This window comes from Bradyrhizobium sp. SZCCHNR1043, assembly GCF_032489675.1.
In the GTDB taxonomy this organism is placed as follows: Bacteria; Pseudomonadota; Alphaproteobacteria; order Rhizobiales; family Xanthobacteraceae; genus Bradyrhizobium.
This window is the reverse complement of record NZ_JAUEYN010000012.1, coordinates 1-56671: the sequence shown is the minus strand read 5'-3', so window position 1 is coordinate 56671 and position 56671 is coordinate 1. Positions and strand designations below refer to the sequence as shown.

General features: G+C 61.6%; 54 protein-coding genes and 1 tRNA gene (1 of these 55 cut by a window edge). 21 read left to right on the top strand and 34 right to left on the bottom strand.

Annotated features, from left to right (window positions below):
* Together QX039_RS21450 and QX039_RS21445 are read right to left on the bottom strand one after the other, a co-directional pair.
* Positions 1 to 1034, bottom strand: the 5' portion of a protein-coding gene (locus QX039_RS21450; RefSeq protein ID WP_315772313.1) for a hypothetical protein. Its footprint begins 223 nt before the window's first position; the window shows 1034 of its 1257 coding nt (coding positions 1–1034); it begins with the start codon at positions 1032 to 1034; the stop codon falls past the left edge of the window.
* Positions 1035 to 1061: 27 nt separating this feature from the next.
* Positions 1062 to 1478 carry a hypothetical protein gene (locus QX039_RS21445; protein ID WP_315772312.1) on the bottom strand — a complete coding sequence of 139 codons (417 nt, stop codon included), beginning with the start codon at positions 1476 to 1478 and terminating at the stop codon, positions 1062 to 1064.
* A gap of 407 nt (positions 1479 to 1885) precedes the next feature.
* Here QX039_RS21445 and QX039_RS21440 point away from each other — a divergent pair, with 407 nt between their 5' ends.
* Positions 1886 to 3985 carry an ATP-dependent helicase gene (locus tag QX039_RS21440; RefSeq protein WP_315772311.1) on the top strand — a complete coding sequence of 700 codons (2100 nt, stop codon included), beginning with the start codon at positions 1886 to 1888 and terminating at the stop codon, positions 3983 to 3985.
* A gap of 484 nt (positions 3986 to 4469) precedes the next feature.
* Positions 4470 to 4625, top strand: coding sequence for a hypothetical protein (locus QX039_RS21435; protein WP_315772309.1), 156 nt, complete (start codon positions 4470 to 4472; stop codon positions 4623 to 4625).
* A 374-nt stretch (positions 4626 to 4999) separates the two neighbouring features.
* On the opposite strand, the gene QX039_RS21430 is transcribed toward QX039_RS21435, so the two are convergent.
* The gene (locus QX039_RS21430) at positions 5000 to 5257 is read right to left on the bottom strand and encodes a helix-turn-helix transcriptional regulator (protein ID WP_315772307.1); all 258 of its coding nucleotides are present in this window, start codon (positions 5255 to 5257) and stop codon (positions 5000 to 5002) included.
* Between the two features lie 201 nt (positions 5258 to 5458).
* Here QX039_RS21430 and QX039_RS21425 point away from each other — a divergent pair, with 201 nt between their 5' ends.
* From QX039_RS21425 to mobF, 4 genes are all read left to right on the top strand, one after another.
* A complete protein-coding gene (locus QX039_RS21425; RefSeq protein ID WP_315772305.1) occupies positions 5459 to 5929 on the top strand; it encodes a hypothetical protein in 471 nt (156 codons plus the stop codon).
* A 665-nt stretch (positions 5930 to 6594) separates the two neighbouring features.
* The gene (locus QX039_RS21420) at positions 6595 to 6915 is read left to right on the top strand and encodes a hypothetical protein (protein WP_315772303.1); all 321 of its coding nucleotides are present in this window, start codon (positions 6595 to 6597) and stop codon (positions 6913 to 6915) included.
* Entirely contained in the window at positions 6912 to 8723 is a 1812-nt protein-coding gene (locus tag QX039_RS21415) for a type IV secretion system DNA-binding domain-containing protein (RefSeq protein ID WP_315772301.1), read from the top strand. Before QX039_RS21420 ends, QX039_RS21415 begins: the two co-directional genes overlap by 4 nt.
* Before the next feature lie 3 nt (positions 8724 to 8726).
* Positions 8727 to 9857, top strand: a complete 1131-nt coding sequence (gene mobF / locus QX039_RS21410) for a MobF family relaxase (RefSeq protein WP_315772299.1) — start codon at positions 8727 to 8729, stop codon at positions 9855 to 9857.
* 1166 nt (positions 9858 to 11023) lie between these two features.
* On the opposite strand, the gene QX039_RS21405 is transcribed toward mobF, so the two are convergent.
* Positions 11024 to 12211: a DUF932 domain-containing protein gene (locus QX039_RS21405; RefSeq protein WP_409998880.1), complete on the bottom strand. Its 1188-nt coding sequence runs from the start codon at positions 12209 to 12211 to the stop codon at positions 11024 to 11026.
* A 730-nt stretch (positions 12212 to 12941) separates the two neighbouring features.
* Here QX039_RS21405 and QX039_RS21400 point away from each other — a divergent pair.
* From QX039_RS21400 to QX039_RS21380, 5 genes are read left to right on the top strand one after another with little or no spacing between them, the layout of a single operon-like run.
* Positions 12942 to 13859 carry a restriction endonuclease gene (locus QX039_RS21400; RefSeq protein ID WP_315772297.1) on the top strand — a complete coding sequence of 306 codons (918 nt, stop codon included), beginning with the start codon at positions 12942 to 12944 and terminating at the stop codon, positions 13857 to 13859.
* 3 nt (positions 13860 to 13862) lie between these two features.
* Complete coding sequence (locus QX039_RS21395; RefSeq protein WP_315772295.1) at positions 13863 to 15527, top strand: class I SAM-dependent DNA methyltransferase; 1665 nt, start codon at positions 13863 to 13865, stop codon at positions 15525 to 15527.
* The gene (locus QX039_RS21390; protein WP_315772293.1) at positions 15517 to 16860 is read left to right on the top strand and encodes a restriction endonuclease subunit S; all 1344 of its coding nucleotides are present in this window, start codon (positions 15517 to 15519) and stop codon (positions 16858 to 16860) included. The genes QX039_RS21395 and QX039_RS21390 overlap by 11 nt, the downstream gene beginning before the upstream one ends.
* On the top strand, positions 16850 to 17560 hold the full coding sequence (locus QX039_RS21385; RefSeq protein ID WP_315772291.1) for an abortive infection family protein: 711 nt from the start codon (positions 16850 to 16852) through the stop codon (positions 17558 to 17560). The genes QX039_RS21390 and QX039_RS21385 overlap by 11 nt, the downstream gene beginning before the upstream one ends.
* Positions 17557 to 20640: a type I restriction endonuclease subunit R gene (locus tag QX039_RS21380; RefSeq protein ID WP_315772290.1), complete on the top strand. Its 3084-nt coding sequence runs from the start codon at positions 17557 to 17559 to the stop codon at positions 20638 to 20640. The genes QX039_RS21385 and QX039_RS21380 overlap by 4 nt, the downstream gene beginning before the upstream one ends.
* Positions 20641 to 21279: 639 nt before the next feature.
* On the opposite strand, the gene QX039_RS21375 is transcribed toward QX039_RS21380, so the two are convergent.
* Positions 21280 to 21354, bottom strand: a tRNA-Glu gene (locus QX039_RS21375).
* 406 nt (positions 21355 to 21760) lie between these two features.
* A complete protein-coding gene (locus QX039_RS21370; RefSeq protein ID WP_315736289.1) occupies positions 21761 to 22099 on the bottom strand; it encodes a hypothetical protein in 339 nt (112 codons plus the stop codon).
* Between the two features lie 31 nt (positions 22100 to 22130).
* On the opposite strand from QX039_RS21370, the gene QX039_RS21365 reads away from it, so the two are divergent.
* Together QX039_RS21365 and rpoH are read left to right on the top strand one after the other, a co-directional pair.
* Positions 22131 to 23111, top strand: coding sequence for an RluA family pseudouridine synthase (locus QX039_RS21365; protein ID WP_315737034.1), 981 nt, complete (start codon positions 22131 to 22133; stop codon positions 23109 to 23111).
* 219 nt (positions 23112 to 23330) lie between these two features.
* Positions 23331 to 24230, top strand: coding sequence for an RNA polymerase sigma factor RpoH (gene rpoH / locus QX039_RS21360; RefSeq protein WP_315737032.1), 900 nt, complete (start codon positions 23331 to 23333; stop codon positions 24228 to 24230).
* A 92-nt stretch (positions 24231 to 24322) separates the two neighbouring features.
* Here rpoH and QX039_RS21355 read toward each other — a convergent pair whose 3' ends face one another.
* Positions 24323 to 24946: a peptidoglycan recognition family protein gene (locus tag QX039_RS21355; protein ID WP_315772289.1), complete on the bottom strand. Its 624-nt coding sequence runs from the start codon at positions 24944 to 24946 to the stop codon at positions 24323 to 24325.
* A gap of 21 nt (positions 24947 to 24967) precedes the next feature.
* On the bottom strand, positions 24968 to 26203 hold the full coding sequence (locus QX039_RS21350) for a GGDEF domain-containing protein (protein ID WP_315772287.1): 1236 nt from the start codon (positions 26201 to 26203) through the stop codon (positions 24968 to 24970).
* Between the two features lie 227 nt (positions 26204 to 26430).
* Between QX039_RS21350 and QX039_RS21345 the strand changes: the two genes are divergently transcribed.
* Positions 26431 to 26658 carry a hypothetical protein gene (locus QX039_RS21345; RefSeq protein ID WP_315772285.1) on the top strand — a complete coding sequence of 76 codons (228 nt, stop codon included), beginning with the start codon at positions 26431 to 26433 and terminating at the stop codon, positions 26656 to 26658.
* Between the two features lie 136 nt (positions 26659 to 26794).
* Here the strand turns inward: QX039_RS21345 and QX039_RS21340 are convergent, their stop codons facing one another.
* The gene (locus QX039_RS21340) at positions 26795 to 27184 is read right to left on the bottom strand and encodes a response regulator (protein ID WP_315772284.1); all 390 of its coding nucleotides are present in this window, start codon (positions 27182 to 27184) and stop codon (positions 26795 to 26797) included.
* A gap of 151 nt (positions 27185 to 27335) precedes the next feature.
* On the opposite strand from QX039_RS21340, the gene QX039_RS21335 reads away from it, so the two are divergent.
* Entirely contained in the window at positions 27336 to 28175 is an 840-nt protein-coding gene (locus tag QX039_RS21335; RefSeq protein ID WP_315772282.1) for an SDR family oxidoreductase, read from the top strand.
* Positions 28176 to 28335: 160 nt separating this feature from the next.
* Here QX039_RS21335 and QX039_RS21330 read toward each other — a convergent pair whose 3' ends face one another.
* The 17 genes from QX039_RS21330 to QX039_RS21250 all read right to left on the bottom strand — a co-directional run bounded on the left by QX039_RS21330 (position 28336) and on the right by QX039_RS21250 (position 44151).
* Entirely contained in the window at positions 28336 to 30303 is a 1968-nt protein-coding gene (locus QX039_RS21330; protein ID WP_315772280.1) for a methyl-accepting chemotaxis protein, read from the bottom strand.
* Between the two features lie 257 nt (positions 30304 to 30560).
* The gene (locus tag QX039_RS21325) at positions 30561 to 30902 is read right to left on the bottom strand and encodes a rhodanese-like domain-containing protein (RefSeq protein ID WP_315772279.1); all 342 of its coding nucleotides are present in this window, start codon (positions 30900 to 30902) and stop codon (positions 30561 to 30563) included.
* A 49-nt stretch (positions 30903 to 30951) separates the two neighbouring features.
* Positions 30952 to 31509 carry a YeeE/YedE thiosulfate transporter family protein gene (locus tag QX039_RS21320; RefSeq protein WP_315772277.1) on the bottom strand — a complete coding sequence of 186 codons (558 nt, stop codon included), beginning with the start codon at positions 31507 to 31509 and terminating at the stop codon, positions 30952 to 30954.
* Positions 31510 to 31519: 10 nt separating this feature from the next.
* On the bottom strand, positions 31520 to 32062 hold the full coding sequence (locus tag QX039_RS21315) for a YeeE/YedE thiosulfate transporter family protein (protein ID WP_315756100.1): 543 nt from the start codon (positions 32060 to 32062) through the stop codon (positions 31520 to 31522).
* Positions 32063 to 32506: 444 nt separating this feature from the next.
* Positions 32507 to 34195, bottom strand: a complete 1689-nt coding sequence (locus QX039_RS21310; protein WP_315772275.1) for a methyl-accepting chemotaxis protein — start codon at positions 34193 to 34195, stop codon at positions 32507 to 32509.
* 419 nt (positions 34196 to 34614) lie between these two features.
* The gene (locus tag QX039_RS21305; protein WP_315772274.1) at positions 34615 to 35715 is read right to left on the bottom strand and encodes a YeeE/YedE family protein; all 1101 of its coding nucleotides are present in this window, start codon (positions 35713 to 35715) and stop codon (positions 34615 to 34617) included.
* Between the two features lie 70 nt (positions 35716 to 35785).
* Positions 35786 to 36226, bottom strand: coding sequence for a DsrE family protein (locus QX039_RS21300; RefSeq protein ID WP_409997641.1), 441 nt, complete (start codon positions 36224 to 36226; stop codon positions 35786 to 35788).
* An 8-nt stretch (positions 36227 to 36234) separates the two neighbouring features.
* Positions 36235 to 37137 carry an alpha/beta hydrolase gene (locus tag QX039_RS21295; protein ID WP_315772272.1) on the bottom strand — a complete coding sequence of 301 codons (903 nt, stop codon included), beginning with the start codon at positions 37135 to 37137 and terminating at the stop codon, positions 36235 to 36237.
* An 11-nt stretch (positions 37138 to 37148) separates the two neighbouring features.
* Positions 37149 to 37583 (bottom strand): hypothetical protein, encoded by a 435-nt coding sequence (locus tag QX039_RS21290; protein WP_315718331.1) that lies wholly within the window; start codon positions 37581 to 37583, stop codon positions 37149 to 37151.
* 26 nt (positions 37584 to 37609) lie between these two features.
* Entirely contained in the window at positions 37610 to 38368 is a 759-nt protein-coding gene (locus tag QX039_RS21285) for a cytochrome c (protein ID WP_315772271.1), read from the bottom strand.
* The gene (gene soxC, locus QX039_RS21280) at positions 38307 to 39590 is read right to left on the bottom strand and encodes a sulfite dehydrogenase (protein WP_315772270.1); all 1284 of its coding nucleotides are present in this window, start codon (positions 39588 to 39590) and stop codon (positions 38307 to 38309) included. The genes QX039_RS21285 and soxC overlap by 62 nt, the downstream gene beginning before the upstream one ends.
* A gap of 5 nt (positions 39591 to 39595) precedes the next feature.
* Positions 39596 to 41290, bottom strand: coding sequence for a thiosulfohydrolase SoxB (gene soxB / locus QX039_RS21275; protein WP_315772268.1), 1695 nt, complete (start codon positions 41288 to 41290; stop codon positions 39596 to 39598).
* Positions 41291 to 41314: 24 nt separating this feature from the next.
* Entirely contained in the window at positions 41315 to 42139 is an 825-nt protein-coding gene (soxA, locus tag QX039_RS21270) for a sulfur oxidation c-type cytochrome SoxA (RefSeq protein ID WP_315772267.1), read from the bottom strand.
* 33 nt (positions 42140 to 42172) lie between these two features.
* Positions 42173 to 42499 carry a thiosulfate oxidation carrier complex protein SoxZ gene (gene soxZ, locus QX039_RS21265; RefSeq protein ID WP_315718309.1) on the bottom strand — a complete coding sequence of 109 codons (327 nt, stop codon included), beginning with the start codon at positions 42497 to 42499 and terminating at the stop codon, positions 42173 to 42175.
* 18 nt (positions 42500 to 42517) lie between these two features.
* A complete protein-coding gene (soxY, locus tag QX039_RS21260) occupies positions 42518 to 42970 on the bottom strand; it encodes a thiosulfate oxidation carrier protein SoxY (RefSeq protein WP_315736272.1) in 453 nt (150 codons plus the stop codon).
* 20 nt (positions 42971 to 42990) lie between these two features.
* A complete protein-coding gene (gene soxX / locus QX039_RS21255) occupies positions 42991 to 43434 on the bottom strand; it encodes a sulfur oxidation c-type cytochrome SoxX (RefSeq protein ID WP_315772266.1) in 444 nt (147 codons plus the stop codon).
* A 129-nt stretch (positions 43435 to 43563) separates the two neighbouring features.
* Positions 43564 to 44151: a thioredoxin family protein gene (locus QX039_RS21250; protein WP_315736270.1), complete on the bottom strand. Its 588-nt coding sequence runs from the start codon at positions 44149 to 44151 to the stop codon at positions 43564 to 43566.
* A 94-nt stretch (positions 44152 to 44245) separates the two neighbouring features.
* On the opposite strand from QX039_RS21250, the gene QX039_RS21245 reads away from it, so the two are divergent.
* Positions 44246 to 44962 carry a hypothetical protein gene (locus QX039_RS21245; protein WP_315736269.1) on the top strand — a complete coding sequence of 239 codons (717 nt, stop codon included), beginning with the start codon at positions 44246 to 44248 and terminating at the stop codon, positions 44960 to 44962.
* Here the strand turns inward: QX039_RS21245 and QX039_RS21240 are convergent, their stop codons facing one another.
* Positions 44963 to 45697, bottom strand: a complete 735-nt coding sequence (locus QX039_RS21240; RefSeq protein ID WP_315736268.1) for a cytochrome c biogenesis CcdA family protein — start codon at positions 45695 to 45697, stop codon at positions 44963 to 44965.
* Positions 45698 to 45818: 121 nt separating this feature from the next.
* Here QX039_RS21240 and QX039_RS21235 point away from each other — a divergent pair, with 121 nt between their 5' ends.
* From QX039_RS21235 to QX039_RS21225, 3 genes are all read left to right on the top strand, one after another.
* Entirely contained in the window at positions 45819 to 46208 is a 390-nt protein-coding gene (locus QX039_RS21235) for a thioredoxin (protein ID WP_315737028.1), read from the top strand.
* A 24-nt stretch (positions 46209 to 46232) separates the two neighbouring features.
* A complete protein-coding gene (locus QX039_RS21230) occupies positions 46233 to 46583 on the top strand; it encodes a metalloregulator ArsR/SmtB family transcription factor (protein ID WP_315718315.1) in 351 nt (116 codons plus the stop codon).
* Between the two features lie 122 nt (positions 46584 to 46705).
* Complete coding sequence (locus QX039_RS21225) at positions 46706 to 47791, top strand: YeeE/YedE family protein (RefSeq protein ID WP_315736267.1); 1086 nt, start codon at positions 46706 to 46708, stop codon at positions 47789 to 47791.
* Positions 47792 to 48090: 299 nt separating this feature from the next.
* On the opposite strand, the gene QX039_RS21220 is transcribed toward QX039_RS21225, so the two are convergent.
* The 5 genes from QX039_RS21220 to QX039_RS21200 form a co-directional block, all read right to left on the bottom strand.
* A complete protein-coding gene (locus QX039_RS21220; RefSeq protein WP_315718317.1) occupies positions 48091 to 49737 on the bottom strand; it encodes a recombinase family protein in 1647 nt (548 codons plus the stop codon).
* Positions 49738 to 49754: 17 nt separating this feature from the next.
* Positions 49755 to 49997: a hypothetical protein gene (locus tag QX039_RS21215; RefSeq protein WP_315770016.1), complete on the bottom strand. Its 243-nt coding sequence runs from the start codon at positions 49995 to 49997 to the stop codon at positions 49755 to 49757.
* Between the two features lie 477 nt (positions 49998 to 50474).
* A complete protein-coding gene (locus QX039_RS21210) occupies positions 50475 to 51020 on the bottom strand; it encodes a hypothetical protein (RefSeq protein WP_315718319.1) in 546 nt (181 codons plus the stop codon).
* A gap of 417 nt (positions 51021 to 51437) precedes the next feature.
* Positions 51438 to 51938, bottom strand: coding sequence for a hypothetical protein (locus tag QX039_RS21205; RefSeq protein ID WP_315718320.1), 501 nt, complete (start codon positions 51936 to 51938; stop codon positions 51438 to 51440).
* Positions 51939 to 52124: 186 nt separating this feature from the next.
* On the bottom strand, positions 52125 to 52535 hold the full coding sequence (locus QX039_RS21200) for a hypothetical protein (protein WP_315718321.1): 411 nt from the start codon (positions 52533 to 52535) through the stop codon (positions 52125 to 52127).
* Positions 52536 to 52925: 390 nt separating this feature from the next.
* Here QX039_RS21200 and QX039_RS21195 point away from each other — a divergent pair, with 390 nt between their 5' ends.
* Together QX039_RS21195 and QX039_RS21190 are read left to right on the top strand one after the other, a co-directional pair.
* Positions 52926 to 53900, top strand: coding sequence for a hypothetical protein (locus tag QX039_RS21195; RefSeq protein WP_315772265.1), 975 nt, complete (start codon positions 52926 to 52928; stop codon positions 53898 to 53900).
* 408 nt (positions 53901 to 54308) lie between these two features.
* The gene (locus tag QX039_RS21190; protein WP_315718323.1) at positions 54309 to 54857 is read left to right on the top strand and encodes a DUF6714 family protein; all 549 of its coding nucleotides are present in this window, start codon (positions 54309 to 54311) and stop codon (positions 54855 to 54857) included.
* A 402-nt stretch (positions 54858 to 55259) separates the two neighbouring features.
* Here QX039_RS21190 and QX039_RS21185 read toward each other — a convergent pair whose 3' ends face one another.
* Both QX039_RS21185 and QX039_RS21180 read right to left on the bottom strand, forming a co-directional pair.
* Complete coding sequence (locus QX039_RS21185) at positions 55260 to 55961, bottom strand: hypothetical protein (protein ID WP_315718324.1); 702 nt, start codon at positions 55959 to 55961, stop codon at positions 55260 to 55262.
* Positions 55962 to 56184: 223 nt separating this feature from the next.
* The coding region (locus QX039_RS21180; protein WP_315718325.1) for a transposase at positions 56185 to 56671 on the bottom strand (487 nt) is incomplete at its 5' end.

Sequence of the window (56671 nt, the reverse complement as noted above, 5' to 3'; positions counted from 1 at the left end):
TTCAAGCATGTAGAAAAACGTACGGCTCGATGAGCCAACAAGTCGATTTTCTCGTTACAGCTCCAATTGTCTCGTAGCAGGCGAAACGCATCGCGCGCGCGCTTGAACTCTTTTGCCTCATCATCCGTCAGACAGCCCCGCGGAGTGTAGCGGAATTTATGAATAGCACTCGCCTGATCCTCTATTTCCAACACATCTGCAAGGAACCACTTCGGAAAGGTTCTGGGTGGGCGCTCTAGCCAGTGCTTGCACATCTCAAACGCGAGACGGTCCATCCAAGCTTCGCTCCACAGACACTTCCCGTCCGCGATTGCGCGCACGCGACTATGCAGACTCTGAAAGGCATGACACATGACCTCGTGTGCGAAAATATAGGGAACACCGCACATGGCAGTCCAGTCGAATGTTCCCTGCTTGATCGAAAGAACCACGTAGGAGGTGAGAGCTTCGTCTTGGATCACATCGCAAAAACCACTGATATTAAACTCGCGAAACAGATCGGCGTCCTGATCGCGATGAGTGCTTTCGATTGATAGTCTAATCACCGGGACTCGGACAGCTGCGTCGGCGTAGGCGCGGCACGCCTGCTGGACAATGCAAGCCAAGGAGTCGTGCAATAACGCTATGCAAAGGCCCGCGGAAAGATTTGCCTCATCAATGGCTGGATCACCGCAACAGATCCGCTCCAACTCTCCGGCACATTGCTTGCAATCGACCCTCGCGAACGAACGCGCGAGCTCGTTCAGACGGTTGCGCAGGTCCTCGAATGCCGCGCCGCTTCCCTCAACAACCTCTTCCTTTGCGATCTTAGACAGCTTCTTAAGCGCATCATCGAGTCGACCGCTGTGTTGCTCAAGCCGATCGGCCTCCGCGACCAACAACTTTACGATGTTGTATCTCGTCCTATTGGCCTGCTTGTTCGCCTCAAGCTCCTTCTCCCCTCCGTTGAGCGATCTCGCCTCAAGGGTAATTGAGATCGAGAGTCGAGCGACCAGCGACTTGATCTGTGCTAGCCTTAAATGCCGATTCCGCACTGCGGAGACCCTTGTTCCTCTTTAGATCTATTCGTTCTTTTTCTTTTCGTCGATCTGAGGACCTAATCCGTAGCGCCTGTCCTCAAGTAAGTCGCGAACGAGGGGCTCAAGTACAACAGACCAGAGCTGCTTCAATCGATTTTTTAGCTGCTCTTTGGCGAGATCCTTGAAGGCTCCAAGAACAATCTCGTTTCCCGCCCAGATTGCCATCACGATCAGCACCTCTCCGCCGGTCATACCGGCCCTCTCGGACTGAATCGCAAGCGGCGGAGAAATGAGGCTCTTGAGCTCATTGGGATCAACCCCGAGCACCTCGGCAGCCTTCTTCAGCTCCGTGGGCTTAGCAAGTATCTCATTTTTCCAAGCGTCGCTTAGTGCCGCCTTTAGTTCACTAACCTTCGCAATACCTGGCGCATGTCGGACAACTTCTTCATCCTGGTTCATTAGCCCACCTCAACCGCGTCAAAGCGCGCACGCCAAAACAACCCCCTAGATTGCAATAGTATGCAGCATTTATCTCGACGTGAAACAACCTCCGGTTACCGGCGAGTTTTTTTTGTCCGCGTCTGCTGGATCGTAAGTTTACCGCATGTCAGTGAGCTGTTCAGATTCCGTTCTCCTGTTCGGACACGGCACTAACGCATGACAAAGCGCAAAGGCGAAGAGCTCAGTCACGAAGCGTTCGTGAAGCGCAGGGGGCAACAGCGCATTCTGGCCAAGCTCGGCGGCCGGCGGTATTTAAATATTGGATCCGTCGCTTATCCGATTGCCTTGCCAAAACAACGCAGGGTTGCTCTAAATAGTTGTTTCTCCAAGCCTATCGATACTTTGGTTCTTGCAGGAGCCGACACATGGGGACGGTAACCCGCATCAGGCCCACGCTGTCGCTGGACGACGAGTTCGCCAACTTCGATGTCCGCGAAGAGCTCGAACGTCAGCTGGAGCAACGGCTGCGCGAGGTCGAACTTGATGCCAGGCCCGCACTGAAAGCTTTCCAGCCTGCTGCGGATGCCGACCAACTCTCGCTCATCCATGCACCCCATCAGACCATTCGGCTGATCGCACCGGCCGGCTCAGGAAAAACCCAGACCATCATCAACCGGGTGCTGCATCTGGCCAAAAAGGGTACCCGTCCCGAGCGCATCCTCTGTCTGACATTCGATAACTCTGCCGTCAGGGCTCTACGGGAAAAGGTCACGGAACAGCTTTCCGGCCTCTCTGCGCCGCACCAGAACTTCCAGATAAGTACGCTGAACGCGTTCGGCTATAAGATTTTGCGCGACCATTTTCACGCCGAGCACAAGCAGATCATCGAAGCGCCTCGTGTCTGGCGATTGATCAAAGAGCTGAAGGACACCCTCGCCTCGACAGAGGAGGGCCGCAAGCGGCACGATGCCCTGCCAGCCTCCCTTCGATTCCGCTTCTACAGCGAATTTTTTGGCCTCTTAAAAAATGCTCTCTTCGACCCGCGTGCGACTGATCCGCAGAAATTGGCGGATTTCATGCTCACCAGCAAAGCCGGTGAGGTCTTTTTCCAGCCCGGATCAACCTCCGACGAGAAGAAACTCGTCATTCAGGCTGTCTACTGGATGTTCAAGGAATACGAACGCCTGCTCCAGCGCGAGCGGCGCATGGACTTTGATGACCAGAAACTCCGCGCCGTCAAATGCCTAGACTCGTCCCCCAACGTCCTTTCGTTGGCCCAACACCAGTTTGACGAAATCATCGTCGACGAATTCCAGGATATCAACGAGCTGGATTTCGCCTTTGTGTCCCTGATCGCTCAACGGGCGCGGCTGGTCATCACCGGAGACGATGATCAGGCCATCTATGGCTTCCGGGGCTGCACGCCGCGCTACATAATCGAACTCGAAAAATACCTCGGACGTCAGGTCGAAAGCTTCGAGCTCAAACGCAACTACCGCTGCCCCCGCAATATCGTCGACCACGCTACGCGACTGATCCGCCATAACCAATGGCGCGTCGAGAAGAATCCCATCGCGCACCGTTCAGACGATGCCTCCATCAAGGTGATCGAGTCAACGACGGCCACTGCCGAAGCCAAGATGATCGCCACGACCATCGAACGGGTACGCCGGCGCAACAAGGAGCTCAAATTCTCTGACTTCGCCGTGCTCTACCGCACCAACGCCCAGAGTCTGCCGATCCAGTTGCAGTTCATCCTCCGCGGCATTCCCTACAACGTTCGCGAACAGGACAATATTCTGCACAACAATGAGTTGGAGAAACTACTTGGTGTATTGCGTGCAAAGCTGGCCCTTAGCAAGAACCAGCAGCCGGACCCGGCCGACGCGGTCCTGAGCCTAAGATCTTATTTTCAGTACGTTGATGAACGGATCCTGGCGAGACTCGAAAGGGCCTTCGAGGCCGCGCCTTCTTTCTTTGACGTACTGGCGAGTCGATCCGTGTTGACCCTCCTGCCGAAGCTCCGGGAAAGCCGTTTTGCCTCCGTCATGCAGGACGTCGCGAAGGCGCCCTCACTCTTCAAGACGCTGGATATTCTCGCCAAGGATTTCCGGGGGCTTCGCGGCATGGTCGGCAGCCTCGAGGACGTGATCGATAACGAAGTACCCCTCGGTGAAGTCTACGAATTGGCCGCGAGCTTCCGCGGCCGCGTCGATGCGTTCGTCGACACCGTGGACAACGCCCTCAAGCGCGCAAAAGAGGCCAAGACGGGTGAAGAGCAAGATGGCGTCGCCCTGGCGACCTACTTCAAGGCCAAGGGGCTGCAATGGCACACCGTAATCCTGACCAGCTGCAACGAAGGGCTCATTCCCCACAAACGCGCGCTCGTCGAGGACGAACGGCGACTTTTCTACGTGGCGTTGACGAGAGCCTCTTCGAACCTGATCGTTAGTTACTTGAAGACGTCCTGCAAAACCCGCGTGGCGGCCAGTACATTCCTCACGCAGGCCGGCCTCTATGGCTAGCTCCTACAGCCGCCGCTGCCGAAGCTGCAAACGCTGGATCTCCATGCGGCAGATGCCCCACGGTCAGTGGGTGCCGTTCGAGAACAATGAGCCGCATAAGTGCGAGGCCGTTCCCGCGCAACCGCCCCCTCGGCCTGCGCCGCGGCGACCCGCTCCAATCGATCCGCCTGATTTTCCTGACATCGAGGTTCCGGAAGATGTCGCTGAACCCGCGCGTCCTGCGCCGCCAAAGCCCGAGCCGATCGAGCGCCCATCGCCGCCGCCGCGTCCGAAGGAGCCGCCCCTTTCTCCCGCGCGGCGGCCACACCCATCGACATCCGTCAATCCACAACCTCGACCGCAGCCCCAACCGCAGCCCCCGGGCGGTGCCTCGCCTCAAAGGCCAATCGCTACGCCGCCCGCGCCGGAAGTTGTTGCACGTTCACGGTTACGGCTTGCAGATCTCGTTGGGATCAGCGCCTATGGCATCCTTATGATCTATCTCATGATCGGCGTGCTCCACTCGATCGCCTTTTCGCTTTTCATCAGCCGCGTAACCTGCGCCACCTCCACCAAAGCGATCATCTCAATCTTCTGCAACACGGGCATCGGGATTTCACACTTGGTCGTGGCCATCGGCTGGCCATGGTATTGGCTCTAGACCCATTCTAGCTGGCGAGAACCATGTGCGCAGCGCTCGCCGGCTTGCGGCGCTTCTGGCTGCCGGCGTTCTGATTTGAAGATTTGATTTACGCCGATCCGCGGAGCCCACGTCGCAACGGTGCGCAGAACGTGATCTATCGTCGGACGCGGCTAGGCACACGTTGAGCAGGATATGTTCGGGCCTAGTGTCCGGCCCGAGCTGCTGATTGCAGAAAAGGCAGGAAGGCATGAGCATTGGCCCGCGAATCATAGGGATTGAGGATATGTCGCACTTTTGAACGCAATCAAAGCCTGACCTTCCCGGCGCGGCCGGTGAACTTGATGCCGCACCGGCTACACTACGCTACGGGGGACGATCCAGACGGGCGCCTCTCAGTCAGATCGATTAGCTTGCTTTGCTGCGGCCGCAGTCAAGCGCACGCCCGGCTGATCTCCATTACTGAACTCTATTCCTGCCAGCTCCAGGGCCCGACGGAGCTTGTCTAGGGTCCCGGTGTAGGCCGATATCGGCCCCGGAGTTCGTTCAATCCTTTTGATGGTTTCCAAGGAGACGCCAGATTTCTCTGCAAGCTCGCGCTGTTCGATGCGCAGCATTGCGCGAGCTGCCCGGATCTGTTCGCTAGTCAACATTACGCCTCAGGGGTAAAATTTTGCACCTGAGGTGTTGACACTTCAGGAATTCTGGATTACTCTAGTAGCGTAACATCGAGCCCCTTGCGGGCAAACCTTGGCGCGCGCCTCTCCCACAGATATCGGCGTCGGCCGAAAGCGTGCAGTCATGCGGTTCACAAGCCTGATTGGTCGTGCGACCAAGTGCGTGCGGAGTGGCCAATGATCAACCATTCCTGGAAGACCAACGCTGACGAGTTGTCGGCTTGCCCTCCGGCACCTCAATCGGAGGACGCCCCGCTCCTCGTTCTTGAACAGCAATTCACCGAGTTATGCGCGGAGCTGGAGTCGTTGCGTCGCACTCCAGTTCAGGTTGGTAGAGAGGCACCTGAACAGCCCCAGGGGGAGCTCTCTTTCCGGCAACGCCCCACTTACGAAGTCGCGACAAGCCAAATAGAAGCGATACTTCTCCGTCTGTACCCGATCGAGCACGAGATCATACAAACTCCAGCGTCGACGATTGTAGGATTGGGCGTAAAGGCGCGGCACGCCGCCTATATTACGTCCCAGTATTGGGAAGAGGACCTTGGCCGACTTGATTGGGAGGCGAAGGCGGTTCGTCGCCTGATAGAAGCAGTCTGCGCGGTAGCAGGCGTGGCTCTGCCATTTCGTCATTCAGAAGTAGACGAGTGAGTGCGCATTCGTGTCGCGCTTCTACGGTCCACACATGCGATGGAGCGAAGCGAATGAGTGTAGTAACGATCATGGCCGCGATATTAGAGGATGAATTAGTAGCGTACGGCGTACTTGGATTATCCCAAGTGGATTGCAAAGCTGTCGTTCAACGCCTGATCGACCGTACTGTTGAAGTCGAGGTATTCATAAGGAGCCGGAGTCGGTCAGAGGCTTATCTGGGTGAGCAGAACTGACGGCTCGGGGCTGGACTTCTCCGAAAATGTTCGATCACGCGCTAAGCGTCGCGTCTCCACAAACTCTTTCGGCCGTTCGTCCCCTTCTTGGCGAGGTAGCCTAAAGATCGTGAAACACGTGTCATGTGTCACTTCCAAGCACAGTGGCCGCTACTGCCCGACGATCGTCGGACCGGAGAAAATCTGCAGGAGGCTCCCTTTTTTATCCTATTGCTCGATGTGCCTTTTCAATGGTTGAAGTGCGCCTGAACATTTGAGCGTGATGGCTAAGGGGCGACAATTGGGTGCATCGATGGGCTCCGCTCCCTTCTTCCGCTTTCCGACCTCGGGTGAGCGTTAGCCTTGAAGTCTTCTGGACGCTCCAAATAGGGCAGCGGACTCATACGCATTCATTAGCGATCGCCTCGGCAACTCTGTTGAGGCCATCTCATGACAAGCAAGACAAGACCAATCTCAATCCGTCTCGCCGCGAACGAGATCGAGCAAATCCGAGCGCGGGCTCACAAACTTTCGGCAAACATCACCGGGGTCGCCCGTGACCTGATCCGCACCGGGCTTGCCGGCGGGGACAACAAGACTCTCGCCGATCGGTTGATGCGGATAGAACGTCGGATTGCCGCGCTCGAACAGCAAAGCCAGCAAACGTACGCGCAGATTCAATCGACCGACAAGGCAGCGCTTGATCTGCTTGCGATGTTCGAGGCTCTGTTGAAAGCCCTGACCGGCGAGAGCTCTGGGAGGGCAGCATGACCCGGCGTTTGCGGATCATTTGCTTTCTCGCTGCGATGGGCTGCTTTGCGGTTGCGGCGAGCATCTCGTATCTCGGGTTTGAAATCTGGCCGCCGAGCGCCACGCTGGCAGACGGAAGGAGCGCCGAATTCCAGCCAGCAGACATTCAAGCCTGCATCAGAGGGCGTGGCCTGGCTTGGCTGGCAGACCGCTCCGGCGAGGCCTATTGGCAGGCCTGCCGAGACTGGCTCGCGCGATACCAAGCTCTGAGCGGCTTCGAGCTGCGTTTCTGGAGCGTCATCGGCGCCAGTCTTGCGGGCCTACTGGCGCTGTTCGGATTTGCGCTCAGCCTTCGACTGGATTCGGTCTCGCTCAAGGTCCTTCGCGGAGCACGGCTCCAAACCGGCCGCCGAGGCCTGAAGGCGTTCGCCCGGGCGGCTGCGGTTGAGTGCCAGGTCCATGGCAAGGGCGTTGAGTTGATGCCGTCTGTGCCGTTCGGGCGCGAGCGGGAGGCGCGGCATTTCCTGATCGTGGGCAGCGTCGGCGGAGGCAAGACGCAGACCATGCTTCACCTGATTGACGAAGCGCTTTCCCGCGGAGATGGCCTTCTGGTGCTCGACACCAAAGGCGACATGATGGGCGGGCTCCCAGCCGATGGAGATCCTCTCCTCGTCGCGCCTCATGACCGGAGGTCTCTGGTCTGGGACGTGGCGGCCGACTGCAGTATCAAGCAGGACGCCCGTGAGCTCGCCGCCCGCTTCATTCCGCCAAGTTCCGATCCGATGTGGTCGCAGGCGGCGCAGGAGATCTTCGTCGCCTGTATCGTCTATCTGCAGGAGAGCAAGGGCAAGGACTGGGGGTGGGGTGATCTGCAACGTGTCGTGACCGCAGATGTCGGCAAGCTCGCAGCGTACGCCAAGGATCACAATCCCAATGCGCTACGGCTGCTCGACCAGCCGGAAAGTAAAACCACGCTCAGCATCCTGACCACCTTCCAGACACACATGCAGATCGTCTCGGTCCTGGCGGAGGCTTGGTCCGACCCATCGGCACGGCGGTTCTCGATTCGCAACTGGCTCCATCACCCAACGCGGTATCGCCCCCTGATCCTCCAGCACGATCCTGGGTATCCCGAACTGTCTCGGATCTGGATCGGCAGTATGCTCGGCCTGCTAGCCTCGGCGGTAGGCAGCCCGACCCTTGCCGAAAGCCGCGAGCGGAGGGTCTGGCTGTTCTTGGACGAGTTTCCTCAGCTGCCGGCGATCAAGCAGTTCCCGACCTTCCTCGAGCTTGGCCGCTCGAAAGGCGTTGCGGTCGTGATCGGAGCTCAGGACACGGCCCAGATTCGCGCCGTCTATGGTCAGGACCAAGCCAAGTCTTGGTTCGGCATGACCGGCACCAAGATCATCACCCGCATCAACGCCAGCGAAGCGGCTGAGGACATCAGCCGCCTCATCGGCGAGCAGGAGGTCGAGCGGAGAACGAAGAGCTCAACCCATACCGGTGGCAAGACCAGCGTCACCGAGAGCACCCAACGCGAGATGCGCCGGGTGATCACGGCATCAGAACTCGGCTCCCGTCTCGGTCCGACCAAGGACGGCGTACGAGTCCTGCTCATCGGCCTTGGCGAGGACGTCTACGAACTAGAGCTGCCCTATCTCAAGCTGCGCCAACTGAGGGAGCCGATCATGCCGGCGGATTGGACCCGCCCCTTGGCGGGGGCAAGGCTCTCGGGTGGCGCCGGCGAACAAGCCGATCCAGCTCCGACGCCCTCACCTGCCCGCCTCACGAAGGACTTGGCGGCCCAGATCCTCAAGCGGCGGGAGTGAGCCATGGTGGCCTCCATCTCTGCCCGCGGTAACGCGGCTTCTGCCTCCCGCTACTACAGCCATCTGCAGCGCGACGATTACTACAGCCGCGATGGCGAGCCACCCGGCCGCTGGACCGGCAAAGCGGCCGAACGGCTCAGCCTCGACGGGCCGGTCACGCAGACAGAGTTCGACGCCGCGCTGCGCGGGCTCGATCCTAAGACGGGCGAGCGGCTTGCGCAGCTAGGCGGCCGCGGCCGCGAGCACGCGGCCGGCTGGGACATGACCTTCAGCGCCCCCAAATCGGTCTCGGTGCTCTGGGCGCTCTCGGAGGCTCCCGAGCGCCAGATGATCGCGCAGGCTCATCGGTCGGCCGTGATGGCGGCATCCGCTCAGCTGGAAGCAACCGCCGGCTGGGCAAGGCGTGGCCAGGCCGGAGCCACCCGAGAGCAGACCGCGGGCCTCCTGATGGCCCAGTTCGATCATCACACCAGTCGCGAGTCCGATCCGCAGTTGCACACTCATGCCTTCGTTTTCAACCTGGCCCCGCGTCGCGATGGCAGCTGGGGCGCGATCGTCAGCCGTGAGCTCTACAAGGCCCAGAAGCGGGCCGGGGCTACCTATCGCGAAGCGCTGGCCTCGGAACTCGAACGGCAAGGTGTTCGGCTGGAGCAGCAGAAGGACACGCTTCGCGTGGCAGCCATTCCGCGCCACATCGAGCGAGCATTTTCCAAGCGTCGCCAAGCGATCGAGGAGGCAGCACGCACTCACGGCTACAGTACTCCAAAAGGAATGGAGCTCGCCACCTTACGTACGCGCCGCCCGAAGCGTGATGCCCGCCTCGGTGAGCTCATCGGCTATTGGCAAGCCGAGGCCAAGGCGCTTGGGTTTGTCCTTGGTAGGAGTCATGATCACATGTACGCCCCCACCAGCGGCCGTTCTCGCACGCGGCTCCCAGGAGAGCGAGGTCTAGCCCGCTCGTCAGTCGCTCAGCCATCACCGCCGGCAGCTTTGGCAGCAGGTCAGCTGGACCAGCACCAAACCGCTGCTCAACTCGGCACTCGCCTTGGCCAAGTCCTCCGCACGCTCGATCAGCCGGCAGGCATGTCTGGCTTCAGGATCAAGCTCCGCTATCGCGAGCACGAGCGGGATTGATCGAGAACCGGGAGAAGACAAACTGGACGTTGCTTCCCCGGCCTACTGCGGCTCCTGATCGCGCGACGAGATTGCCGGCTGGCGAGAGACCTTGCTCGCTTCGTAATTGATCTGCAGTTCCCAGGAAGCGATCTGCAAACTTCAAATTTGGATCGCGAGAGCCGACAGCCTTGTCGGACCCTAGACCGAAGCACACTCACCATGGATCGAGAGTGAGACCGGGTTCTCGTTCGTATACACGCCCAAACGCCGGCAATTGATTGACGAGACTAAATTTTTCGATCGTACGGCAAGACCGCCGTATTCACTGAGGCCTCGTTGTGTAAACATCGACCGAAGCGCACTTTTTATTTCATCCCAATGAGATAGCCGCATGCGGCCCGCGAAGCGTCAGCACCAGAGGTGCATAGGGTGTGAAAACTCCCTTCCTTCCCTTCCCTGGACTTTCCTTCGATTTCTTGTTGCGTGTCACGGCTTACGAAGCCGCGCAATCCCAGCCGCCAAGACGCACAACTCTCGCGGTCGGCATGTCGATTCGGCGGCGGTCGCACCACCGACCAATTGCATTCCGATTGCAAAGGGCACGTGGACTTTTGCAGAAGAGCCGAGGCCGGAATATGCCGCCATCGTTCCACGAAACGGAGATGTCTCTGCAGTCCTTGCGCAGATCGACTGCAACTTGTGGCGATGAATCCATGCCGGGAATTGTCAGCCCGATGACGTCGTGCGCCGATCATGTTGCGCGGCCATAGCTCAAAGCTGAGTCAATTTGCGCGCCGCATGTGGCGTATTTGGCTGCCATTGTGCGGAGGGCGGCCAGCAAACGATCTCTCAATTTGCAATGCGCTCTCATGCAGCGAAGTGCCTGCAGTTCCGCCGCCACATGGGACACCGTGGGCGAGATTGCAGCATTCAAGCCGCTGGAATCTGACAATCTCGCTGGATTGAATGACCGGCTTAAACCAAAAAGGTCGGACAAGCTCGTCCGTCCGCTTGGCAGTCGGAGCGATGATTTGTCGTCGAACTGCGTGCTTTTGCGAGCCGGACCGAAGGCCTAGCGCGTGCACGCGTCAGCGTCGCCGATCTCGCTAGCGGCATCAGCGACGGCGTTCAACTGTGTTGAGAGCGACCGCGCAACCGGTGTCACCCGGTTGCGCGGTTCGGGTTTAGTTGGCGCGTTCCATCAGTCGCCTGGCCTTGTCTTCGAGCTCCAGCCTAACGTCCTGATGAGCCTTGCCGCGCGCAACGGCCGTGATGCCCTGCACAAAGTCAAAGATGGTCTCTGGCTTGCGGTTCTCTTCACCCAAGACCACCTCAATGACCTTCGATGTTTCGGCTTTGGACAAACCGCTCTTGCGCAGAAAACTCTCCCGGTCCTCATCTGTGCGGGCGATGATCCGCTGTCTTGCGGCCGCAATGCCGGCGACGAATGGCGCGGGCGAGGAGTTGGCAAAGTTCGTCAGCGCTGGTGCAGCTTCGTGGGCAAACCGTTGCGCGGCAAACTTCGAATGCCGGATCGTGATCTGCTCGAAATTCTCCACGCCCCACAGATTGCGGTTCATGCAGACGGCGCGGAGATAGAAGCTCGCAATGCCGAGCGTCTTGCTGCCGACCTCGGAGTTCCAGCAATAGAAGCCCCGGAAATAGACATCCGGCGAGCCGTCCGGCAGCCGCCCCGCCTCGATTGGATTGGTATCATCCACCAAAAACAGGAACACGTCGCGATCACTGGCATAGAGCGTGGTCGTGTCCTTGGTCACGTCCACGAACGGATTATGAGTCATGGTTGCCCAGTCCAACACGCCCGGAACTTTCCATCGTGTGTCACCGGCGCCGTTGCCTGCAATCTGCATGACGGCGGCCACCAGTTCGTGATCCCATATACGGCCGTAGTCCGGCCCGGTGACGGCGCGGAGCTCGACCCGGCCGCTGTCGGCTTCCAGGGTCTTGATCAGTTCGGCGCGGTGCGACAGCAACCCATGTTGCAGATTGATAGCTGACAAGGCTGCAGGCAGCTGCCGCAGATAGGCGCTTGGCGCGCCAACCAGCGTGCATAACTGCCCAAAACTCCAATGCGTCGGAGCCACAGGTTCGCCGCGGCCGGGAACGATCAAGGCCAGCCGCTCGGCATTCTCACGGGCAGCTTCGACGCGGATGGACGCGCTTTCCACGGTGCGCACCTCGGCGCACTCTGCCCGGCTGCGCATGGCTTCATAGAGGTCCGGCAGGTTGAGGTAGCGCTCGTCATCGGGACGCACAAACCACTCCGACGACACGCGGCCGATGCGCCGGCCGCGCGATACGTCCACGCAAAAGCCGCCGGAAACAGGCTGCTGGCCTTGCGACAAAGTCATCACTGTCACGATTGTCTTCTCCTTCGGGTTTGAGGTTGAAGCGCAGCGCTGCGCTGCAACCCTGCCCGTCGGCGAGACCTGGGGTAGCAAGGGCAAGGGCGACCGGGAGCGGAGGGGGATCACCCGCCTGACAAGGGCACGCGAGATTCGCGACCGTCTGCACAAGCCGTTCCAGAGCAAGAGTAGTGAGATCAATTGAGAGGCGCGGAAGACCGGGGAGACCGGCCCGGTCGGCACGTCTCGTGCTTAACCCTTGACCGCGCGAGGGCGGAGCCAATAGCAATCCCTTCAACAGAAATGCGCTTTCGACCCTGCATGATGGGCTTTCACGGCCCTGAACTCACGACCGGGTTTTCCGACACCGGCTTCGACCACCGGGCCCCTTCGTCACTTCCCTGGACAGATGAACCAAAGAGCCTAGGAGCGTCTTGAAAACCTGGCTCTCGTGAGGGGCCAAACTCGGAGCGGCTGGAGACCGAATCCGAACTTGTCAACACCGGGTATTCGGTGCTCAATCTATAGTCGCGCAATGTGTATCCAGCGGCTACACTTCCACCATGAAGGATTCGGGTCTTCGCATTCGCATTGAGCGCGAGCTTCGCGAAAAGTTCTTGTCGGCCTGCCGCCAACAGGATCGGCCTGCCGCGCAGGTGATCCGAGAGTTCATGCGCGAATACGTTGCTTCGAACCAAAACGCATCCGTCCCGGCTAGGGAGGGCCGCAAGAGCAAATGATTCCCGATTATCAAACTCTGATGCTTCCAGTCCTCAAGGCTTCCAAAGATGAGGCAGTTCAGACCCAGGCCGTGGTCGCGAGCCTTGCCGTTGAGTTTGGTCTGACCGCCGACGAGCGCGACCACCTTCTGCCAAGCGGGAAGCAGAGGACATTCGACAACCGCATAAATTGGGCGAAATCTTACTTGAAACAAGCGGGGCTTTTGACCTACCCGCGCCGAGGCTTCTTTCTCATTACCGAAGATGGGCGGAAGGTACTTTCCCGGAATCCTGAACGGATCGACGCCGAGTATCTCATGGAGTTCGAGGCTTTTCGGGCTTTTCGCAGCCGGAGGCACGCGGAAGAGGATGAGCCAGCCGCCTCTGATGACGCCACGACCCGCAGCGATACGACGCCGGACGAAACACTCCGGTTGGCGCACCGACAAATCGATGCAGCCCTAGGCGCGGACCTACTTGAACGTGTGCGCGCAGCTACGCCCAAATTTTTTGAGGATCTGATCGTGTCTCTCCTATTGGCGATGGGCTACGGCGGCGCAGCCCAAGACACGACTCGAGCGCTTGGTCGATCTGGAGACAACGGTGTTGACGGCGTTGTCGATCAAGATCCGCTGGGGGTCGATCAGATTTACGTACAGGCGAAGCGCTATGCGCTTGGAAACAACATCTCCGCGGGTGAAATCCGCGACTTCTTTGGCGCGCTGAATCTAAAGAAGGCGCAAAAGGGTATCTTCTTTACAACTTCCTCATTTAGCCCGAGCGCGGTTCAAACCGCCAAGAACCTTAGCACGCGTATCGTCCTAATTGATGGCGAGCAGCTTTCTAACCTAATGGTCAAATACGGGGTGGGATGCCGAACGGAGGAGGTTCTGCACTTGAAGAAGATCGACGACGATTTTTTTGAGGAAGCCTAGTGAATGTCGAGCACCGAAACGTATCCCGATGGAGCGGCGCAGCTCGCCTCCAAAGAGCTGGGTATCAACCCAGAGGAGTTGTGGCAGGCCGCCGACAAGCTGCGCGGTTCGATTGACGCAGCCGAATACAAGCACGTCGTGCTTGGACTGATCTTCCTAAAGTATATCTCTGACGCCTTCGAAACGAGGCGGGCTGAGCTAAAAGCCGAACTGGCCGGGGATGGCATCAAGGGAGGAGAGGCCGAGCGCCTATTGGAAAGCCGAGACGAATATGCAGCAGAAAGCGTCTTCTGGGTACCCCCGGAGGCGCGTTGGGCTGAGATTCAAGCAAAGGGCAAGACGCCCAATATCGGTAAGCTGATCGACGATGCGATGTACGCCATCGAAAAAGACAACGCGAAACTAAAGGGCAAGCTGCCGCGAGACTATGCGCGGCGCGGAATCGCGCCCGAGCGGCTTGGTGGACTGATTGATCAGATCGCCTCAATCGCGGTCGGCACCAAAGAAGCGCAGAAGAAAGATATACTTGGCCGAGTCTATGAATATTTCCTCGGCAAGTTTGCTGCCGCAGAAGGTAAGTTGGGCGGCGAGTTCTTCACGCCCAGCTCTGTTGTGCGGCTTATGGTCGAGATGATCGAGCCCTTCGAGGGGCGCGTTTATGACCCCGCCTGCGGATCGGGCGGCATGTTCGTTCAGTCCGAGCGCTTTGCCGAAGCGCATGGCGGCACCAAGCGCGATCTCTCGGTGTTCGGCCAAGAATCAAACCCGACGACCTGGCGACTAGCGCATATGAACCTCGCTATCCGGGGGATCGAGGCGAACCTTGGCGAACAGCCCGCCGACAGTTTCACGCGCGACCTGCACCCGGATCTCAAGGCCGACTACATTCTCGCAAATCCGCCGTTCAACATTTCGGACTGGTCGGGCGCGCTATTGCGTACCGACGCACGGTGGAAGTTCGGCCCGCCTCCGGTAGGCAACGCCAACTATGCCTGGATACAGCACTTCATCCACCATCTCGCCCCCCCTAACGGCAAGGGCGGAGGCATCGCCGCCTTTGTCATGGCGAACGGCTCGCTGTCCACCACAACGGGCGGTGAAGCAGATATCCGCAAAGCGATCATCGAGGCGGATTTAGTGGACTGCATCATCGCCATGCCTCCCCAGCTTTTCCTCACGACCGGCATTCCCGTCTGCCTCTGGTTCGTAACGCGCGACAAGTCCGGCAAGTATCTCGACAAGGGGCGCGGAGGGCGCGATCGGGCGGGCGAAACGCTCTTTATCGACGCACGCGACATGGGTCAGATGGAAACGCGCACCTTGCGCTTCCTTACGGGCCGCGATCACCCGACTTCACCGCCACCCGCTGACACCGAAATCGGGCGAATTGTATGCACCTACCACGCTTGGCGCGGCGAGAAGGATGCAGGCGGGTATGCCGACATCAAGGGCTTCTGCAAAGCGGCCACACTCGCCGATATTCGCAAATACAATCACGTGTTGACGCCCGGCACCTATGTAGGCAGCGCAGCGCGCACGACGGACAATGAGCCCTTCGACGAAAAGATGGAACGATTGACGGGAGCGCTTGGCGATCAACTTGCTGCGTCTGAGACGTTGACGGCGGAGATCAGGAAAAATCTCGGAGCTCTTGGTTATGAGTTCTGACCGTAACACTTTCACACTGGATGAGGTTTTCGATTTTCGTTCGGGGCTGTCAAAGCCACGAAGCGCCTTTGGTACGGGATATCCATTCCTGACCTTCAAGGATGTATTTTACAACTTCTTTGTGCCGAAGGAGTTGGGCGACCTCGTGCAGTCATCAGACGCCGAGCGCGTGAACGGAGACATTCGACGCGGCGACGTATTTCTCACCCGTACGAGTGAAACGCAGCACGAATTAGGCATGAGCTGTGTTGCCTTGAGTGATGTACCGAATGCTACCTTCAACGGCTTTACCAAGAGACTTCGGCCCAAGCCACATGCCCGCATTGTCCCGGAGTATGTGGGGTATTTCTTCCGCTCCTCAGCATTCAGAGATCGCGTCACGGCAATCTCCACGCTCTCAACAAGGGCAAGTTTGAATGAGGACATGCTTGGCCACTTGGAGATCGTGTTACCGGAACGCGATGTCCAAATTTCCGTAGGAGCTATTCTCAAGTCTCTGGACGACAAGATAGACCTGCTGCGGGAGATGAATCGCACGCTTGACGACATTGCGCGGGCAGTGTTCCGGGCATGGTTCGTCGATTTCGAGCCCGTCCATGCCAAAGCCGCCGGGGCCAAAAGTTTTAGAGGAATGCCACAATGGTTGTTTGATATTCTTCCAAAAACACTTGAGCGTTCCGAGAGCTTGGAAATCCCAAGCGGATGGCGAGTCGACCGCCTCGAAAATCTTGTTTCAACGCCTATCACTCGGGGGCTCGCTCCGAAGTATATTGCAAGTGGTGGCGTGTTGGTGCTCAATCAAAAGTGTGTCCGTGACTGGAATGTTAGCTTTAACCTCGCGCGACGCCACGACCATGTGGCGAAGCCAGCGAAAGGCAAAGTGATAGAGCGGCTCGACATACTTGTGAACTCTACGGGAGTCGGAACTCTTGGAAGAGTGGCTCAGGTTTGCTCAGTTGGCGAAGTCACTACGTTCGACAGCCATCTGTCACTGGTGAGGCCAGATTCGACAAAGATTGAACCTCTATACCTGGGATACGATCTGACCGAGCGACAGCATGAAATTGAACGTCTGGGCCACGGTAGCACCGGTCAAACAGAACTGAGTAGGCAAAAGCTGGGAGAACTAAGAGTCACTGTCCCGCAGGCGGATGCTCAAGTTACATTTGGCAATCTAATTTCGCCCCTTGTCGAGCGGAAAGAGCAGAATCGCCAAGAAAGTGAAACGCTTTTGGCAATCCGCGATGCACTCCTTCCCAAACTGATTTCGGGTGAGCTTGTAGCTCCCAGTTTAAAGGCGCTTGGCATCGAGGCGGTCGGCGATGGCGAATGAGATTTACCAATTTCGTCTAACCGCCTGTCGGGAGCTGATGGATAGCCACCCGGAGTCGCTAGTCATCCGGCAGCAAGTCGAGGCGCTGGAAGACGCGCTACCCGACAAGCCTGGTATTGCCGTTTCCTTCTGCCGGACGCTGATCGAGACCACGTGCAAGACGATTCTGATTGATCGCGGGCTAACGCCCGATCAAGCATGGGAAGCGCCGAAGCTGATCGCGGAGACCACCAAGTTTCTGCATCTTGGCATCCATGATAGCGGGCACACGGACGCCGACTTGCGCGAAGGCGCGGAGAAGTTGGTGCGCGGCGTCAACAGCATTATCGACGGCGTCGTGCAGATCAGAAACGCGCACGGCTCTGCCGCACATGGCTCAGACGCTTACGCTCCCATGTTGGATGCGCGCTATGCTGAGATTTTGGCACGCGCAACCGATGCGGTCGTTGGATTGCTGTTTAAAACACACCTTAACGGCTCCGGCAAAGCGCCATTGACGCGGCTTCGCTACGGCGACCATAAGGATTTTGATGACTGGATTGATAACGAATTCGGACCCTTCGAGGTGCTCGAAACTCCGCTAATTGCGAGCGAAGCGTTGTTCAGGACCGATAACAACGCCTATCGGGCGGCCCTCGTGGCGTTTAGGCAGGAACAGGAGACGGCAGCAGGCACAGGGTCGCAAGGGAGCGGAACATGAACGAAAATATTGTCGAGAAAGCCGCTCTCGGCTGGTTTGAAGCGATTGGGTATCACACGGCGCGCGGCTCCGAAATTTCTCCCGGAGGCTCAAACCCGCTGCGCGAGCGCTATGAAGATGTGGTGCTGATACCCCGTCTCAAAGCAGCGTTGCGCAGATTGAATCCTGCGATGCCGGAAGAAGCCATCGTTCAAGCCGTCACGGTCGTTTCCCGTCCGCCCGAGCCGACACGGGAGCAGAATAACCGCTGGTTCCACAAACTTCTAACTGATGGTGTTCCCGTCGAGTACCGGACGCCGGAAGGCGAAACGCGCGGTGACAATGCAACTCTGATCAACCGTCGCAACTTCTCAGAAAATGATTTCTTAGTTGTTCAGCAACTGACCATCAAGAACGGCGAGATGACTCGCCGGCCCGACGTTATTGCCTTCGTCAACGGATTGCCCATTGCCGTCCTCGAACTGAAAGATCCGACCAATGAGGATGCCACTCTTTGGTCAGCATATGACCAGATTCAAGACTACAAGGCGGCAATCCCGGCCTTGTTCGCCTACAATGAAGTCATTATCATCAGTGATGGCGACCAATCACGGGTTGGCTCGCTCACCTCCGATCAGGACCGCTTTACGCCGTGGCGTTCTATCAAAGACGACCGCTTCCCTGGCGAGCCGACTTTGGAGAATGTCATCGCGGGGCTCTTTCGCCCTGACGCTTTAACGTACTATCTTACGCATTGCATTGTGTTTGAAGAAGACTCCCGCACCGGGCGGATCGCTAAAAAGATCGGCGTATATCATCAGTTCCGCGCGGTTCGGCGCGCCGTGGAGCGAGTAAAATTTGCATTGAAACCTGGCGGCGATGGGCGCGGTGGTGTCGTCTGGCACACCCAAGGCTCAGGCAAGAGCCTAACCATGCTTATGCTTTCAGGCGCACTTGTTGGTGATGAGCAGCTTCAGAACCCGACAATCATTGTCGTGACGGACCGCAATGACCTTGACGGTCAACTCTTCGCCACTTTCGCCGAAGGACGCGCGCTTTTGCGGCAGGACCCTGAGCAAGCCGAAAGCCGAGATGACCTGGCGGCCAAACTCAATCGAGCGTCGGGTGGTGTGATCTTCACGACCATTCAGAAGTTCGAGGAACGCGCTGAAGCTGTGAGCCAACGGACGAACATCGTTGTTCTGGCGGATGAGGCACATCGCAGTCAGTACGGATTTTTAAAAGGCGGCGCCCGCTGGATGCGGGAGAACTTGCCAAACGCGACGTTTGTCGGATTCACCGGTACTCCTATTGAAGGAGATGACCGCTCCACTCGCGGAGTGTTTGGCGAAGATGTCGATATTTACGACATCAAGCAAGCGATCGACGATAACGCGACAGTCCCAATCTACTACGAGATGCAGCTCATTAAACTGCTTCCCGACGAGGCGGGAATATCTGAGGCAGAGCGCCTGATCGCCGAAGCGGCAGAAACCGATGAAGTTGGCACAAAGCAGGATGATATCGCCGTCCCACTTGAGGTGCTGGCGGGATTAACTGAGCGCCTTAAGACACTGGCAAGTCAGATCGTAACGCACTTTGAACGACGCTCCGAGGTCATTGACGGCAAGGCAATGATTGTTTGCATGAGCCGCGACATTTGCATGAACCTCTACGATGCGATTATCGCTTTGCGTCCTAGCTGGCACGCCGAGGAGGATGAGTTAGGCGTCATCAAAGTCATAATGGACGCGAACGTCAGTAAGAAGCGCTCCGGAGAAAGCGATGAGGCTTTTGCCGATCGCAGCGAGCGGACCAAGAGACATGGCCGAACGAAAGCACGCCGCGAGAAAATCGCCAATCGACTCAAGGACAATTCGGACGCGCTCAAGCTCGTTATCGTGTGCGATATGTGGCTCACGGGATTCGACTGCCCTTCACTGCACACAATGTACCTCGACAAGCCGCTTGCCGGGCACAATTTGATGCAAGCAATCGCGCGGGTGAACAGGGTCTTCGGCGACAAACCGGGTGGCGTAGTGGTCGATTTCTTGGGGATCGCCCACCAGCTCCGCGACGCTATTCAGACCTACACCCAAGCAGGTGGAGAAGGGAAACCCGTCGAGCGTATTCAAGAAGAGGCGGTTCCTGTAATGCAGCGCCACGCGGAAGAGCTGGCGGCGTTCTTCAACGGTTTTGATTATGCCACTCGCTTACGCGGTTCCGAGGCGGAGCAACTATCGGTCATAATCGAGGGCGCAAACTATGTTCTTGGTCGGGAAAACGGAAAGAAGCGATTCATGAACATGGTCGCACTTCTTTCTAAGGCGTTTGCATTGGCGGTTCCGCGTCCGGAAACACACGCTGTTCGCGATAGCCTGTCATTCTATCAGAATGTGCGGGCGTCGATCCGAAAGCGTCTAGATGACGAGCCAACCAAAACGCAGAATGCGGGGGCATCGGCTGTTAGACAGGTCATTTCCGGTGCAGTGCACGCTGACGGTGTGATCGACCTTTTTGAAGTGGCAGGCCTGCCAAACACCAATGTGGGCATTCTTTCTGATGATTTCTTGGATCGACTCGCCGCTCTGCCCCAGAAAAATCTCGCTCTCGAAACGCTTAAGAAGCTGTTGAGGGACCAGATTAGGAGCCGGGAGCGGGTCAATATCATACAGTCTCGGACATTTCGGGAATCGCTAGAAGCAGTACTCACGCGATACTCGAACCGTGCGATTTCGACGGCTCAGGTCATTGAGGAACTGATTGGACTTGCGAGGACTGTCACTTCCGCAATCGAGGAAGGGCGAGAAACCGGGCTCAGCGAGGAGGAAGTAGCTTTTTATCAGGCTCTTGCTGACAACTCATCGGCGCGTGAAGTGCTGAAGGACGATACTCTTCGTATTATCGCTCGGGAGCTCGCTGATAGCATCAAGCGGAAGGCGACGTTGGACTGGACGCAGCGGGACGCCGTTCGCGCGGACATGCGTAGAACCGTTAGACGCCTTCTCACCAAATACGGCTATCCTCCCGATGCTCAAGAGGCCGCTACTCATTTGGTCATCCAACAGGCCGAACTGATGGCAGAAAATCAGATCAGGTAAGTTTCAGCGATGGAATGGCTTTCCGCGAAGGCCTTGTCTACGCAAGCGCGAGGCACCAAAGCGTATTTCTGAATGGACCATTGTTCGAGGTCTGTGCGCGGTCATCGCTCGCCACTCTCGGCAAGCGCCAAGGCTTCGGCAACAACCGAACTCAAGGGCCAATACACGATACCGCGACCACAGTGCCCGCATGATAGGCCGATCGGCTCGTCCGGAGCCGGATATACCCGGTGACCCACCACCGCTGTTACGCCATTACGCCAGTTCACGGGAGGCCTCAGGAAGTGCCCTCATTGCCGTGTTGCGATTCGATCCTGGAGCGGCGCTGACTCGACTTCCGGCAGATGTACGGAGCGCCATGGGCATCACGACCCGCGCGGAAACCTGCCGCCCTTTGCAAAACAGATTGAGCCTGTCGAACTCTATCGTGAAGGGCACGGTCGGCCACTCGGAAGCGCCGCCGCGAAGGGGAAGCTGGATGCCAAGTCTAGCCCTGACCTTGATCCGAAGATTGGCGCCGGCGCACGGCCACCTGTCTTGAGGACAGATTTGCCTTCGCATGTCCGCTGCAGTCCGGGAACGCTTATTCGACAGATATTCGACGAGTTTCGCCGAAAATGGCTAAGCCATTGATTTTATTGGCGCTCCCTAGGGGAATCGAACCCCTGTTTCAGCCTTGAGAGGGCCGCGTCCTAACCGCTAGACGAAGGGAGCGTGAGGTGAACCGCATAGCCTCGAAATCGCCGCGCCGCAAGACGGGGGATGGGAAATTTCGTGGGGTGAGTGCCTCGAGGGTCTTTCCCTGTGGGGACCCCCACCCCCGACCCCTCCCCGCAAGGGGGAGGGGAGTGGACTGCCCGGGTGGCGAAGGGATCGGCCATCATAGGATGGAAACAGCCGGCCAAGGCGGCGGTGGGCTCCCTCTCCCGCTTGCGGGGGAGGGTTGGGGTGGGGGCGCTGCCGGCGCCGGTGCCAATGGAGAGAGTTCCCCCACCCGCATCGCATCTTCGATGCGATGCGACCTCCCCCGCAGGCGGGGGAGGCGCTGACCGCCCGAGTCGGCAGAGATGGGGCAGCAACGCAATAATGGCTGGCGTCCGGGCGAAACCGCCCCTGCCCCTTACGGCTCCACCGCGAAGCGGAGGCGGCCGGTGGGTTTCAGGGACTTGGCGTCGAAGGTGCGGATCTCGGTGGCGCCGCCGACATCCAGCGTCACGGCCAAGCGGTCGCCGGCGGTGCCGGTGGCGACGATGCGGGCGCCCTTGGGCAGCATGGCGGTGAGGTCGGGGCCCGAAGCTGTGCTTCCATCGCCGCGGAAAAGGCGGTAGCCGATGGCGACCAGAAGCACTGCGATCGCGATCGAGGTGGTCACGCCCGCGATCATCATCATGCGCCGCAGCCGCGCCATCAGCTGGGCCTGCTCGGGCGATGACGGCTCGGGCGCAACGGTGGAATTCATGGACATCTCGACTTCACAATCCCACGGTCTGATGACGGTCACGGTCGCCGGCGACGAAGGCTCGCCACGGCTCGATCGCGTGCTCGCGGTCCGGCTGCCGGAGCTGTCGCGGTCGCGGCTGAAGGCGCTGATCCTGGCCGGTCAGGTCAGCCTCCGCGCCGAGGCGGTGCGGGACCCCGCTTATCACGTCACAGCCGGCGACACGATCACAATCGACGTGCCGGAAGCGGTGCCGGCCGAGCCGGCGGCCGAGGCGATCCCACTGAAAATCATCTACGAGGACGACGACATCGTCGTCATCGACAAGCCGGCCGGCCTTGTAGTGCACCCCGCCGCAGGGCACGAGACCGGCACCCTGGTGAACGCGCTGATCGCGCATTGCGGCGCCAGTCTTTCCGGGATCGGCGGCGTCAAGCGCCCCGGCATCGTGCACCGGCTGGACAAGGACACCACCGGGCTGATGGTGATCGCGAAGAACGATCGGGCGCACGCCTCGCTCAGCGCGCAGTTCGCCGATCACGGCCGCACCGGCGCGATGGAGCGCGGCTATCTGGCGTTCGCCTGGGGCGTGCCGCACCGGCCGCATGGCACCATCAACGCAGCCATCGACCGGCATCCGCATGCCCGCGACAAGATGGCGGTGCGGCCCAAAGGCCGCGAGGCCATCACCCATTACGAGGTGCAGGAGAGCTTTCTTGGCCGCGACGGCAAGCCGGTGGCGTCGCTGATCGCGTGCCATCTCGAGACCGGGCGCACCCACCAGATCCGGGTGCATCTGGCTCACCTCGGCCATCCGCTGCTCGGCGATGCCGTCTATGGCCCGCATTTCAAGACCAAGGCGAACCAGCTCGCGTCGGCCGCGCGGGACGCGCTCGAGGCGCTCGGACGGCAGGCGCTGCACGCCTATCTGCTGGTCATCGAGCACCCGCGGACGGGAGAAATAATGCACTGGGAATCGGAGCTGCCGGAGGATCTCATGCTGTTGAGGAGCGCCCTGCGAGCGGCGCTATGACGCAGCGCCTTCAGAAAAACGCAAGCATGCCAGCAGGTTATGGCAGCCACACGGGGACGTGACCCCCGGAATCCTTCCACCGGGGGGCGAAAATGGTGTATGTTGCGCCTGCGTCGAATGGTCGACGCATGGAACGTCGCAAACCGGCCGGCTTTAACCAAGCGACCGCTTTGCCTGGCCCGCCGCTATCGGGGGCCTGAACCAACTGGAGGGCGCTCGATGGCCCGTACAGCTACACTCCCGGTTCTCAATGGAGAATCCGGACTTTCACGCTACCTCGCCGAGATCCGCAAGTTCCCGATGCTGGAACCGCAGGAGGAGTACATGCTCGCCAAGCGTTGGCGCGAGCATGACGACAGCGACGCAGCACATAAACTCGTGACCAGCCACCTCAGGCTCGTGGCCAAGATCGCCATGGGCTACCGCGGCTACGGCCTGCCGATATCCGAAGTCGTTTCGGAAGGCAATGTCGGCCTGATGCAGGCGGTGAAAAGGTTCGAGCCCGAGAAGGGCTTTCGCCTCGCCACCTACGCCATGTGGTGGATCAAGGCGTCGATACAAGAGTACATCCTGCGTTCCTGGTCGCTCGTGAAGATGGGCACCACCGCGAACCAGAAGAAGCTGTTCTTCAACCTGCGCAAGGCCAAGAGCAAGATCTCCGCGCTGGATGAAGGCGATCTGCATCCGGATCAGGTCAAGCTGATCGCGAAGCGCCTCGGCGTGACCGATCAGGACGTGGTCGACATGAACCGCCGCCTCGGCGGCGACGCCTCGCTGAACGCGCCGATCCGCGACGACGGCGAAGCGGGCGAATGGCAGGACTGGCTGGTCGATACCTCGCCCAACCAGGAAGCCATCATGGCCGAGCACGAGGAATATGACCACCGCAGGCAGGCGCTGAACGGCGCGATCGGCGTGCTCAACGCGCGCGAGCGCCGCATCTTCGAGGCGCGGCGCCTGGCCGACGAGCCGATGACGCTCGAGGACCTCGCCGCCGAGTTCGGCGTGTCGCGGGAGCGCGTGCGCCAGATCGAGGTGCGCGCGTTCGAGAAGGTGCAGTCCGCCGTCAAGGGCGCCATCGCCAAGCAGGAGGCGGCGGCCCTCGAGGCCGCGCATTAGCGGCGCGGCTTGCGGCTTGAAGGTGGTCTTTGGATGCGATCGGAGCCGGCGGAGACGCCGGCTTCTTGTTATGTGATCAGTTTGTTATGTGATCAGTCCGGCGCAGCGCGGGCGAGCCCGGCGAGCGCACAGCCCTCGCAATAGCGGGCATCCTTGTAGTCGATCCAGTTGTGCGCATAGATCCGCTCCCGCGGGATCTGATAGCGCAGCCGGAGCAGCTTCGAGAGAATGCGCCACGCGGCGACCTGGGCTTCGGTGGCGGGCCGGGTGACGTCGGGATAGTTGCCGGCGAACTCCACGCCGATGGAATTGTCGCGGACGACCTTGCGATAGGTCGGGCCGTTGTCGATATAGCGGTTGTCGTTGCGGTTGGCGCCGTCGCCATGCAGCGTCACCAGGGTTTCCGGCACCGCCCAATACACCGTGCCGTCGGTTTCCACCCACAGGGTGACGCCGCGCCGTTTCGGGTTCTTGGCTTGCGCCAGCGCCCCTGATCGCGCCGATCCCGCCGGCCCTTCGGTCTGGTGGACGATGATGTTGGTCCAGGGATGGGCCTGGGCGGGATCGCCCCACGGCGCCAGCCAGACGATCTTCAGACCGGGGATGTCCGGCGTGCCGGACGAGCGGGCGAGCGACGTGAGATCCTCGGCCGAGACCGGCGCAGGAAGAAGAAGCAGCGCGAGCGCTGCGCGGAGGAAGAACAGAACCGGCCTCATGGCCGGCAACGATAGCACCGGCTACCCGGCGGTGGCATCCTGCCGGCGCGGCGGTGCGATGATCGGCTCGATCTGGTCCGGCGCCAATGCCGGCGTCTCATGGTCACCGGCGAAGACGGCATAGCGGTTCTTGCCCTCCTTCTTGGCGGCATAGAGCGCCTGGTCCGCCCGCGCCATCAGCCGGTCGGGGAAGGCGCCGACATCCTCGGTCCATTCGGCGATGCCGATCGAGACCTCGATCGGCACCTCGGCGCCGGCACAGGCCTCCGCATCGTCGCGGCAGACCTGCAGGATGCGCCGCGCGATCATCGCGCCTTCGCGCAGGGCGGACGCCGGCAGCACGATGCAGAATTCGTCGCCGCCGGTGCGCGCCAGCATGTCGCCGGGGCGCAGCCGAGTCTGGGCCATCAGCGTGAAGTGCTGCAGGCAGGCATCGCCGGCGGCATGGCCATAGGTGTCGTTGATGATCTTGAAGCCGTCGAGGTCGATCACCAGCAGCGCGAACGGCCGCCGCGAGCGCTCGGCGCGCGCGCATTCCTCGCTCAGGCGCTGCATCAGGTGACGGCGGTTGGCGACGCCGGTGAGATCGTCGAGCAGCGCGAGATCGGCGACCTCGTTGCGCAGCCGGTCCACCGCCATCAGCAGGAAGCCGAAGTTGAGCGACATCGACAGGAAGATCAGCAGCAGCACCGCGGCGGCCTGGCCGCTGGTGGAGTGGCTGAAATTGAAATCGGCGCCGACGAACGCCCCGATCGACCGCGCGGCAAACACCGCGATGATCAGAACCGACAGCAGGCCGGCCAGCCGCGCTCCCGGATTGACGGGCCCGCGCCTCGCATCCAGCACCAGCCGCGCGATGATCGCCATGGGGACCGCCTGCCCGATCGAGTAGCACAGGATCCTCAGCGGGCCGTGGTCGTACACGTATTGAAAGAATGCGATCGACGCACAGGTCATCGCGACGACGATCAAGCTCAGCCGCCACGACGCCCTGTAGCCATAGAAGCGCTCGACGCCCATCGCCGCGAGGCAGATCGCGAAGGTCATCAGCGAGCCGCCGGCCAGCAGCGGAACGAACGAGCCGAAATAGAACCGCGTCAGCGCGAACGTCGCCGCCGGCGCGCACATGAACGCAGACGCCGTCCAGTACCGCGCCGAATCCAGATTGGGATAGCTGCGCATCACGTAGGCCCAGATCAGGCCCAGCGCGAGGAAATTGACCACGAAGGCGGTCCATAGCGTCGGAACGTTCAGCATCCCGACAGCAGGACGCCGCAGCTCCTGTCCTCGATGTTCAATAGCGCCGCGCTCATGAGCTACCCTGTTGTTCGCGGCAACATGGGCGCGGCGCAGTTAACGGTTCCTCAAGGTCGCAACCAAGATTGCGCCTTGGTTTTGAATCAATGAAGACACCTTTTACGATCCGCTAACCTTGTCACGACCTGCGTGCCAACGGCGCAACTGGCCGGTGAATGCATCGAGCTGTGGATAAGCGCAACCGTGCTGGTGACAGCGTGAGGCAGAGCTTCGCGAATCTGCTGGGATCGACACCCGAGGCTGATGCATGGCTGGCGTGCGCCAGCGAAGCCTCGAAGTCGCGTTGCAATCCATCAACTCCTGACGAGGATGCCATGGCGAAGAAGGCGAAGAAGGCCGCGAAGGCCACCAAGAAAGCTGCGAAGAAGACCAAGAAGGCTGCCAAGAAGAAGTAGTTGCACTTCCCGGGTGGGAGCGCGGCTTCCACCCGGCTCTCAGTCGACTCGGCCGCTAGCCGGTCCCACGTCTCCACCGGTCGACATTTGCCACGCATCACCCTTTGAGCGACGCTGGCGGAGCAAGACCTTGGCCTCACCCGATATCGGGCGCGCGCTCGAGCGTCACCTCGGCTTCGCGCAGCACGTCGAGCGGCGCCCACGGCTTGCTCCAGAACTTCGTGCCGCCCGGCAGCGGCTGCGACAACGGCCGGCCAGAAGTGACGACCACATTGATGTGGGGGTGACGCGCCTTGGCGAGATGGGCAAGCTCAACCCCGTTCATGCGGCCCGCCAGACTGACGTCGGTCATCAGCAGCACGATGCGATGACCCGGCTTGTTCAGGACCAGTTCGGCGGCCTCCGCGCTCTCACACGCGATCACGTCGTACTCGCTCTCTTCGAGCAGCAGCGTGATCATCTCGCGCTGCGCCAGATCGTCTTCCACGATCAGTGCGGTGGCGCGAAAGGGTTGCGACTGTCCCATGCAGGTCCTCCACGAATGTGTGCTCGTAAAGTAATGTGAGTTAAAAGCTGAACGGCCGGATGGTTCGGTTCCAATCAGAAAAAGTGGCAGAAAACCCAGCTGCAATTGGAACAGGCACGTAGATCCGGTCGATCAGGGGAGTGAAGCGACAATGACGATCATTCGAGGCGCATCTGCCGCCGTGACAGGCGCAGCCAGCGGCATCGGCCGTGGGCTGGCGCAGGAGCTGGCGGCGCGCGGTTGCGATCTCGCGCTCGCCGACCGCGACGAGGCGGGCCTCGCAAGCCTCGCCGCCGAGCTCGCCGCGAGCGGCCGCAAGGTGACCACGCACCGGCTGGACGTCAGCGATGTCGCTGCAGTCACCCAGTTCGCCGAGGACGCGACCCGCGCGCATCCCGACCTCAACATCATCGTCAACAATGCCGGCGTGGCACTGTTCGGCAGCTTCGCCGAGATCGATCAGGCGGAGATGGAGTGGCTGTTCAACATCAATTTCTGGGGCGTCGTGCACGGCACGCGCGCGTTCCTGCCGCATCTTTCGCGCCAGCGCGAAGCGCATGTCGTCAACCTGTCCTCGATCTTCGGCATCATCGCTCCGCCCGGCCAATCGGCCTACGCCGCGGCAAAGTTCGCGGTGCGGGGATTTTCCGAGAGCCTGCGTCACGAACTCACAGCCGCCGGCAGTCCCGTGCGGCTGTCGGTCGTGCATCCCGGCGGCATCGCCACGGCGATTGCGCGCAATGCCCGCGCCGGCCAGGGCATGACCGACAATGCGCGCCGCGTGCAGGCCATCGAACGGTTCGAGCGGCTCGCCAGGACCAGCCCGCGCGATGCCGCGTTGCGGATCATCGAGGGCGTCGAGCGCAATGAGCCCCGCATCCTGATCGGCGGCGATGCGCGCTTCATGGATCTCCTGCAGCGGTTCATGCCGGGCACCTATTGGCGCGTGATGGCGAAGCGGCTCGAGAAGGCGGCCGCGAAGCAGGCGTGAGCCACGGGACAGGAGGCGCCGCCCCGCCTCGCGCTCTCGAGACCACGGCACCAGGACACAGCTCATGCCGGTCGGACACGGGGAATCACCCCCGTGGCGGATACGGCCGGGGCGATGGGCGTGTCGGCGAGCTTGATACTTCAAGCCACCCAACGACCGGTCAGGCCGCTCTGATATGGGCCAGGAACTGGTTGACCTCGCTGCGCAGCCGGGTCGACTGCTGCGCGAGCTCGCCGGCCGCCGACAGCACCTCGTTGGCGGCGTGGCCGGTCTGCACGACCCCGGACGTGACGCCCGCGATGTTGCGCGTGACGTCCTGGGTCTTGCCGGCGACGACGATCACATTGCCGGCGATCTCGCGGGTCGCGGCGTCCTGCTGCGCGATCGATGAGGCGATGATGGTCGAGATCTCGTCGACCTCCTGGATCGTGGTGCAGATCATGCCGATGCTCTGGACCGCGGCGGCGGTTTCGGCCTGAACCGCGGCGATCTGAGCACCAATCTCTTCGGTCGCCTTGGCCGTCTGGGTCGCCAGTGTCTTGACCTCGCTGGCGACGACGGCGAATCCCCTGCCCGACTCGCCGGCGCGCGCGGCCTCGATCGTCGCATTCAGCGCCAGCAGATTGGTCTGGCTGGCGATCTGGTTGATGAGTGCGACGACCTCGCTGATCTTGCTGGCGGCAACGTTGAGCCGCTGCACCTTGTCGTTGGATTGCTGCCCTTCGTCCGCGGCCTTGCGAACCACGGACGATGCACGCTCGAGCGTCTTGCTGATCTCGTTCATCGAGGATGACAGCTCTTCGGCCGCCGAGGCAACGGTGTTGACATTGTCCGATGCGGAGCCGCACGCCTGCGACACCGTCAGGGCCTGCTGCTTCGATTGATCGATCGTCACCGACATCGAACGAGCGGTCGCCTCCATTTCAATGGCCGCAGCCGACACTGCGTCGACAACGCCGCGGACGCTGGCCTCAAAGCCATCGGCCACCTCCATCAGCATGCGGCGCCGGTCCTCCTCGGCACGAGCCTGGGCCTTCTCCTGCTCCGCCTGCAGATCCCTCATCCGGATGGCGTTGTCCCTGAAGACCGAAACGGCGCGCGCCATCTGTCCAACCTCGTCCTTGCGCCAGTCGGCCGGGACGCTGACGTCCAGGTTGCCATCGGCGAGCTCGCGCATGGCGCTCGTCATCTGGACGATCGGGCGGGAGATGCTGCGCGCGATCAACAGCCCGGCGAGCGCGATCAGCACGAGGCCGGCCAGCGTCATCCCGATCGCCAACGCCCCGGCGCGATTGCGAGCCTGGATGAACTCGCTGTTGTCCATGATGATCTCGACGGCGCCGATCGGCTTGCCGGAGAAATCCTTGATCGGGCCCAGCAGCGCGACCACCGGAACGCCTTTGAGCTGTCCTTGGCGCGACAGGAAGCTGCCGGCCGATGCCTCCCGATAGTCGCCGCTTGCGAAGAAGGAGGTCTCCCCGATCGTTGTCGCGAACAGCTTGAAGCCGTTGTCGCCAGCCAGGCGGAACGCGACGTCGACATTCCGGCTGCGCTTGAACTCGTCGAAGAAGTTTTGGCCAAAGGTCAGGCCGAACTCGACCGAGCCCAGATGTTTGCCGGCGGAAACGATCGGTACGACGCCGCGGAGGCCGAGGCCGGCAACGCCGCCCTCCAGCCCGACGATCGGCTTGCGGTCGGTGTTGGCGGCCACCACCGTCTTGCGGAAGCCCGACAGATCGTCGCCGAACTTGGCCGGCTGGTGCACGCGCAGGAAGGACATCGCCGGCGGCGTGTGAAACTGAAACTGGTCGACACCGTAATCGGACTTCATGCTGGCCATGCCCGCGCCGAACAGCCGCATCAAGGCGTCGCGGTCGTTCTGCGCCATGGCGTCCTGGACGGCGGGGATCTTGGCGACCACCGCGCTCATGGCTTCCGCGCGGGTCGACTCCAGCTGCAGGCGCGAATTGAAGGCGTCATATTGGGCGTGGAGCTCGCGCTCATTGGCGCGGTCGATGATGCCGCCGATGATCCACATGGCGACCAGCAGCACGAAGAGGGCCGTCGCGGCCGCGCCGATCACCAGAGAAAGGGTGATCCGGGTTCTCAAGCCAACAAGCTTCAACATGCAATCCTCGAACGTCGACCGGTGTTCGAGTATTGCAGCGTTGCAACTAATTATTCCTGAACGAGTCAACCAATGGAGTGGACCAACAACAAATTAGCTGCTGCGGGCGAGAACGGCTATCGAAGCTTTCCGCCGCACACTTTACTCTTAACCTGCCGCAACCCACGCTGGTTGCAGGTCATTTCATCTCAACCAGAACAGATCCGTTCGGAACGTCCTGACAGAGCAGAAGGTCGGATCTGTCGGACAGGGCGCGTTCAGGCGACAGGACCGCCGCGCGCCCGCCAGCGGCTCATGCCGCCGGCATAGTGGCGGATATCCTGCCGCCCCGCCGACAGCGCCCGCCGCAGCGCGGTGGCCGAGCGGCCGCCAGCCTGACAGATCAGAACCACCGGCTTGTCGTGCACGAGGTCGCCCGGGTCGAAACGCGACAGCGGGTGATTGACGGCGCCGGGAATGTGTCCGCCCTTGAACTCATGCGGCTCGCGCACGTCGACGATGACGCAGCTCCGCTGCTGATGCGCCCGCACCAGCTCGTCATGCTCGATCGCCGGCACACTCGTCGATCCGGTCAGCTTGCTGAACAGTCCTGATAGCATAGGAGGAACCTCTCGCTGATTGACATAGGGGGCACTCAGGCGACTCCGCCTACCCCTGTGTCCGCTTCGCCTTGGCCTCGGATGCTTCGACCCAGAAGAAGAACGCACCTGCGCCGATCGCGAGCGCGGCGAACCAGGCGCCATCCGGCACGCCGGTGATGTCGGGCAGCCGCACCTTGCCGAGCGCCCAAACATTCAGGACGTGAGCCTTCACCCAGTCGAAGCTCAGCGCATAGAGGATCGCGCCGACAATCATGCCGAAAGCGCCGACTGCGGCATGCACGCTGCCGCTGGCGATGGCGCCGAGCGCGGTGCCCGGGCAGTAGCCGTAGACCACCATGCCGACGCCGAACAGCGCCGCGCCGAGCGCGACCGCGAGCATGTTGGCGTCCTTGACGTAATATTTGGTGTTGCCGGTATCAACCAGCAGCAGCACGCCGATGCCGCCGACCAAGATCGCCGTGCCCATCACCTTCAGCACGGTGAAGTCGCGCAGCCGGAACTGGTTCTCGATCACGTTGCAGCTCGTGACCTTGCCCTGCTGCAGCAGATAGCCGAACACGGCGCCCATCAGCAGCGGGCCGGCGATGCTCATCAATGACGTCATGGCCATTCTCCTATGCTTTGCGGAACATGACGCGCGACGCCAGAAGGCCGGTCGCGAACATCACGGCGAGGAACAGCCAGCTCGACAGCGCCAATTGCAGACCGCCGGAGATGCCGTGTCCGCTGGTGCAACCGCCGGCCAGACGCGCGCCATACATGATGACGATGCCGCCGAGAAACGCGGCCACGAAGCGCTTGACCACAGACGGGCCAAAGCGCTCCTTCCAGACCTCCGGTACCAGTTCGAGGCGCCACGTGCCGGAGATGATCGCCGACAGGAATGCGCCGAACGGAATGCCGACCAGGAACCAGACGCCATAGTCCCATTTCAACGGCATCGACTTCCAATAGCTGTTGGCGGCGACGGCGTCGGATCCGATCACCGGAGCGGCAAACAGCGATGCGATGCGCGAAAACGCCGTCGTGACGCCGAGCGGGTCGCCGAACCCGGCAAAGGCCACCCAGCTGAGGACGCCGATGCCGGCGCCGACCAGATAGGGCGACCAGTCGATGCGCTTGGACTTGCCCAGATCCTTGACCATGACGTCGTTCATCATTGCCACGACGGGTCCTCCCTGCTGACGCGGCCCAGCGCCGCGACCGACTTACGTTACTATATGCATATATTCGAATTTCTGCAATTATAATTCAGCCGATGCCGACAGGTGAGGTGAAAAGGCGGGGCTCTGCGGCAGCCTGACTGCGAGGAAACAGCGGCACTGACGAACTCGGGGACGGCAGCCCCGAGCAAGCGCGGCGGAGCATGATCCGCCGCGACCCCACGCTCTGTTCATGTCCGCGCGGGCCTCGCAAGCCCATCGTCACCAGGCGACTCGGTAACGCAGCTTGCCGCGGCCGCGCGAAAGATCCTCGAGATGAGGCTCGCAGGCCACCGCAGAAGCGATGGCAGCGTGGCCGGCGCACCTGTCAGCACACCCCGCGGGCCGGCCGAAATGGCGGCGAGATCGGATCTGCGCGGCTCTCAGTCGCTACGAACCCTAGGCGGCTCTCACGCCGGCGATGAACTTCTTCACTTCCATGCTCAGTCTGGCACTGTCGTCGGCCAACGATTTCGCGGCGGACAGAACCTGGGAAGCCGCGGTTCCAGTATCGACGGCGCCGCGCTGCACATCCGCAACGTTGGCTGAGACCTGCTGCGTTCCCGCCGCCGCGTGCTGGACGTTGCGCGAGATCTCCTGCGTGGCAGCGCCCTGCTGCTCCACGGCCGATGCGATCGTCGACGAAATCTCCTGCAGTTTCTCGATGGTGATGCTGATGTCGCGGATGGCACCGACCGATTGTTGGGTGGCGGACTGGATGCCGGAGATCTGCTGGCCGATCTCGCCGGTGGCCTTCGCCGTCTGCTCGGCAAGCGCCTTGACCTCGGATGCGACCACGGCAAATCCGCGGCCGGCTTCGCCGGCGCGCGCGGCCTCGATCGTTGCATTCAGCGCGAGCAGGTTGGTCTGTCCGGCAATCGTATTGATCAGCTCGACGACGTCGCCGATGCGGGCAGCGGACTTCGAAAGCTCGCTGACCTGTTCATTGGTCTTGCGGGCCTGCGCCACCGCCTCATTGGCCATCTGGGCCGAATCCTGGACTTGCCTGCTGATCTCGTTGACGGACGCGGAGAGCTCCTCGGTCGCAGATGCCACCGACTGCACATTGGCGCAGGCTTCCTCGGAAGCCGCGGTGACGGACGTGGCCAGGTTCTGTGCGCGGCTCGCCGTGTTGCTGAGCCCGCCGGCGTGACCCTCCAATGTGCTCGATGCCGTGGACACCGTGTCGACGATCTCGCCGACCACCGCCTCGAAGCGGCCAGTGATCTCGTCAAGCCGCCGGCTGCGTTCCAGTTTCACCTCTGCGTCTTTCGAAGCGATATCGTCGGCCTGCTTCTTCGCGATCAAGGCGGTCTTGAAGACCTCCAGGGCGTCGGCCATCATGCCTACTTCGGTCTTCTGGCCGCGATAGGGGATCTCCGTCGCCAGGTTGCCCTCACCGAGCGCCTGCATCGGCCTGATGATGGAAGCGATGCACCGGGAAATGTCGCGAACGAACCAGCTTCCGACGCCGATGCCGGCGAGAACGGCAAGGACGATAACCGTCGACATCAATGCAAATGCCTCGGCATAGCCATCCGCAGCGATCTTCGTCTCGGCGTCGGCGCCACGATTGTTGAGGTCAATCAGCGTTCGAAGATATTCGTCCGACTGATTGGCGACGCCCCGGACCGTCTTGTTGAACAGATCGCTTGCCTGCTTGGTCGCATTGCCGTTCCCTGCGCGCAGCACCTCGAGCACACCATCGGCAGCCTTGACATATTGCTCCCAGCCCCGCGACCAGCTCTCGAACAGGCTGCGCTCCTCGGAAGACGAGATCATCGCCTCATAGGAGCGGCGCGCCGTCGCAATGACGGCGAGCGTTGCCTTCATGTTGCGGTCGAGATTGTCCTTCTCCTCAGTCGTATCAGCCGTCATGTAGGCTCGGAGCTGCGCCCGATTGAGATTGATCGCCGAACGCAACTCGCCGAGCACGCGCACGCTCGGCAGCCAGTTCTTGGCGATCTGTTCGGTATGCGTGTTGATTGTCTGCATGCCGCGGACGGCCAGCAATCCGACGATGGTCATCGCCAGCAGCAGCAGCGCAATGACGGCCGCCATTTTTGCTCGAATGGAGAGTTGCGACATCTCGCGTGCCTTTCGTAGTCCCGGCGATTCGTATCGGTCCGCCGCATGATTGCGCCGCACCCCTCGCGACGGTAACACTCGACCTTCGCAAATTGGTTAACGAGCGGGATCTCGAGACTGGGATCTACCAACGTCATGTTCGGGCGCGATGGTCCGAATGCCCTGTTCGGCGCGCATCTCCTGTGATCGACCCGCGGACTATGCGATCCGCGCTCCTGCGTGAACGACGCAAAGACACGTGTCTTCGGGTTCGATCCGATCTGATCAGACAATGTTTTTGTCAGAGGCTTGGAGTGCGCCGACACGCCAGGCGTCGACGAGCCTGTGACAGACAGGTCCCGGAGATTCATGGATGCTGCTCTTTGGCGCTGCATGTTCAATGCCGCTCAGCAGAAGCAGGCTCGCTTCCGCAGGATGCCTCATGAAGGCATGACGGAGAGCGACTGAACCGGGCTCTGCGCCGGCTTGGTGGCGAACAGCCAGCGGTCGACGACAAAATCGGTGACGGCCGCACCCAACCACATGCCGCCGAGCACGATCCACGCTGTGAGTGCAAACACCGATGCCCCCGTCACGCCGGCGCCGACGGCGCAGCCGCCCGCCAGCATCGCGCCGAATCCCATCAGGACAGCGCCGATCATGTAACGGCGCATGCCGCGCCCATCCGAGAAGCCTTCGAGATTGAGTTCGCGCGCCAGCGCGGCCGCAACGAACGAGCCGATGAACACGCCCGGAATGATGCCGAGATCGAAGCCCGGCTTCAGCTGCGGGCTGGCGAGCACCTGCATCAGCAGCTCCGCCGAAGGACCGCTGAATGTCAGGCTCTTCAGCGGCACCGGCGAGAACGAGGTCTGGCCGAGCTGATAGGTGAGGAGCCAGCCCCCCGCGACCGCCGCGCCCGCGGCCACCGCCGCGCGCAGGATCTTCGGGCCAACCTGAAACTTCGACACGGCGGCGAGCCCGGCCAGGAACCACAGCATGCCGAAGCCGAGCTTCTCGGGCGTGCCGCCGCCGAACAGGCTCATGATGTCGCGCGACGGTCCGCCGTCGACCAGCCAAAGATTGGTGAGCCACTCGCGCGCCGGCGCGAGCAGTCCGCGATAGGCCGACTGCGCCGTCACCGCGAAGACGAGGCCGGACAGCAGCGCCCGCAGATTGCCGTTGGCCGAGAGCACCAGCAGACGGCTGGCACAGCCGCGCGCCAGGATCATGCCGCAGCCGAACAGCGTGCCGCCGATCATCGCGCCGGAAATGCTACCCTGCTGCGCCAGCTGGCGCGCTTCGGAGACGTCGAGCAGGCCCATCGCCACCAGTGCCTGGGTGCCCAGCAGCGCCGAGGCGAAGGTGAGGAGCCACACCGCCAGCCGCGGACCGCCCTGCCCGCGCGCGAACTCGACCGTGGCCGCCCGCAGGCAGAAGCGGCTGCGCTGGGCGAAGAAGCCGAACGCGCCGCCGGCCGCGAGTCCGCACAGCAGCGACACCAGCTCCTCACCCAGAAGGTCGATCAATGCGGTGAGCACGGGCGCTCCCGTCGTTCAGGCCTGCCGCTCAACATGCCGGGCGGCATCGGCAAGGACGCATGCGCCCGTGTCACGGGCGCAGGTAGGCGTATCCACTCTGCTGCAGCTCGGTAAGGCGCACGACGCCGCCCTTCTCCGCCACCGCGAAGCCTGGCAAGAGATCGTCGAGCTTCACACCCTGCGCCTTCATGGTGTTGGCACAGGCCTCGAAGCCGACGCCGGCCTTCATGAGGCGCTCGGCCAGAGCCGAGATGGTCTGGTCGGCCGAAATCGCATGAAAGGCCCGCAAGCCCGGGCCGTGGATCACCAGGCGAATGTCCGCGCGTCCAGGTCCTCCGGTGCCATCGACGTGATTCTGGAGGTTGCCGAGAACGAACAGGGCGCGGTCCTGATCGGCGAGATGATAGGCGACGCGCTGGCGCGGAGACTCCGTCGCCGCGCGTGCGCGGCTGACACCGAAGATTCCAAACACACTGGCAAGACCGGCTTGCATCAAAGATCGACGTTCCATGGTGACTCCTAACGCGTGGCTGCAATGAATCCTGCGATGCGATCAGCGGCATCCTCGGCGGCGAGATCGAGAAAGAAGTGATCTGCGTCGTCAATCGTCTCCAATCGGACACGGCTGCCGGCGCGTGACGCCAGCGGCGCGAACGACGCTGCCACGTCCGGTACCGTCTTGTCTTGCGCTGCCGCAAGCACCAGAACCGGCAGGCTCACATCGGCGATCAGCGCCGCCGTATCCTGGCGCCGGTCGGCGCGATAGAATGCTGCGAATGCGCGCGCCGTCACCTTGGCATCGCGGCAATAGATGAAGCCCGGCACCGACATCCAGTCACCGCCGCGCCCGGCGGCGATCGCAGCCTCAGCCTTGTCGAGCAGCGGCGCGAATCGCTGGCCGTAGCTCTCCGCATAGGCGTCTCTCAAGCCGGTCTCGATGCTCGCCGTCGCCGGCGCCAGCAGGATCACACCGTCGATCGCGGCCTTGGGATTGGCGACCAGATAGCGCGCGAGCTGATTGGCGCCGCGCGAATGTCCGAGCACGAAGACGTGCGACGAGGTCTTGCGCGCTTCGCTCAGCCAGGCGGCGATCTCGGCGATCGCATCGTCAGGCGCATAGTCATGGGGCTTGGCGCAATCGTACATGCCGGTGCGGCGATCGAGACCGAGCACGAGATTATGCGCGAGCGAGGCGATCCCCCGCTCGGCCAACGCCTTGGACAGGCCCTGGATGGTCTCCATGTCCTTGTGCGCGAGCGTGCCGTGCGTCATCAGCACCAGCGGCACATCCGGTCCCGACTGCGCCGGCAGCCGGAGCGTGCCGAGCGCCGTACGCCCGCCGATCGCGAGCTCGCGCGGCTCCTCGGCCGCGAAGGCGATCGACGCAATGAACGAGAGGACGAGAGCCAGCCACCACCGCATCGCAAATTCCTTCAGGGACGCACGATCGTCCAGTTTTTCTCGGACAGCTCCAGCAGGGTCGCGACCCCGGTCTTGACGACCGTAACACCGTCGAGCAGAGGCGGCTGCCGTCCCTCCTTGCTCGCGAGCGTCTCCAAGGTGTTGCCGCAGGCGATGAAGCTCACATTGGGCATCGACTTGGCGAAGCCGAGCACCCGCTCCTTCACCGGCGAGCGGTCGGCCAGCAGCATGTCGAGGCCGCCATTGAACGCGACGATCACGATCTCGACCTCCGCGCCCTCGCCCGAATAGTGGCGGGAGACATTCGCGGCGACGTCGAGCACCGCGCGCATCTTGGCCGGATCCTCGTCGCTGATCTGCAACGCGAGCCTATGTGGCTCGGCTGCAGTGGCGATGGACGCAACCCCGCTTCCGGCCAGGGCGACGGATGCGGCCGCCAACAGCATCTGGCGGCGGCTGCATCCGGCAATCCTCACTCGACGCCTCGCGGCTTGCCGTCCTTATCTTCCGGCGTGACGTCGACCGCTGTCGCGCGTCCGGTGATCTTGACCGGCGCGATGCAGTTCTTCATGCACGGATCCTTCTGCCAGAACGCCTTCTCGCTCGTGCTCCGGTCATCCATGATGAACCCGCCCTCGTTCGGCATCTTGATCGTGGCGAGATTGCTGTTACTCAGCTCGAAGTTCTGATCGGTGATCACGTCGTTCAGATACAGCACATAGGCGACCAGCGCGTAGTACTCGTCGACCTTCAGCGACTGCGGGCTGCCGAATGGCATCGCGTGGCGGACGTAGTCGAACAGCGTCGAGGCGTAGGGCCAGTAGGAACCGACCGTCTTGACCGGATTGTCTGATGTCAGCGATCCCTTGCCGCCGGCGAGCACCGGCCAGCGGCCGGCACCCTCGCCGAATTCGCCATGGCAACTGGCGCAATTGTCCATGAACAGCTTCTCGCCCTGGGCGACAGTGCCCTTGCCGACTGGCAGCCCCTGCCCGTCCGGACGAACGTCGATGTCCCAGCCGCGGATCTCCTCGGCGCTCGGCGCGCGGCCGATGTTGAAGCGCTGCGCCGGCTTGGCATCAGACTTGGCCTCGGTCTTCTCGCTCGGACCTCCGGCGAACGCCACGGAGCCCGCAAGCGCTGCCAGCGCTGCGGCGGCAATGATGAGCTTAGGCGACCTCGACATTCTCGACCTCACCGTTTGCCTGCACATGCCAGGTCTGGATGCCATTGTTGTGATAGATGGAGTTGTAGCCGCGGACCTTGCGCAGCTCGGCCTTGGACGGCTGGACGTAGCCGGTCTCGTCCTGGACGCGCGACTGCAGCAGCAGCGGCTCGCCGTTCCAATCGAACTCGTAGTAGAAGCGGGTCAGCGCCTTGTCGAGCACCGGGCCGTCGATCCGCGCCGGCCACCAGTTGCGGCCGCCATCGAGCGACACGTCGACGCGCCTGACCTTGCCGTTGCCCGACCACGCCAGTCCCGAGACGATCGTGAAGCCCTTGCCATGCTTGATCGGCGCCTGCGGGCTCGGGCTGGTGATCACCGACTTGGCATCCATCGCCCAGGTGAAGCGCCGCGCCTTTCCGTTCGGCAAAAGATCGGTGTATTTCGAGGTTTCCTCGCGGGTGTGCCAGGGCTGGTCGCCGACCTTGATGCGGCGCAGCCATTTGACCCAGAGATTGCCCTGCCATCCCGGCACGACCAGGCGCATCGGATAGCCCTGCTCGGGATACAGCGCCTCGCCGTTCATCTTGTAGGCGATGATGCAGTCGTCGAGCGCCTTCTCGATCGGCAGGCTGCGATCCATCGACGCGGCGTCGGCGCCCTCCACCAGCAGCCATTTGCCGTTGGTCTTGACGCCGGCCTCTTCGAGCAGGGTGCGCAGCGAGACGCCGGTATATTGCACGCAGTGGATCATGCCATGCGTGAACTGGCAGCCATTGAGCTGGGCGCCGCGCCACTCCATGCCGGAATTGGCGGCGCATTCCATGAAGTGGATGCGGTTGACGCGCGGGTAGCGCTTGAGCTCGTCGAGCGTCAGCAGCAGCGGTCGCTCGACCAGGCCATGGATCATCAACCGGTGATCGGCCGGATCGACGTCGGCCACACCGCCGTGATGGCGTTCGAAGCACAGCCCGTTCGGCGTGATGATGCCTTCGAGCTCATGCAGCGGCGTGAAGCTGACCGAGGATTCGCGCGAAGCCGTCAGCCATTCGACGTCGCGGCGGACGACGTCCTTCTCGAACTTCGACGGCTTGCCGTAGGGGCGCACAGCGACGCCCTCGCCGAGGGTGCGCGTCCATTCCGGCACGTTCGGCGGCTGGTTGGCGGGATTGCCGGCGCCGGCACGCGCCTGCGAGGCCAGCGCCGTGGCGGCAAGACCGCCTGCCGCAGTCAGGAAACCACGGCGCGACGCGCGTGGGGCTGAGGAAAGTAGTTTGTCCTTGGACATCGTCGTCACACTCCGGAGACTTTGACGGCCCGGTTGGGCTCGAGACGAACGGTTTTCTGACGCTGCAGATAGCTCGACACGACCTCCCAGATCGGCGGTCCCTGGGTGCCCTCGTTGACGCTGGCCCATCCAGCGACCTGATACTCGCGCGACGGATCGATCGCCGCGCCGGTCTTGATCAGGCGCATGTCGGAGATCCGCTGCCCCTGCGGCTTGTTGACGTCGATGGCGTAGGACATGCCGCCGATGCGGACCATGTCGCCGCCCTGCTGGTAGTAGGGGTCGACGTTGAACAGGTTGTCGGCGACGTCCTCGATGATCTCCTTCAGCCGCGTGCCGGTCATGCCCATGCGATAGACGGCCGGATAGGTGATCGCGGTGGCGTTGGTGACGTCCTCGAAGGTGATGTCCTGGCCCGGCATCACGCTGGTGCCCCAACGGAAGCCCGGCGACAGCGCGATCTCCGCATCGCGCTCCTGCAGCAGCGCCTGGCAGATGAGGTCATCGAACGTGCCGTTGAAATTGCCGCGGCGATACAGCAGCGTCTCGGTCCGGCCCAGCGGGCGGGCGAGATCGGCGGCAAACGGCTTGCGCACCTCGGCGATCTTGGCCGCCATCGCCGGATCGGGCGTGATCACGTCGGAGAACAGCGGGATCAGCTTGTAACGATAGCCCTTCACCTCGCCGTCCTTGACGTCGAGATCGAGCCGCGAGACGAACTTGCCGGAGGAGCCCGACGCGATCAGCAGCGTCTTGCCGACCTTCACGGCCTCGGGCAGCGCATCATGGGTGTGACCCGTGAGAATGACGTCGAGACCCTTGACGCGGCTGGCCAGCTTGCGGTCGACGTCGAAGCCGTTGTGTGACAGCAGCACCACGAGGCCGGCGCCGTCCTTGCGCGCCTTGTCGACCTGGGTCTGAACATCCTCCTCGCGCACGCCGAACGACCAGTTCGGAATCATCCAGCGGGGATTGGCGACCGGCGTATACGGGAAGGCCTGGCCGAGCACCGCGATCTTGACGCCGCCGCGCTCGATCATCGTCGAGGCTTCGAACGCCGGCTCGTTCCATTCGGTGTCGCGGATGTTGAGGCCGAGGAACGGAAAGCCGAGACCATCGACCGCCTGCTTGACGCGCTCGGTGCCGTAGGTGAACTCCCAATGCCCCGTCATCGCATCCGGCTTCAGCAGCGCCATGCAGTCGATCATGTCCTGGCCGCGGGTCTTCAGCGACGACCATGATCCCTGCCAAGTATCACCGCCATCGAGCAGCACGACCTTGTCGCCGCGCTCGGCGCGGATGGCCTTGATGACGGTGGCGGCGCGGTCGAGCCCGCCGATCCGCCCGTAGGTCTTGGCGAGCGCCTCGAAATCCTCCGAGGTCAGCGCATAGGCCGACGACGAGCCCGGCGCGATGCCGAAGCGGGTGAGGAAATCCTTGCCGGTGACATGCGGCGGCTGGCCCTTGGCGTCGCCGACGCCGAGATTGGTCGACGGCTCCCGGAAATACAGCGGCATCAGCTGGCCGTGGATGTCGGTGACGTGCACCAAGGTGACGTTGCCGACCGGATCGAACGCCAGCAGCTCCTTCTCGGTCAGCTTCTGCTGAGCAAAGGCGCGGGTCGCACCCGCAAGACCGGAGCCACCCGTCAAGGCAGCCGCCGCCAATGCGACCTGAACGAATTCGCGACGCGATATCATGATGTATCTTCCTTGTGTCCGCGGCTAGTTGCGGACCGACGGTGTCTCGACGGGCAGCCCGATGCCGCGCCAGGCGACGTAGACTTCGAGCGCGAGGAACTCGTCCGACAGCGGCTTGTAGGGCACGCCGCGAACGTCGAACATGCAGCCCTCGAACCGTTCGTGCAGGGGGATCAGGCGCTGATCGCGCAGCCGGTAGGTCGGAAAGCCGTTGGTCTGGCCTTGGCTCAGAAAATCGGCGCGCATGAACTTGCCGTTGTTCTTCTCGTGGCAGGACGCGCAGGCAAGATCGAGCTGCCCGACCCGCGTATAGTAGATCTCCTTGCCCTTCTCGAACCATGGCGACATCGGACCGTCGGTCTTCACCGCCACCGGCATGCCGCGCGACTGGTAGCGGACGAACGCCGTCATGTCCGTCAGTTCCTTCGACTTGAAGGCCCAGGGCTGCGCCTTCATGTGCTCGGTGCGGCAGATGTTGATCTGCTGCTCGAGATTGACCGGCTTGTTGAGCTTATCGCTCCATTTGGGCATGGCGGCGCCGACGCCCTTCATGGTCTTTTCCGCCTCGCCGTGGCAGCTCATGCACGACTTGCCTTCGCTGCCGTCGACCGTCTTCCAGACGTCGGCGGCCCGCTCCACCGCGAGGAAGCCGGGATTCTCCAGGTCGTCATCCTGGAGCGCGCGCGTTTCCTTGGTGCGGAACTGATAGCCCGAGATGATGGTCTTGAAGACGTGACCGGGAGGCGCCGGAATGCCCTTCCGTTCGGCCTCCTGGCCGAACGTCGCGACTGCCGACAGGGCCAGCGCGGCCGAAGCCAGGACGGCGAGAGAACCGTAGCGAATGGACATCCGTCACTCCTCCTAGCGATCACACGCGGCCGATCAGGCCTTCAACGCGATCTTCTCTTCGGCCGTCACGACTGAGCCATCATCATCCGTCCAGGCGAACTTGAACGTGCCTTCCTCGTCGATCCTTGCGTCGAACTGGATGTACGGGTTGGCGGAGATCGCCGGCTCCAGCGCGCAGGAGAACACCGGTTTGCCGTTGAACTCGCAGGTGAACTTGTTGATGATCTTGCGCGGGATCGGCTTGCCCTGCGCATCCTTGCGCTGACCCGATTCCATCAGATGCGAGACCAGCGTCTTGATCTGGATGATCTCGCCCTTCTTGGCTTCCTTCGGAAGCTTGATCCGCGGCTTGTCTGCCATGTTCGTCTCTCCCCTGTCTCAGCCGCCGCAGCCGCCGATGGTGACCTTGACGGTCTTGCGCTCCGTGAAGAGCGAGCCGTCGCTCATCTTCGCGACCGCGATCACGTTCTGGGTCTGCGCCAGACGGATGCGGATCGACGCCTCGGCCTTACCGGACATCGGCGTGAACATCAGCGTGGCGACGCCGGCGTTCGGATTGCCGTCGGCCACGAACAGCACTTCCTTGACGTAGTTGTCTGGTGTCATCGGGCTTTCGACCGAGAGCGCGAGCGGCACGGTGTTGCCGTTCTCGGCGATCTCAGGCAGATCGAGCGTGATCTTGCCCTTGGCCGCTTCCTTGCCGCCGGTGAACTTCTTGATCATCTCGGCCGCGTCGTTGCTCGGCTCGGCGTTGGCGGCCATCGGCAGCACCGTCAGGGCGACGAAACCGCCGCCGAGAAGGAACGCCTGTCGTCTGTTGATTGCGCCCATGCATCATCCTCCAGAGGCGGTTATTTCAATGTTTCGAGAAAGGCCACGACGTCCTCGACCTGCGCGGCGGTGAGGACGGGTTTGCCGACGAACTCCGGCCTGACGCGATTGAGTCCGTCGTTCTTGTAGAAGGCGGGCATCACCGTATCGGTGAAGATGCGCTTGGGATCGGCGACGATCAGGCGCAATTGCGCCGTGTTGTAGCGGGTCGGGACGCCGTCGAGCGACGGACCGAACTCACCGTGAAACTCTTCGGACTTCAGCGACGACACCTGATGGCAGGCGAGACAATTGCCCAGCGTCCGCGTCAAGAACACCTTCTTGCCGGCATCGGCATTGCCGGGCGCGCCGGTCAGCGATTTCGGAATGGCATAGTCGACGACATCGAGCCTGATCGGCTCGTCACCTCGCGCGGCTGCCGACAGCAACACGCAGAGCAAGGCGGCCGGAATCAAACGGCGCATGTTTCCACCCTGACCGACGAGGCGTCCCCTCGCCTTACGAAGACGCGACGGACTTACGATCCATCATATTCAAGAATTATGATTTGATAATGTGATTGGTGTCAAGCGTATTTCGATGCCGCAGTGCACTCAACCCTTGGTCGAAGCGAGATAGTCGCGGAATGTGCCGCGCTCATAGGCCTTGTCGCGCACGAAGCGGAACATTGCGAGGAAATGCGGCGGCTTGAGATAGCCCGGCGCGCGAGCCACCTCGCGCGCGAGCGGCTCCTTCGCAGAGACGCCCTCGGCCGATGGCGGAAAGAACTGGAACGTCGGCGTGAAGCGGATCGCGTAACGCTCGGCGAGCTCCTTCTCGGTGAACTCCTTGCCGTCGAAGTCGATCACCTTGCGCGCGCCGAGCAGGTTGAGCTGCAGCACTTCGAAATTGGCACGGATGTAGTCCGTGATCCCTTGGTCGGCAAAGTTCACCAGATGAGTCTCGCGGCAATACGGGCAGCCGCGCAGCTCCCACATGATCGCAAGCCGCTTGCCTTCCGACGCCGCGCTTTCGAGATCCTCGCGCAGATCCAGGAAGCTGTTGAGAAACCAGGACTGGTGATAGAGCCCGTCGTCGCCGAGCGCCGCGTCGGCCTGCGCCGGCGCTGACGCCAGGCCGACGGCCGCCGCAGGCAGCAGCGCAACCAGATCGCGCCGCGTCATCGTCCGGTTCGTCGTCATCAGCCTGCTCGCGCGCTTTGCCAAGTCCACTTTGCCAAGTCCACGGAATTTCGATACATGATATTCGAATAACAGAATGTGAAAAGGACATTCGATGCTGCGCCGCGTCATCATGCTGTCGCTCGTGCTGTCATGCCTCACGCATGGCGTCCGTGGGCACGCCGAAGAGAACGCGGACGTTGCTGCCTTCATGCGCTCGGCGATGGCCAGCCTGCGCACAGCCGCGAGCTATGGCCGCACCGGCAATGTGGGTCTGGCGCAGATCGAGCTCGACGACGCCCGGATCGCCTGGGCCAGGCTCAGCCGGCTCGCCGAGCGCTCCAATGCGCCCTATTCGGCCAAATCCTTTGCAGAGCTGATCGCCACCGGAAACGATCGCCTGAAGCAGGCGGACGAAGCGCTGACCGCAGGTGACGGCGCGCGCGCTGCGGCGGCCATTGCCGCGTTGCGCCGGTCGCTTCACGCCCTGAGGCAGGACGCCGGCGTGGTCGAGCTCAGCGATTGCGTGTTCGAGCTGTCGCCCGTCATGGACGCGTTGCGCAACGCCGCTGCGCGGTTCGCAGCAGGCAAGGCCGAGCCTGGCGAGGTCGTCCAGGCCGGCACAGCGCTGCGCGACCGACTGCAACGCTGCAACGGCCTCGCCGCGCCCGATGTGGCGCGCCAGGCCGAATTCCGCCGCCTGATCGACGGCGCCACGACGAGCGCCGGCGAAATCGGCCGCGCTGCGCGCGAGAGCGACGCCGGCCTGGTGCATCGCTATGAGATCGAGCTGCAGTCCTTCGTCAATCTATTGGACTTCCGCTTCGGCTGATCAGCCGATGGTGGCGAGCGACGGAAAGCGCTCGAAGATCCATTCCGACATCCGCGGGATCACGCCGGCGAGAAAGGCCGCGCCGGTCAGGACGAGAAAGCCGCCCATCGTCTTCTCGACCAGGGGGAGATGCGGCTTGATGCTCTTGAGCATGGTCATGAACTGCCCTGTGAAGGCGGCAGCGATCAGGAACGGGATGCCGGTCCCGACCGAGTAGGCGGCGAGCAGCAGCGCGCCCTTGCCGACCGTCGCCTCCGCGCCGGCCATCATCAGCACGGCGGCAAGGACCGGCCCCGCGCACGGCGTCCAGCCGAAGGCGAAGGCAAGTCCCATCACGAACGCACCGAGCAGACCGGCCGGCTTGCTTCCGACGTCGATCGTCGCGCTCCGGTACAGCAGCGGAATCCGGAGCACCCCGAGGAAATGCAGCCCCATCGTGATGATGACGAGGCCGGCGAGGATGCCGAGCTGGCTGAGATGGCCGGCGATGAATCGCCCGAACACCGAGGCGGTGGCGCCAAGACCGACGAACACCAGCGAAAAACCGCCGACGAAGCACAGCGCCGTCAGCACCGTCCGCCGCCGCTGGGCCATGCTGGTTTCGCCGATCGCGTCGGCCGCCGAGACGCCAGCCATGTAGCACAGGAACGGCGGGACCAGCGGCAGAATGCACGGTGACAGAAACGACAACAGACCCGCGGCCAGCGCGGCCCCCAGCGTGACGTCGAGATCCATCTTTCCTCCCGGTCGGCCAGCGCTACGTGCCCGGCCTGCCGGGCAGGATTCGGAAATCGCGCACTAGTACATATTCGAATTTAATGATAGATTGACCGACAAGTCCAGAGAGGATCTCGGCATGTCCAGCAGAAGTGCATCGCGCGGATTCGCAACGCTCGCAGGGGCGGTGGTGACCGGCATTTGCCTCTCGGCCCCGGCGTTCGCCTCCGAGCTCGTGATGTTCGAACGTCCGGGCTGCGGCTGGTGCGCCCGCTTCAACGCAGAAATCGGTCCCATCTACGACAAGACCGACGAAGGGCGCGCGCTGCCGCTGCGACGGGTCGACCTTGCCAAGCCGCTGCCGACGGATCTTTCCGGCATCGATCCGGGAGCGTTCACCCCGACCTTCGTGGTGGTCGAGCAGGGCCGCGAGATCGGACGCATCCGCGGTTATCCCGGCGATGCGTTCTTCTTTGGGCTGCTCGGCCGCATAATGAATGCTACAAGCGGGGCTCCGGCCCGCTCCTGACGCCAACCGAGGGATCCAGAATTCATGCCGCTGCCGAAGTTGAAGGACATCGAAACCTCTGCCGAGCTCGAGCAGATGATCGAGAAGGCGCGGGAAGCCAGCGAGATGCTGAAGGCGCTGTCCCACGAGTCCCGACTTTTGCTGCTCTGCATCCTCGCCGAAGGCGAAAAATCCGTCACCGAGCTCGAGCAGTTCCTGGGCGAGCGGCAGTCGACCGTCTCGCAGCAGCTCGCCCGTCTCAGGCTCGACCGGCTGGTCACGACGCGGCGCGAGGGCAAGACGATCTACTACAGCCTTGCGAGCGAAGATGTCCGCAAGATCCTGACGGCGATCTACGACGTCTATTGCGAGCCGGTCCGCAAGCGCCGCCGCTGAGAGGTTGGCCCTCGCGGTCTCGGGCTTCGCATCGGCGCGCCCTGTAGCGGGCGCGAGAGGTCTGGCGTCCCCGCCGTTCCTGGCGCACAATGCCAGGAAGCCAACGAGGATGTCGGAGAGGAATGCTCAGCCCATCAGCACTGACGTTCATGTGTGGGCTGCTCGCGGGCGCCGTTCTCGGCGTCGCCGGTCGCGCCGGCCGCTTCTGTACGCTCGCGATGCTGGAGGACGCGTTCTTCGGCGCCGATACCCGACGACTCAAATCCTTCGCGCTGGCGGCCGCGGTCGCGCTGGTCGCAACCCAGTTGCTCGCCAGCTTCGGCCTGATCGACCTGTCGCGCTCGATCTACTTGACGTCGTCCATTCCGCTCGGCGGCGCCATTCTCGGCGGCCTGTCGTTCGGCATCGGGATGGCCCTGGTCGGCACCTGCGGCTTCGGAACGCTGGTCCGTATCGGCGGCGGTGATCTGCGCGCCATCGTCGTGTTTCTGGTGCTGGGCGTGTCAGCCCTGGCCGCGATGCGCGGGCTCACGGGATTCCTGCGCATCTCGCTGATCGAGCCGCTCTCCATACGCCTGCCCGAAACGATGACCCAGGGCATGGATATGCTGCTGTCGCCCGCGCTTGGCTCATATGCGCGGCCGGCAACCGTTTCCGTCGCAGCGGTCGCGCTCGCGGCCTGGGCATTGGCCGACGGGCGCCTCGTGAGATCGCCGCGCCTGCTGCTCTCCGGCCTCGCCGTAGGCTGTGCGGTGGCGTTCGGCTGGTTCGCCACCAGCTGGCTCGGCAATGACGATTTCGATCCGGCGCGCGTGGCATCCCTGACCTTCGTTGCCCCGCTCGGCAATACCGTGCTCTACATCGCCACGCTGTCGGGCAGCCGGGCCGATTTCGCGATCGGCTCCGTCGCCGGCGTGATCCTGGGCTCGTTCGTCGCGGCAATGTTTTCGCGCGTCTTCCGCTGGGAAGCCTGCGATGACGCGCGCGAGCTGAAGCGTCACATGACCGGCGCGCTGCTGATGGGCACCGGCGGCATCATGTCGATGGGCTGCACGATCGGACAGGGCCTGTCGGCATTCTCGACGCTGGCGGTCTCGGCGCCGTTGACGATGCTGGCGATCACCTGCGGCGCACGGCTCGGCCTCGAATACACCATGACCGGAGAATGGCGCCCCGCCGTGCGCAATCTGTTGCGTCTGACATCGTGACGGTGGCTGCGCTCTCGCAATGCGCAAGCTTGCCCCCACGCCAGGGCAATGGCGTTGTACCGCAGGCAGACGGATTGTGGATTTCGCCGTTGCCTCAATACTTCAGTTCAACGCGAGCTTCGCAGATTGTCTGCCGGCTCACACGGTCGTGTGCGCGCCGTCCTGGTGATAATCCCCGGATCTTCCGATGCCACGCTTCATGGGGAGACGGCACTGTCCTCAGCTGCACAGGAGCTCACAGGGAGGACGCGGCACAAACCAAAACTCCCGCAGCCTCGTCGGCTACGGGAGTTTCGGTCTCAATGGTTGCGGGGAGGTGCAGCCACTGCTGGCATAACAAGACTACTTCTTTGATTTTCCTGGGTATTAGAGAATTCAAGGATACCCATCAACTCGCCGCGTAGCTCGGCATGGACCTCGCCACGTTTCTTGCCGGGAGTGAGTACGATCTCGCCGATGAGCGAGCGGAGCGCCTCGGCGGCCTCGCGTCCGCCATCCGGATCGGCGAGCGCCTCGGTGAACCGACCGACGTTCTTGCGATAGACGTTGGCGATGTTGGGATGCATGTCGGGAATGTCGGCGGGAGCCTCTGACAGGCGCTGTGTGATCTCCGCCTTCTGCCGTTCAAGCTCGTCGATCCGCGCCTTCATCGACGGCTGGTAGAGGCCGTCCTCGATCGCTGCGATGATGCCGGCAACGGCCCGCTCGATCTTCTGAAGCGCACGGTGGTCTGTTTCCGCCCGCGCCCGCCGGTCGTGGTTGAGGCGGTTCATCTCCTCGGCATAGGCACGCACCGCTTCTGCGACCGCCTCGGAGGAGACGAGGCGATCCTTCAGTCCCGCCAACACCCGCGCCTCGATCTTCTCGCGCATGATGGTGCGGTTGTTGGCGCAAGTTCCGCGACGATGATGGTTGAGGCAGCCATAACGATTCGGCGTCAGGATGCCGATCTTGCCGCGGCAGCAGCCACAGGTGAGAAGGCCGGAAAGGAGGGAGACGGGCCGGTTGGCGAGGTGCAGCCGCTTGGCCCTGCCCTCCCGCGTATTGGCCGGGTTGGGGCCAAAGAGTGCCGAGATTTGCTGCTGCCGCGCCCGCGCGGCCTGCCACAGTTCATCGTCCACGATCTTGAGATGCGGCACCTCGATCCTGATCCACTGGCTTTCCGGATTCGGCCGTGACACGCGCTTGCCAGTCGCTGGATCCTTGACGAAACGCTGCCTGTTCCAGACCAGGACTCCGGCATAGAGTTCGTTGTTGAGGATGCCGGTGCCGCGCGAGACGTGGCCTCGGATGCTGGTGTCGCCCCAGGCCCGGCCGAGCGGGCCGGGAATGCCGTCCTTGTTCAGTTCGACCGCGATGGCCTTCGGGCTCTTGCCGGCGGCAAAGGCGCGGAAGATGCGTCGGACAATCCTCGCTTCCTCCACGATGATCTCGCGATCGCCCCGGATCGGCTCACCGTTGGCGTCGAGCCCCTTCATGACGTTGTAGCCGTAGCAGAGGCCACCGCCGGCCTTGCCCTTCTCCACTCGGCCGCGCAAACCACGATGAGTCTTCAGGGCGAGGTCCTTGAGGAACAGGGCATTCATAGTGCCCTTGAGGCCAACGTGAAGCTCGCTGATCTCGCCTTCGGCCAGGGTGACGATGGAGACGCCCGCGAAGCGCAGATGCTTGAACAGCGTGGCGACATCCGCCTGGTCACGAGAAATCCGGTCCAGCGCCTCGCCCAACACGACATCGAACAGACCGCGTTGCGCATCCTGCAACAACAACTGGATACCGGGCCGCAGGATCATGCTCGCGCCCGAAATGGCGGCGTCGTGATAGGTGCTCGTGACCTTCCATCGCTCGCGCTTGGCGTGCTCTCGGCAGAGGCGAAACTGATCCTCGATCGAGCTTTCGCTCTGATTGTCGGACGAGTAGCGGGCGTAAAGCGCAACGCGGGGCATGACGGTCTCCGTTCTGTCTAATCCTTGCCGGCCTCGTCCTCCGCATCGTTCGTGGCTTGAGGCCTGTTATCATTGGCGGCGCTGAGCGCCGCGAACTGTTTCCGTGCAATCCGGCGTCCGATCAGCCGGGCAATGGTCAACGTCACCTGCTCCAACTGTCGCCGCGTCTTGTTATCCGCCTTGCTCGTTCCATCCTCCGGACCTTGATTGTCGTTGGCCGGTCTGATGTCGTCCAGCTCCAGTTCTGTGTCATCTGCCATGCCGTCGCTCGCCCGATTGGTGAAGTCAAACGAGCATCAAGCGGCGACGAATTCAGGAAGAGAAGACCAAAAATCCTGCCATCGTACGGGAGCGCGCAGATACTTACGAACGGCCGTTTTGGCGTAGATTTCGAACGCATCACACAGCCTGCAAAGCCTTCTGCACGGCCTTCGGGGCGCGCTCGATCGCGAGAAGATACACGCGTGTCGGCCCCTCCGGCTGTCGCGACCTTGCTCCGAATGGCATAGCGTATTGAGCGCTGAATCCGAAGCGAGCTGCGAACTCTTCCTGCGTCATGTCTAGGCGCACCCGGATTGCCTTCACGTTGATCTTGTTCTTCGTCCTTTTGTGGAGCCGAGATGTGGCACGATGGTCGTAGGTCGCAGATATCCGTTCCACCGCCTTCGTCTGGGGGTGCGTCGCGGTTCGACCAGGACTTCGTTTCCACATCCCGCTCGTAGGAAGACGCGCAATCGTTAGCGAGGATCAACAACACGATGCGGAATAGCGAGACCAACGGCCGCACAAATCGCGCGTTCAGTCGAGAGCAGCAGCAGCCGGTAGCCATCCTCCTCGTAAAGGGGGTACTGGCCAACTTCATAACACTCGCGCACATACTTTAACGCCGCGGCCGCTCCTTTGAGGCTTCCCGGCACGACTCCGGCGAGCTGACGCGAGGCCTTCATCTCAGCCCGACCGAGTGCGCCTTCAGCCGCGCAGAGGCCACTTAACTTGGCCTCCAGCTCGGCCCGCCTGCCGCAGGGCGCACCGCGCAGCTCGCGCTCGGCAGCATCCTGCTCGGCGAGCAGGCGCCCCAGTTCCTCAAAGACTCGGCGGTGGCCCTCGATGGCATCGAGGACCGGGTCGGGCGAGGTCGAAACGCCAACACTTTCAGCCTGTGAGGCCGTGATGACCCCGGCCAGGATGGCGCCGCCGCCGGTGACAAACTGCCGGCGCCGAACGGCCGGGCTGGCAGGAAAGATTGAACGACTCGTGGTATAGGCAGAATCAGCCTGAGACATGGCACTCTCCATGTTGAGGGTTAGGCTCGTGCAGGTGTCTTCAGCACCTGTGCGGGCCGCTTGCCTGGCCTGTAGCGGCCAGTGCCGCGAATCGAATCACGGCCGATTCGTTACGTCAATGGATATCCGGTTTTCACTCACGGCCAGGCCGTGTACCCATAAACCCTGCGGCGCGATGCGACTAAAGCAATGTCTGCTTTGTCCCTATAGCGACCGACTTCGTGCAGAACCGCAATATGTCGCGATGGGTCGATCGCGACGGCTTTGCCCGATCTCTGGCAGGTCCGGTCTACTCCCTCAGAGCCTCCATGCAGGCCATAGGCGGATTTCGTCGCGATGGGCCAAAAGCTGACTTCCGCAGACTGCGCGTGAAATTCGCCTTCGCGCCAACATTCGAAACGTGCTCTGAAGGATTCTTTATATGCCTTGTCCCTGCCGGTGATTAGGGACTGAGACCTTGTCCAGTCTCATTTCGAAAAGTACCCATATTCCGGAGACCTGTAGCTCGTCCGAAGGAAATGTTGGCGACGGGTGTTCCGGTCGAACTCCGCTGAATTGAACGTAGTTATCTCGATCTGCCAGATCAGCGCGAAGCGCCGGATCGACGTTGTAGGCGACGACGGCAACTTGATCGGCGACCTGTATTACAAATAAATCGACCTTGCCGCGCACCGTCTTCTTGATGAGCACCTTCCCGGTCCAATTACGCAGATTCCTTGGCATTTTCTCTTCCACACGACCATCGTAGCTGGACGAGTTGGTGAGAGTACTGTAGCTGCGGCCAGCGTTCCACGCACTCTGAAACGCTGCCTGGTCGGCTGGCACGGGCAGTGGACGGAGTTGAGGATTGAGATCGCATCCAGCTATCAACGAAGACAGCAAAATCCCAAAAAGGGCTCTCGGGCCAATAAATGTCATACGAGGCTCATAGGGTGCGTCAGAACTCCGGCGCCATCGGCCAAGGCCTCTAGGGGCATTCAGCGGAGTTGTCCGGAATACAAGTAAAGATTGCATGAATGCCAACGTCGCTGAACGAAGCTCACGTCGGCGCGGTGAACGGGACAGGAAGCCTTACGAAGCACATTTTGATAAGCCCGGTCGAGTTCATCGTCTTTGCGTTAGGGTTTGATAGGGTCGCTGTATCGCAATCAGCTCGAGGCCGATCCGGGCATCGTGATCAATCGCACCGGCAACAAAACCATGTCCGACGCCAATTCGGGTGCAGGTGCTGATGGACGTAACAACCTTCAACGCGTCAAGATCGGGTGTCCCCTTGACAACCCTGTCGACCCGAGCATCCATCACAGCCAAACGGCCGTATTTCTGAGAACTGATATCGGCCTCTCTGCCAACGATCGTCACCTCTACGATGACGGGCGCATCGAGCTCCGCAGGGATATGGTCGAAGAGCACGCCAGTCTGTGCGCTCGCCACCGCGCATGCCTCTGCTCGGTCGAATAAAAGACAAGCAATCAAGCAAAGCGCGCCGAGCCCTGTCATCTTCAATGTACGCATATTCGCACCCTGATCGCTAGTAATCGCGACACGATGCCAAGACTTCTCAAGGTCAGCAATGGGTCAAACACTGAGATTCTCATGCCGCGCAAATCTCTTGCACAACCTCGAATAACCGACATGGCATGGCCCTGACGGCCTTTCTCTGCGGGGCCATGGGCTGTTCTCCAAAATGGGGTGGCGCTATGGCCGGTGTAGCCCAGATAACAGGCAACTTACCGCAGCGCCGCAAGTCGGCAGCCTTGGGCCAGACACTGACGTTTCTCACTCTGGGAGGCGGACGAACAAGTACAATACCGTACGCGACCACCGGCCATTTGCCGAACTTTCCGATAAACGGTGCTTGCTGCGACCCCACGCGCAAACTCCAATATCGCCGGTCGAAATAGAATGTGTGGCACGGCGGGGATTGAGTTGATTTCGCTACGAATGCTTGTTGGTCTGGCTCTAATTGTGACCTTGCTCTTTGTCGCCGCAGGCGCGGCGACATCGCTCCTTGTAGCTCATGGCGCTGAAGAGATCGCTGGATCTGAGCCGTATTGCATCCAGATTTCTGACGGGGCCTCCGACTACCGGCCCGCACGCGTATGGTTCGACCTGTCGATCTTTAAAATGAGGGCCAGGCACGATGGTCTGCTCTACATGCAGCACCACGCGATCCTCGTTGTCGGCGAACCCTCCAATGTGCGCCTATATCACTGGTCGTATCTCCACCGCGTCTTCGAGCCGGGCGTAATAAACGGGCATATTGAGGGTCGGGGGCCGGCGATTACCTGCCTGCAGGTGCGTGACTTCGTGGGTAAGCGGCTGGCACTGATCCCCGTGTCGCCGGACAGCTATTACATCAGGTATTCTGGAGGTGAGACATATCTCATCCCAACCGTCTGGCAAGCAGAGTGGAGCGGCGGGTCAAGCCCGAGCTTGCTGCTTGCGACGACCGCTCCCGACTTCCAACCACTCGACCGCCGTCTGATGCCGGCGGAATTTGACAGCAACTCGGTCTTCGTCACGTGGGACCCCGAATGGATGCTAAGTCTAATGAAAGATCCGCCCGGCGGAGAAATTGTCGAGCAAAGTAGAGAGTTTGGTCTCGTGAAGACCAAAACCATCACGCATGGCAAGGACGGCAAGGAGTACGTCGGAAATGGCTATCTTGCTTATGATGACGGTCATGGCGTCAACACCACGATAATAGGCTGCGGCACGCCGTCCGAGGCTGTTCCGAAGTCCTGTCAGCACCGCTTCATCAACAAGGGCCGACACTTCTATTTCCGTCATCGGCCGGAGGACGTGCCCAATTGGCAGAGGATGCAGCAGCGTATCCTTGACTTGATGGCGTCGTTCGAGGTTCACCGCCGCTCGTAGCGAGATCAACCGAGCGGGTTGTCGGGGGATTCCAAGTTGGTGTCGAGGTCAGCTTCGGGTCAAAGACTGAAATTCTTATGCCGAGTGACTCTCTTCTGCACAACCTCGAATAACCGACATGGCATGGCCCTGACGGCCTTTCTCTGCCGGGCCATGGGCTGTCCTCCGAAATGGGGTGGCGCTTTGGCCGGTGTACCCCAGATAACAGGCGACTTGCCGCAGCGCCGCAAGTCGGCAGCCATGGGCCAATTCCGGAAGTCGAACGCCAACAAATAGCCCCTAGAAACGATGCGTTAATCGTGTCTCTTAGCCTCATGTGTCCACTGGGCGCCTGGCGGTTAAGTTGAAGCTGAGACATGGGCTTGACGCGTCGACTGGGCGCGTCTCTGAGCATCTTGCAGGGAAAGCATGACAGTATCCGTCGAGGCTCTAATCGAAGAAATACGACAGGCCTTCCCAGCACGGCGGCAGGGTCGGTTCCTTCCGCTGGTCAACAGCGCCCAAGGCGACGAGCCATTGCGGGTCATCGCGGCATTTGACGATAAGGATGACTGGACAACACTCGCGCCCGAATGGCTGGATAAGGTACCAAGCGGCCTCGGGTCAGCTTTGAGCTTTCTGACCGATGAAGCGATTTGCTTCTACATACCTGCCTACATTATTGCGGATATGACCACCCAGCTGCGGATGGTCGACCCAATCTTTGCACTCACTCACGGCTTTGCCCCCCGATCACACAACAAGAGAGCCAAGCCACAAAGCGAAAAGCTCGAGGCTGAATGTGCTCGCAATCGCTGGAGCTTGTTAGATCACCGCCAGGCTGTCGCGATCGTTCATTATCTTGAATGGCGAGCACTGCGAGATCGGCCAGATTACGGCTATATCGTGAATAATGCTATTGTCGAGGCACTAGGAACGTATTGGTATGATCGAGTGGCGAAGCCTCAAGGACGTTGACCATCTTACGTTATGGGTCACTTGCTGCCGTCCCGAACGAGCTAGCGTCACGGCCGGTGTACCTCGGATAGTTGCCGACTTGATGCAGCGCCGCAAGTCGGCAGCCTCCAGGGCCATTCAGGGTACGGTCCGGCGACCCGGTCACGTCCGCAATTCGCCCATAGCCGACCTTCCGGGTGGGGTGCATCGACGGCTGCTTCTTCCCCATCAGCGAAGTGGCGAGCCGCCGGGTTGAGGTCCGCTCTGGGGTGGTCAACGGACCAGAATTGCTCAGGTCGGATTTTCACATTTTGACCCAGAGCGGACAATAGCGAACGAGCTACTGGGATGCGCCTTCCACCAAAAGAGAAAAGAGATTCCATCCGCGTTGATATACGATCTCAGGTCCAGATGGCGCTGCTATCATTGTTTACGTTCGACACGTCTCTGAAGCTTCTTCGCTCCGAGCGGCACCGTCGCGGAGAAAGGGGGCAGTTGCGGGTCCGGAACGAGATTGTTGAAGTCGGCCAGGCAAGTAGCTTGCTGTGTCTTTGTGCCTGCGCGCATGAGCTTGCCATTAGCAGCGTAAACCAATCTGCCTCGCTGATCTCGGCCGGTCCACTCGGCTCCCGAAATTTCTTGGGTCGATCGATGTAAAGGTGCGAGATCGGTCTTTCTGGCAAAACTCGTGTCAGACGCAATAAAGCTGACATTGATCCCGGTACCCGGATGATTTGGATGTGCTGCTACCGGGTAAAATCTGAGGACAACGCTTCGATTATCTGTAAATCGTCCTCCGCCGCCATACGTTGTTCCCTGGGGCCACAGGCCAAGAGCATGAAGCCACGGACTCCTGCTGATCGAGCTCCATGCATCGGTGTAGTCCGTTCTCAGGCCACGACCTTTGTGGATGAACGACAGCAGCAATTCGCCATCAGGCGAAAGATCACATTTTTCTGGATAGATGCGCCCTTTCAGCCAGGCGCCCGGATAGAACTTATCGCCCTTGGTGTCCCAGCGAATGATATGAAACCAGTCCGACGGACCCCGACGGAAGATGACGGCTTCATGTGCTTCACGCGCAAATATCACAAAAAGACGAGGGGCGACTTTCTTCTGAACCACATTTGCACCCGCAGGCAGAGATCGAAGTCAAATCCCTATGGAGTTGCTCAATGCCGCGAGGAGTATCAAAGTGGCACTATCTTGTGAATACGCCCAATCGGCGCTGGTCCTCAAGGCCTTAAGAGACTGTGAATGTCCGCTTATGGTCGATTCCGTTGAAAAAGTAGGCTGTAGTTTCGTCGTGAACGACTGCCGTTTATCGGATGAGTTGGCTTGGTGGGGGTCACGCGGGCGTCGGTGCGGGCATCGGGATCAGCTTGGCCATTTTGCGAAGGTTCTGAGCGGCTGCAGCGAGGATGAACTCGTCGCGTGCGCCGTTCGGCCCTCTTAGTCGCAGGCGATCGAGCTTGAGAATGCGCTTGAGATGCGCGAACAGCATCTCGATCTTCTTGCGGAGCCGGCGTGAAGTGCGGCCTTCCCGTGAGCTTGCGATCTCGCGTGCCATGTCGCGAGCGCCCTCGTAGACCGAGCGCGGCACTTTTCGGGCCGGGGTGTTGGGGCAACACCTGCTTCTGAGAGAGTATGCTTGGCAATCGTGCTTGCTCGCACGGTAGAGGACCGTCGTATCGTTGTTCACCAGCGTCCCTGTAGTGGTGAGGGTTTTGCCAGCGGGGCAGCGATAGACGTCCCTGCTATGGTCGTAGGTGAAGGCCTCACGCGAGAAGGTCCCGTCGGTGCGGGCCGACTTGTCGAAGACGGTCACGTGCGGC

Excerpts from the sequence above, each read along its gene's own strand:
- QX039_RS21445 (WP_315772312.1), bottom strand. The coding sequence starts at position 1,478 with ATGAACCAGGATGAAGAAGTTGTCCGACATGCGCCAGGTATTGCGAAG.
- QX039_RS21440 (WP_315772311.1), top strand. The coding sequence starts at position 1,886 with ATGGGGACGGTAACCCGCATCAGGCCCACGCTGTCGCTGGACGACGAG.
- QX039_RS21435 (WP_315772309.1), top strand. The coding sequence starts at position 4,470 with ATGATCGGCGTGCTCCACTCGATCGCCTTTTCGCTTTTCATCAGCCGC.
- QX039_RS21430 (WP_315772307.1), bottom strand. The coding sequence starts at position 5,257 with ATGTTGACTAGCGAACAGATCCGGGCAGCTCGCGCAATGCTGCGCATC.
- QX039_RS21425 (WP_315772305.1), top strand. The coding sequence starts at position 5,459 with ATGATCAACCATTCCTGGAAGACCAACGCTGACGAGTTGTCGGCTTGC.
- QX039_RS21420 (WP_315772303.1), top strand. The coding sequence starts at position 6,595 with ATGACAAGCAAGACAAGACCAATCTCAATCCGTCTCGCCGCGAACGAG.
- QX039_RS21415 (WP_315772301.1), top strand. The coding sequence starts at position 6,912 with ATGACCCGGCGTTTGCGGATCATTTGCTTTCTCGCTGCGATGGGCTGC.
- mobF (WP_315772299.1), top strand. The coding sequence starts at position 8,727 with ATGGTGGCCTCCATCTCTGCCCGCGGTAACGCGGCTTCTGCCTCCCGC.
- QX039_RS21405 (WP_409998880.1), bottom strand. The coding sequence starts at position 12,211 with ATGACTTTGTCGCAAGGCCAGCAGCCTGTTTCCGGCGGCTTTTGCGTG.
- QX039_RS21400 (WP_315772297.1), top strand. The coding sequence starts at position 12,942 with ATGATTCCCGATTATCAAACTCTGATGCTTCCAGTCCTCAAGGCTTCC.
- QX039_RS21395 (WP_315772295.1), top strand. The coding sequence starts at position 13,863 with ATGTCGAGCACCGAAACGTATCCCGATGGAGCGGCGCAGCTCGCCTCC.
- QX039_RS21390 (WP_315772293.1), top strand. The coding sequence starts at position 15,517 with ATGAGTTCTGACCGTAACACTTTCACACTGGATGAGGTTTTCGATTTT.
- QX039_RS21385 (WP_315772291.1), top strand. The coding sequence starts at position 16,850 with ATGGCGAATGAGATTTACCAATTTCGTCTAACCGCCTGTCGGGAGCTG.
- QX039_RS21380 (WP_315772290.1), top strand. The coding sequence starts at position 17,557 with ATGAACGAAAATATTGTCGAGAAAGCCGCTCTCGGCTGGTTTGAAGCG.
- QX039_RS21370 (WP_315736289.1), bottom strand. The coding sequence starts at position 22,099 with ATGAATTCCACCGTTGCGCCCGAGCCGTCATCGCCCGAGCAGGCCCAG.
- QX039_RS21365 (WP_315737034.1), top strand. The coding sequence starts at position 22,131 with ATGACGGTCACGGTCGCCGGCGACGAAGGCTCGCCACGGCTCGATCGC.
- rpoH (WP_315737032.1), top strand. The coding sequence starts at position 23,331 with ATGGCCCGTACAGCTACACTCCCGGTTCTCAATGGAGAATCCGGACTT.
- QX039_RS21355 (WP_315772289.1), bottom strand. The coding sequence starts at position 24,946 with ATGAGGCCGGTTCTGTTCTTCCTCCGCGCAGCGCTCGCGCTGCTTCTT.
- QX039_RS21350 (WP_315772287.1), bottom strand. The coding sequence starts at position 26,203 with ATGCTGAACGTTCCGACGCTATGGACCGCCTTCGTGGTCAATTTCCTC.
- QX039_RS21340 (WP_315772284.1), bottom strand. The coding sequence starts at position 27,184 with ATGGGACAGTCGCAACCCTTTCGCGCCACCGCACTGATCGTGGAAGAC.
- QX039_RS21335 (WP_315772282.1), top strand. The coding sequence starts at position 27,336 with ATGACGATCATTCGAGGCGCATCTGCCGCCGTGACAGGCGCAGCCAGC.
- QX039_RS21330 (WP_315772280.1), bottom strand. The coding sequence starts at position 30,303 with ATGTTGAAGCTTGTTGGCTTGAGAACCCGGATCACCCTTTCTCTGGTG.
- QX039_RS21325 (WP_315772279.1), bottom strand. The coding sequence starts at position 30,902 with ATGCTATCAGGACTGTTCAGCAAGCTGACCGGATCGACGAGTGTGCCG.
- QX039_RS21320 (WP_315772277.1), bottom strand. The coding sequence starts at position 31,509 with ATGACGTCATTGATGAGCATCGCCGGCCCGCTGCTGATGGGCGCCGTG.
- QX039_RS21315 (WP_315756100.1), bottom strand. The coding sequence starts at position 32,062 with ATGAACGACGTCATGGTCAAGGATCTGGGCAAGTCCAAGCGCATCGAC.
- QX039_RS21310 (WP_315772275.1), bottom strand. The coding sequence starts at position 34,195 with ATGTCGCAACTCTCCATTCGAGCAAAAATGGCGGCCGTCATTGCGCTG.
- QX039_RS21300 (WP_409997641.1), bottom strand. The coding sequence starts at position 36,226 with ATGGAACGTCGATCTTTGATGCAAGCCGGTCTTGCCAGTGTGTTTGGA.
- QX039_RS21295 (WP_315772272.1), bottom strand. The coding sequence starts at position 37,137 with ATGCGGTGGTGGCTGGCTCTCGTCCTCTCGTTCATTGCGTCGATCGCC.
- QX039_RS21290 (WP_315718331.1), bottom strand. The coding sequence starts at position 37,583 with ATGCTGTTGGCGGCCGCATCCGTCGCCCTGGCCGGAAGCGGGGTTGCG.
- QX039_RS21285 (WP_315772271.1), bottom strand. The coding sequence starts at position 38,368 with ATGGCATCCAGACCTGGCATGTGCAGGCAAACGGTGAGGTCGAGAATG.
- soxC (WP_315772270.1), bottom strand. The coding sequence starts at position 39,590 with ATGTCCAAGGACAAACTACTTTCCTCAGCCCCACGCGCGTCGCGCCGT.
- soxB (WP_315772268.1), bottom strand. The coding sequence starts at position 41,290 with ATGATATCGCGTCGCGAATTCGTTCAGGTCGCATTGGCGGCGGCTGCC.
- soxA (WP_315772267.1), bottom strand. The coding sequence starts at position 42,139 with ATGTCCATTCGCTACGGTTCTCTCGCCGTCCTGGCTTCGGCCGCGCTG.
- soxZ (WP_315718309.1), bottom strand. The coding sequence starts at position 42,499 with ATGGCAGACAAGCCGCGGATCAAGCTTCCGAAGGAAGCCAAGAAGGGC.
- soxY (WP_315736272.1), bottom strand. The coding sequence starts at position 42,970 with ATGGGCGCAATCAACAGACGACAGGCGTTCCTTCTCGGCGGCGGTTTC.
- soxX (WP_315772266.1), bottom strand. The coding sequence starts at position 43,434 with ATGCGCCGTTTGATTCCGGCCGCCTTGCTCTGCGTGTTGCTGTCGGCA.
- QX039_RS21250 (WP_315736270.1), bottom strand. The coding sequence starts at position 44,151 with ATGACGACGAACCGGACGATGACGCGGCGCGATCTGGTTGCGCTGCTG.
- QX039_RS21245 (WP_315736269.1), top strand. The coding sequence starts at position 44,246 with ATGCTGCGCCGCGTCATCATGCTGTCGCTCGTGCTGTCATGCCTCACG.
- QX039_RS21240 (WP_315736268.1), bottom strand. The coding sequence starts at position 45,697 with ATGGATCTCGACGTCACGCTGGGGGCCGCGCTGGCCGCGGGTCTGTTG.
- QX039_RS21235 (WP_315737028.1), top strand. The coding sequence starts at position 45,819 with ATGTCCAGCAGAAGTGCATCGCGCGGATTCGCAACGCTCGCAGGGGCG.
- QX039_RS21230 (WP_315718315.1), top strand. The coding sequence starts at position 46,233 with ATGCCGCTGCCGAAGTTGAAGGACATCGAAACCTCTGCCGAGCTCGAG.
- QX039_RS21225 (WP_315736267.1), top strand. The coding sequence starts at position 46,706 with ATGCTCAGCCCATCAGCACTGACGTTCATGTGTGGGCTGCTCGCGGGC.
- QX039_RS21220 (WP_315718317.1), bottom strand. The coding sequence starts at position 49,737 with ATGCCCCGCGTTGCGCTTTACGCCCGCTACTCGTCCGACAATCAGAGC.
- QX039_RS21215 (WP_315770016.1), bottom strand. The coding sequence starts at position 49,997 with ATGGCAGATGACACAGAACTGGAGCTGGACGACATCAGACCGGCCAAC.
- QX039_RS21210 (WP_315718319.1), bottom strand. The coding sequence starts at position 51,020 with ATGTCTCAGGCTGATTCTGCCTATACCACGAGTCGTTCAATCTTTCCT.
- QX039_RS21205 (WP_315718320.1), bottom strand. The coding sequence starts at position 51,938 with ATGACATTTATTGGCCCGAGAGCCCTTTTTGGGATTTTGCTGTCTTCG.
- QX039_RS21200 (WP_315718321.1), bottom strand. The coding sequence starts at position 52,535 with ATGCGTACATTGAAGATGACAGGGCTCGGCGCGCTTTGCTTGATTGCT.
- QX039_RS21195 (WP_315772265.1), top strand. The coding sequence starts at position 52,926 with ATGTGTGGCACGGCGGGGATTGAGTTGATTTCGCTACGAATGCTTGTT.
- QX039_RS21190 (WP_315718323.1), top strand. The coding sequence starts at position 54,309 with ATGACAGTATCCGTCGAGGCTCTAATCGAAGAAATACGACAGGCCTTC.